We start from the raw sequence: 57,671 nt of genomic DNA on the forward strand, positions 1-57,671 counted from the left end.
CATTCGTTGAACAGTTTCTGATACATATGCCAGAAGAAGAACGCCTTCAAGTTCCGGCATCGCTGCATAGTGCATTCATCCAAATGGTTGCAGAAAGCACCAAACGCCCTGACGGAATGATTGACGATTATCGATCCTTCTTGCAGCCATGGAACATCGTATTTGAGGACATCCGAATTCCCGTCAAATTTTGGCATAGCGATGAGGATAGAGTCGTCCCTATTTCACATGCCGAGCACTTGACAGACACCATTCCTGGGGCAGCTTTGGCGCGCATGCATGGTCTTAGTCACCTAACAACATCTCTGGCTGTTGCTTTTGAGGTGCTTACCTTCTTGAACGAAGAGTAATGCGCGCCACTAATATTTCCAAAACTAGATTATTGCACCTTTAGCCGATAAAGGTTACGATAAAATAATAATTGTCATAAAATAAATCATCATATACCAATTGGGGGCTGTACATGAAGGCGTTTTTCAAGCAGTGGTACCACGCATTAGGCATTTTATCGATCCCCATTCAGGGTTTCATTTATGTTTGGATCACTCACCATATTGGACCAAACATTTATTACGACTATGGCTGGCTCGATACTAAAATTCCATTTTTGCGTTGGTTCATTTTACCCTATGTAAGCTGGATGCCAATCCTTTACATTAGTTTTTTATATTTTGCCATCGTGAATCGCAAAATCTATTGGCATACACTCATCATTTACAATATTGCTGTCGCGATTTCCCACGTTATTTTCTGGGTATATCCTACTCATGTCCCTAGACCCGCCGTTGACAGCGCTGATTTAGCAGGTGTGCTTGTTAATTTTATTTACCGCTCTGACATGCCATACAACTGCTTTCCTAGCATTCACGTAATGACGAGTTATTTATTGTACATCACAATAAGACGTGCAAAACGGCACCTGACTCTAAATACCTCTATACGATCTATATGGAGCGTTCTTCTTTGGTTCATTATTGCTTCTACCGTATTTGTCAAACAACATTCAATACTCGATGTAATCGGTGGAATCATCTGTGCTGAAGTTACTTATCAGCTATTCTATTACGTCATTTCTCTAACTCAAAGACGGGAGAAACAAATGACTGGCAGTTATTGATGATTTAGTAAATACAAAACCCTGACCGCATGTGGTCAGGGTTTTTATGTTGCGATGATCAGAGAGATCGGGTTCCACCATTCCTCGGCATTCTTATAGATAACAGCAAAATACAGCACCCAATGATAACACCTGCTATCGCAACGATATGAAAATGCGCCGTTGAAATTTGATGCGCGAACACAATACCGAGCAAGCTCGAGGAGAAGATGGTTCCTAAATAACGTGAGGTCATGAATAAGCCGGATGCAGCACCGGTTTCCTCTGGTTTGGTGAAGGAATACAGCGCCGTCTGCATAGCGAGATTATTGAATCCGTTACTAATGCCAAGGACGGATAATACAGCAAAAATATATGATGACTTAGAATGATCTTGAATCGTCAGCATCAGTAATGTTCCCGCAATTAACGTCATTGCACCTGCAAGCAGCGCTGGTGTGGATCCGCTTCTGTCAATCCAGCGGCCTGCTAACGGAGCAACAACGACCCCGAAACCCGCTACAGCCAGCATAACAAGTCCGGTTAATCCAGAATCAAAATGCTGTACATGCTGCAAATAGGTCGGAACACCGAAGAAGATCGAATAAAAAACAACGTTGATCAAAATAAACTGCACATATACCAAACTTAAATTTATGTTCTTAGCCAGTGCTGTCACGTCAATAAATGGGTCTGATTTACGCTTTTCGTAGAAGTAAAAGAGAAGGGTCAAAATGACACTTAAGCTTAGATACACCGTGTTCACATGCTTCTCAAGCGACAGCAAGAACAGCAGCCAGCCCATAATGCTCACCGAAAATAAAAGTACACCAAGCCAATCAATCTTCTCCGTGTTCTGGTGCGGTGCGTCTTTGGGAAAAACTCGTAAAGCCAGCAAAAATGACCCTAAAATAAACGGGAAATTAATCATAAAGATAGCCGGCCAATCGCCGAAATGAATGAGGAAACCCCCAATCGATGGACCGAAAGCAGCAGAAGTAGAAGTGAATATAGAGAGCACTCCGAGCGCCTGCGCTTGACCTTCGGTAATTTCTTTGCGGATCATCCCCATACCGGATGGGAATAACGTGGAACTGCCCACAGCTTGGATGATTCGAAAGGCAATAAGCCAGCCGAAATTGGGTGAGAACGGAGCTAGGACACTGGAAATGGTAATGAGCAGAAGGCCAATTATATATAATCTCCTGCGTCCCCATATATCACTCAGCTTCCCCATGACAGGCTGGCCAATGGCGCTTGCCAAATAATATGTAGATATAAGCCATGTTGCATCGGTAAAGCTAAGCCCGAACTGCTCCTGCAACCGAGACAAGGCTACCGAAATCATAGATGAATTGAGTGGATTGAGCATCGTTCCCAGCCCAACGGTAATGACAAGCCACTTTGTTCTGTTCCTCGAGTGGTTTGTTTCTGGTTGAGTCATGTCTGATTGAATCATCTCTGTTCGCATCCCTTTGTGTAATAATCACTTTCATCAAATTATAGAAGTTAACCGCTGTGACTTCAAACCAATTATAAGGTAAAATAAATAACCCCGATCAGCGGTCGGGGTATTGCTATACGAAATTTAATATAAAAATAATAAATTTCTACTGTCTCACCGTGCTTTCTGGAACAAGTTCAAGATGATTGCCTGCAGCTCTGTAGACGGCCGGGTCCATACTAGTCAGATGGTATTTTCCTGTCGTCCACTCATCAACCTGGTCGTGGTACCAGCGGCTAAGGAGATGCCCCGATTGTCCTGGACCGACAACATTGAACGACTGCATTGGATTTGACAGGTCAATGACGGTACGCCAAGCTCCTCCATGATCCACTTCCCCTGTTTCATCATCCCATCCAGCTGCGCCGACAGTAACTCTGCTGCCTCCCATTGGGGTAGCTTTTGCATTGAAAATGAGATTAAGCGGTTTAACCGCGCCTAGTGGGTGGGCAAAATCAACCTGATGATAATTGCCCCACTTCCATTTATCCGGATTGTTCCCCTGCAGAGACACGGCTTGATCAACAGCCTGCTCGAAAGAACGAAGAGCCACCTTCTCAATACCGCCTTTCCCATCAATCCACGGCTCCGGTTTGCCTGCAAGCGCCTTACGCAGCAGCTCATCTCTTACAATCGACTTGTCTTCGAACAATTTAATCATATCGTCCGTAATTTCTGGTTTGAAAACGACGTCTTCAATCTGATTGATCCAGAATGCAAAAGCTAACGGAGCTCCCTGCTGTGGATCATCTTCCTTGTTCCATGACTGAAGCAGTCTCACGACATCTTGGTCAACCGGGCGCAGATCACTATTTTTGGATAGCACAGATAAAAGTCCTGGCAGAAATTCCTCAGCAAGCAGATTATGACGGTCGAACTGAAGCACCTGCAAATCGGAGGTTTGCAAGACAGGTTTACTTTCCAGCACTTGCTGAATTCTCATCTCACGGTAAGGTTCCGCCCAGCTATTCGAGATGTGATAAGGGTAGCTGTCATCAATGACCTTATTATTGGCGGTTGCGATATATCCTTTGGGCGGATTGACAGTGGTCGGAAGCTCTTCCCACGGAATGTATCCTGTCCACTCATATTCGTCCGTCCATCCTGGAACGGGCACCATGCTGTCGCCTTTTTTCCGAATTGGAATTTTGCCATTTGCTCGATAAGCAATCGTTCCGTCATCGGCAGCAAACACAAAATTTTGCGCAGGCGCCTCAAAATAAGTTAACGCTTCTTTAAATTCATCCCAATTGCGAGCTTTGGCGAACTTTTGTACCGCCTCAAGTTCAGTTGTAGGCGCAAGCGCAGTCCACTTTAATGCGAGAGCCGTATCTTGGCTCTTGTCATCCGCGAACTCAGAAATAATTGGACCGTGCCTTGTTACCTGCACTTGATACGATACTGCCGGCTTTCCTTTAACTTTTATCTCTTCATTATAGATGGTTGCCGGCTCCCACTTGCCCATATACTCGAATTCGTTTGGATTGTTTGGATTTCTTTTCTCAATATATAAATCCTGTACGTCTGGTCCAACATTCGTAACGCCCCATGCCACATGTTCATTATGGCCTACAATAATACCCGGAACCCCGGCAAAAATAACGCCGCTTACATCAAGATCAGGCGCCTTAAGATTCGTTTCATACCATATAGAAGGCGTGCTTAAACCAAGATGAGGGTCGTTGGCCAGCATAGGCTTGCCTGACGCAGACTTCTCTCCAGAGATAACCCAGTTGTTACTCCCGTTGAACGGATTCGGTATATCGGCGGCCGCGATCAGCCGTTTGAGATCGACTGGATTATCTTTGAGCGCTTGAATGATGGTCACTCCCCCTTCGGGATAAGAAGGGAATAGCTCAAGCGCCATCTCTGGCGACACCTTCTGCGACAGCTCATACCGGAACGCTTGCCCTTGCCAGTGACCTCCGAGGTCATACGCCATATACTTGCCGATCGTCAGCGAATCAATAGGACTCCAGTCAGATGGACTGTATCCTAATATGCGAAACTCGGCAGGCAGCGATCCAGAATCTTTCGCTTGATGAATATAGTTGTTCACGCCTTGAGCATACCACTCAAGCATATTTTTCGATTCGGCAGAATAACCAGCCAGCGAAGCTTCCGCCGCCCTTCGTAAACCGAATGCACGGAAAAATTTATCTCGATCCACCGTTGCATCCCCAATAACTTCACTAAGCTGCCCTGAAGCTTGACGTCTGCTCAAATCCATTTGAAACAGCCGGTCTTGAGCGGTCACATAGCCTTGTGCCATATATAAATCATGATCATTCTTGGCCTCGATATGGGGTACCCCGTTCTCATCGCGCCAGACAGAAACCGGTTCCTGCAGCCCGGCAATCGCTAATTCCCCCTTAATGACAGGGAGGCTTCTATCCAGAATCCAATAAGCAATGCCGAATACGGTACCGAGCAGCAGTACGAGAACAAGTCCAGTTATCCCTAGAACACGGCGCCAACGTATTTTCTTCTTTGTAAACGCTTTCTCTGTTGAGTTCAACTCGGTCGCTTTCATCATCACATTCCCCTTATATGGATTATATTTCCTATTTATTATATATGATGGAAAGGAATTCGTCTCTCAAAATCTTTCATTTTACAGGGATACCTTTTATAACAGAACTAGACACCTTTCGGGTGTCTTTTTTTTTATAAAATCTACGGCTTGTTCGCGCATTTCGATAACATATCTCCAATATTCTGATAATAGTGTTATTTTCCAAAATAAGGATAAAAGAGAGGTGTTGTTTTTTGTTAAAAACACGCATCATCCGAATGGCATTCGCTTTCATGCTGGGAATAGGCTTGACGTTCCCATCTATGGCGTATGCAGCTCCACCGGCACCAACGCTCCATGATGATAATCCTTCCGGCAATTTCGGGGATTGGTACACGGGCCCCGTCCCGCAAGGTTCATCCAGCAAGCCGGTCATTCTATTCGTGCAAGGGCTTCACTCCAACTACGGTACTTGGACAGGTACGGACAGCTATTACGAAGCTGCTTATAATGCCGGATATCGAACTGCTTTCGTTCAATTGCAGGATGCAGATGGTCCAGGGGGCAATATGTGGACAAATGGGCCGGTGCTCGCGAACGTCATTCGCAAAGTGGCCGCATACTACGGTGTCTCCACAATAAACATCATCGCTCACTCCAAAGGCGGAATTGACGCGCAAACTGCCCTCGTTTATTACGGTGCAGCGCCTTACGTGAATGTTGTACATCAGCTGTCCACTCCGAATAAAGGCTCAGAGCTCGCAGACATGGCATACAGCACCTGGACCTCTTGGCTCGCTGATATTCTGGGTCAAAAAGATGATGCCGTCTACTCTCTTCAAACCTCCTATATGGCTAACTTCAGAACCCAAACAGACGGTAAATCCGAAAACAGTCTGACGAAGACGTACATGTCCGGAGGGGAGGGCGATGACGGGATATTTACGAGCGGCTGGTTTGCCCACGCTGTACTGCCTGGCGAAGATGACGGAGCCGTATCGGTTTACTCAGCGATGGGCCTTCCTTATGGCATACAAAGCTTCACCAAGAACATTTCTCATAGCGCCATGGCCAAAGCTTCCCAGACGTGGAGCCTGGTGCAGCCTAAACTAGCCCTTGCGACCGCCAGCATGGCGGCCACTTCAGCAGAAGCATCAACGGACCAAACGTCCGCTTCCGTCAAAAGCACAAATGTTGAAGAACCCGGTGATCTGATTTTAAGAGGCGGCCAAGTCGAGGGAAGCACTTCCGTATCTTTCCCACTTGAGAGCGGTATTCAAAGCGCAGCATTTAATGTGATGACAGCTAGCGAAAGCACCGACGTTACTCTTATATCACCGTCAGGTATTGAGTATCGTCCTGAAGCGGCTCAAGCCGATTCAGACCCAGAGGGCATTTTCTCCAAAGCAGTGAAGCACGTCTTCAATGTTGATAAACCCGAAGTCGGCGAATGGACGCTCAATCTAACCGGCTCAGGCGACGCTTACTTCTTACTAGGCAAGATTGAAACCTCAGTAAGCACTCGAGTAAAAGCCGGCAAAAAAGTGTTCCAAAAAGGAGAATCTGCCGGCCTCACTGTCGATTTCGGGACGAGAATAAAAGGCTCTATCAAACACCCTGGCGTGACAAAATCGGTTCCAGGCCGAGCTTTCACGCCTTCGCAAAATCTCCAAGAGACTCAAATCGACGGAAGCGTGCAGTTGCCATTTACAGCACCAACTGAACCGGGTGTATACAATCTCTCCTTCGACGTGGAAGGCGTGAATGATAAGGGCGAGAAAGTCACCAGGTCGGTAAACTATAATTTTGCGGTTACAGATGAACAAGGGAATATTGGACGCTAATATTTTTATCATTTTTGGTTTGCATGAAAAAGAGCCTGTTGATCAAATTCAACAGGCTCTTATCTATATCTATCGAATAAGATTCGTTTTCGCTAGCTCGATCAGATCGTTACCATGACCGTTTAGAACGGCCTTGATCATCCAGAGTGTAAATCCATGCGCTTGTTTTATCGTTATTTTAGGCGGCAAGGCAAGCTCCTGGCGATTCACGACGACATCAAGCAATACGGGTCCATCGTGCTCAAAGGCGCGGCGTATAGAAGCTTTCAGCTCTCCAGGATCCTCTACTCTTATCCCTTCGATTCCCATCGCTTTCGCCACGTCCGCAAAGTTCGGATTATCAAGCTCCGTTCCGATCTCTAAATAACCAGCAGCCTTCATTTCCAGCTCAACGAAACTGAGTGCACCGTTATTGAATACAACAACCTTGATCGGCAGCTTGTGCTGTCTAAGGGTTAGCAAATCGCCCATTAACATGGTGAGACCTCCATCCCCAGATAGAGAAATAACCTGACGGCCTGGCTTAGCGATCTGTGCTCCAATCGCTTGCGGAAGAGCGTTCGCCATCGTGCCATGATTGAAAGAACCTAACAATCTTCTTCGTCCATTCATTTGCAAATAACGCGCAGTCCATAGTGTCGGCGTTCCGACATCACATGTAAATATCGCGTCCTCTCCAGCTAAATCGCTGACAACCTTTGTAAGGTACTGTGGATGAATAGGTTTTCGGCCCGGTTTCCCTGTTGCGAGTTCATCCAGTTCCTTACGGACATTTGCGTAGTGAGAAGTAAATTGCTCTAGATGATGCGAATCATGTGACTCTGTCAAATAAGGAAGCAATGATTCGATTGTAGCCTTCACATCACCGCATAATCCGTAGGTAAGCGCCACTCTCCTGCCGAGATGATCTGGCTGAATGTCCACCTGCAGAACAACCGCGTCCTTTGGATAAAATTGTCTATACGGAAAGTCAGTTCCGAGCATAAGCAGTACATCGCAGTTCATGATGGCATGGTAGCCGGACGAATAACCGATAAGCCCAGTCAGACCTACGGAGTATGGGTTATCATATTCAAGATACTCTTTGCCTCGAAGAGCAATAACCATAGGTGACTTCAGTTTATCGCAAAGCTGCATGAGATCTGTATGTGCGCCCACACAGCCAGCACCGCATAATAGTGTAATGCGTTTGCCTTGGTTCAAGTATTCCGCTAACTGCTTCAATTCCCCATCAGAAGGACGTATGACTGGCTTAGTGACATGACAGACATGTTCAGGTATAGGACTTTCATCCGCTTCAAAAGCAGCGACATCACCTGGCAACACGATGACAGAAACGCCTGACCGTGATACAGCTTTCTGGATTGCCATCGTGACTGAGCGAGGAATTTGTTTGGAAGAAGTGACCACCTCGCAGTAATAGCTGCAATCTTTGAACAGATGGTCAGGACGTGTCGCCTGAAAAAAATCGCCCCCAATCTCGTCAATTGGGATATGAGCAGCAATGGCGAGTACAGGAACTCGGTTGCGATGACAATCATACAGTCCATTAATGAGATGCATATTGCCAGGACCACTGCTTCATGCACATACGGCGATACTGCCGCTCATCTCTGCATCAGCACCCGCTGCGAACGCAGCAACCTCCTCATGACGAACGTGAACCCACTCGATCTTCTCTGAACGCCTTATGGCGTCGAGAAGCGCATTCAGCGAGTCTCCTATGATACCGTAAATTCTCGTAACACCCGCATTTATTAACGTCTCAACGATTGAATCGGCTACCGATCTTTTCATTTTTCCTCTCCTTACCTATTTCTGCTTATTTTCACCACTTCACGATGGCTCTATACAGAAACTTATTGGACGATCATTACACACTATCTACACAATCTCTTTCTTACATCTATGAATATTGTAATTAAAAAAAGGAGACGATAACCGATGACTGTCCAAGAACTAACCATTTCAATACTTGGAAGTAGCGGTGGTGTAGCGAAAGCGACGCTGTCTATTCTCAATCAATCTATTAAAGATGTTCATGACCCGCTATATTCATATATTAACCATAGTAAAATTCATTTAATTGATTGGAAGCAACGCGATATGGAATACTACAAAATCTTTGCCCCAAATTTGGTGGACAGGTTGACCTTACACCAATTTGATCTAAGGAATAAGGGCGCCTGAAAGTGCAGAGGTGGATGACAATGAGGAGTATGAAGGATTTACCTTAATCGAACGATACCGTATTTTTGAAGATAACAGAAGTCGATTTACAAACGTAAAAGCGATTATTGGCTCCGGAATGAATCCTGCGGATGCATGGACAATGAATCCGTTTTTCTTCAGTACAAAACAAACGCAACTTATTTCCAAGTGGCATGCGGAGTCTACGGGGCAACAAAACAAAAACCGACTATAGCAAATATGTCACATATTATTTGAAAAACTTTGTTCATGGAGAAAATACTGTTTCGGACGGGCCTTTGCTCAAACGAATGAGAAAAATATCGACAGTTTAAAAAAATTTGCCATGTTACATTTACCCAGACCCAGATGAAAAAATGTGAACGCTGTGCTACAATACTGGAATTGCAACGGGAATCACTAGGGAGGGTTATTGAATCAAAATGCTTATTATTGGTATCGCCGGCGGTACCGGCTCCGGTAAATCGACGGTAGCCCGCTCCGTCATTGACCGTCTTGGAACAGATAAAGTAACATTCATTTCTCAGGATAACTACTATAAGGATCATTCGCACCTCAGCATGGACGAACGCGCATCGATCAATTATGATCATCCGTTCGCCTTTGACAACGAGCTGTTAATTAAGCACCTTATGCTCTTAAAAGAAGGACAATCTGTAAACGCTCCAGTATATGACTTCACAGTTCACGCTCGCTCCACTACTGAGACGGTAGAGCTAAAGCCGAACAATATCGTCATTCTCGAAGGACTTCATGTTCTGTCCGACGAAAAACTTCGGGAGCAGCTCGACATTAAGGTATTCGTTGATACCGACCCCGATGTGCGTATACTCCGCCGGGTGCTTCGAGATATCGAGGAACGCGGCCGGACGATTCAGTCGATCCACCAACAATATTTGGCTACAGTAAAGCCGATGCACGAAGCGTTCATCGAGCCGTCCAAGAAATACGCTGACCTGATTATTCCAGAAGGCGGTCACAATGAAGTCGGTATCCAGCTACTGGCTATATTGACCGAAAAATATTTGACCGGCGATCGGAAATGGTCTGACGATTAATGTCCGGTTTTGCTCGAGCGGATTAAAGCCCCATACAGGTGACGCTTCCAGCGTTCCTGACCAGCGCACCTGCGCGGTCGGGAACGCTTTTTTTAATGACTACTATTTTTACAGCACTTTATCGACTCGGATGAATGATATATACGCCCTGTGAATCAGGAATATAGGCAGAACGAAAATTGCAGCTAACGCACCAATAAAGAGTACGCTGATCAATATTATTCGATTCAAAGGAAATGATTCTTCTTCTGGTCCGCAATAAATTGGACTGAGCCTTTACGTACGAAGAGGGCATTTTATTAGATCTTCTTAAGCTACTGAGCCATAGTCATACAGAAATTGTTGAAATGGCTTCATTTAATTCCTTTTCTTTAACAAGGTTAGGCAACTTCCATAGGTAGATTATACTTGCTAGCAAAAGCAATCCCCCCATTAACCAGTAGGTCAGCTCAAGGGAAATAAAATGCGGATACAAAATGGCAATTAACCCTAGGGCAATCGATTGTGCGAGCATCATCAATGGATCGATCCAAGCACTAACACGTCCCATCTTGTCCGGAGCTACCAGCTCAGGCAGCCATCCGCCAATCGCAATGTTGACAGGCGCCAGGACGCATCCAATTACGCCGATATACGTCAGGTACATCCAAACTTCATTCGCATATATCAACCCGATAGTGAGCAATCCTGACAGTAAGACGCCGACGATGATGATTACATGCTTCTTCATAACCTTAACAAGAACTGCACCGAGTCCGCTTCCAACGAGAAAACCGATACCTATAAAAATTGCGAACAAGGAGGCAGACTGTTCAAAATGATCCGGAGCCAGTTTATATTTCATTGTGAACATTGGCAATACAGCGAAGCCCCCATTAATAAATCCGAATAGAAAGAAGCCAGTGAGGAGTGTGAACAATAGACGATGCCCGCGGATATATCGGTATCCCTCTCCGAAATCTTGAAAAATCTCACTTATTCCTAACTGGCGTAAGTTCGAGGGTCCATTCGGTAGGACTACGGTAGTGTCGATCCGACAAGAGCGGATCAGAAGCCCCGATACTACAAAGCTTAGTCCGTCAATGATAACCGCTCCCGTAATGCCAACTGTGTTATACGCAATAGCGCCAAGTGCAACTCCGAATAACATAAAAATCCCGAAGATCATCTGATTGAGACCAGCTGCTTGATCATACTGTTCTCTAGATAAAACCCCTTGGAGAATGGCCATTTCTGCTGGTGAAAAAAACTTGGAGACTGCGCTTCGCAGGAACAAAATGCAGAAGGCAGCAGGAAGCCATGCATACATTACCGCGACAACCAGCAAGACTGATAATCCGGCACGAATCCAATCGCTGTTTTCAGCAATACGTTGTCTGTTGAAGCGGTCAGCGAACACCCCTACGAGAAAAAATACGAGCAAGGTGGGCAGCGCATACATCATCTCCGCTAACGTGGCGTAGTAAGGCTGACTCGCAAAGCGGTCCAAGAGAAAAAACGCAAACGCCATATTCCCTACAATCGTTCCTAGCTGCGAAGTGAATGAAGCTATAAATAGCCTGACAAAATTTCGATTCACAAATAGCTGTTTCATTTCGTTTCTACCCCCAATAAATGTTTCAAAATGGTTAAAGATGCATTTACTTGTTCCTCTAATGCAATGCGGTCCGCCCCAATCATACAACAATCCAGCAGTAAATCTTGATGACCAACATCATCTCTTCCGTACTGGAAAAATACACATAGACACCGCCACGGCTGAGACCGCTCTCTTCGACCACATCCTTCATCGTCACGGCTAAGTAACCTTAACGTATAAATACTTCTGTAGCCGCCTGCAAAATTTCTTGTCTTTTCTGTTCCTTATACTCATCGTTTACTTTCGGAGGCATTGTTATTTTAAATCATATTTCCCCTAATTTGTAAATTTTTTATTCGCGTTATAAGGTTTGGCATTCTACAACATTCTTTGAGATGGTTTAAATTAGGGATGCCATGAGGAAAATCGGATAGCGCACGGAGTACGGGCAAATGGAAAGTGACGGATCATCATGAAAAGTTGTTACTAGGGGGAATCGACCGCATTGGGCTATTATTTATTGTGGATTTAAAACCAATTGTTATAAATAAAGCCCGACCTCATGCGGTCGGGTTAATGATGGTGCAGGCAAACCATGGCTGCTTAAAACCACAACTCGCCGTCTCTTGTTGATTCAGTTATTGGGTTCAATCATATTAGGATACTAAGCTCCTGATTCAATAGGTGAAAAGCTTCTCTTAACCTATCTTTAGGCAAATCCGCATATGAATCCCCAATGCTTACTTCAAAATAACAACTATTCTCGCTAGTCTCTTGTAAGTATCGAGTGAATCCAATACCCGTCTTCTCATAAATATTCACGAAGATAGATTCAAGATGCTCTTTCGACACCTCAACATGAACATGAAACATATTGGACACCGGTTCGATAGGTCTTATTGTTACACCACTACACTGATTGTACAAATCCGCAAGTTCTCTTGCTTCATTATAGTACTGCTCCATCTTATCAATTCTTTGCATGAAATAATAATCAGCACTCAAGATATAAGGATATAGGCTAATCAAATCGCCGCCATGCCGTCTTTTCCATACTTTTGACTCCCGCACAAACTCCTTATCCCCTGCGAGAATCGCTCCTGCAATCCCACCAATCCCTTTATAAAAAGATACATACACACTATCAAAAAGCCGACAGATTTCCGCCGCTGACTTCCGGTAATACGGTGTACTCTCAAAAAGCCTAGCCCCATCCAGATGCAGCTTGATTCCTCGCTCGCGGCAATAAGCCGAGATCGCTTCGAGCTCCTGATAATCCGGTAATTGACCGCCAATCTCCCGCTGAGGCAATTCAAGTAATAAGCACGCAATGTCTTCTTGCAAATTCATAATGTCTTCCAAGCCTATTACTCTCGTCTTGTCCGCCAGCAGAATCGGTTCGATGTGATGCAATTTTTTCAAGCCGTCTTCTTCATGAATCTCTAAATGACTTAACGGGTGATAGGCTATTTTGGGAAGTCCCTTTCGATCGCACCAAATCCGCAGAGCAATTTGCTGCGCCATCGTCCCGCTCGGAAAAAATACCGCGCTCTCTTTCCCCAAAAAATCCGCCATCCGCCCCTGAAAATCCTCTATGATGTCCCCTTTGCCATAAACGTCACTATCTAAATTCTCGTCAATCTCTTTCAAGACTTCTTGTAATACACGTACATTTCTCTTCCCGTGACCACCTACTGGATAAGGCGCTTCGTTGAATGCCTGCAATAAAGTCTTCATTTCGTTCATGTGATATATCTCCTTTCAATTTATCTCCTCGTTCGCTATTTACCTTGAGGTCTACTATTTTCTAAACTTTAATGAAGCACATTATTAGACATGTACGTTTTAAATCTAAAAAAAATAACATAAGATAGGACAATTTTGATATAGAAAAATTCAAATCATCGGCTAAAAACAAAAATTAAATAACTGGGATGACAAAGATTAAGTAGGTATAAGAGGAGTGGCCAAATCATAATATGCAAAAAGCCGACCTCATGCGGTCGGCTTAATGATGGTGGAGGCGAGGGGAGTCGAACCCCTGTCCGAAGATAACGCCACATAGGCTTCTACGGGTGTAGTCACGGTAGCAGGCCTAAGTCAATGATGAGGCTTAGTAATAAATCTTCGAATTGCCTCATTCACAGAAGACTTTTGCTCTAGGATCAGGCAGTGCCCTGCTCCTCGAATCATCATAACCTCTGAATCTTGCAGCGTTTCTTGGACGCACTTCAATACTTTCTCTACATTGTAAATTTTCTCTTCATCTCCGACGAGAAAGAGAACGGGGGCCGAAAGCCTGCTCCAAGCTCCTTTTTCAATGACACGAGGGACAACGGGAAGCTGTGAGCGACCATGCGTGTATGCTGCAATCACCAAGTTCATAACATGAGACGGGAGAGAATATCCTTTCGAACAAAACCAATCCCACGCTCGGCGAATTCGATCAGGCTTGGGCCATAACATCGCAGGATAGACTTTTTGGAGCAGTTTCAGAAATGGAACTGGCAAAAATGTCGCCACTGGAGCAAGCAGAACCAGCCGCTCGATACGCTCTGGTCGCACTGTAGCATAATTCGAACAAAACCAGCCTCCCATCGAGTGACCGATAAAGGTCGCTTTAGTAAGCCCAAGTGCGTCTAAAAATTGATCCATCCAACGAACAGCATCTTCTGGTGTACGTATACATTTAACAACTCTACTTTTACCAAAATCTCCAGGCGTGTCGATGCAATAAACCCGAAAATCTGTCAGCGCTTCTATGGTAGGATACCACATCGCTGAATTACCCGTCATACCATGAAACATTAGAATGGGCTTCCCTTCCTTAGGTCCGCTCACGATCACATGACAGAGGCCATATTCGGTTTCGACCTCCATCGTTTCATACTGGCTTGGCCAGTACTCCATAAGCTTATCGTAAGTATGCTTAAAAATCTGAGATCCTGCTTCGCTTTTAAAGACAGGTAAATCATTTTGTGTTGTACTTGTCATTGATATTCCTCCAGTTCAATTGGCTTAAGTATGGATCGGCAAACCGTCCTTAAAAAATCGAATTGCTTGACTAATTCTATTCTTTCAAAACCATTGATGATACTCTCCAAAAAAATTCCGTCCATAAACGAAATAAGCCAATGAACGAATGTTTCTACAGGCTGAGACGGATGAAGCTCTCCTCGCTGTACTCCATCATATATGAAGGTGAAGATACTTCCGTACACAGCCTGATACCGATCCTCAATTAACTTACGACGACCTTCTTCTCTACGACCTACGATAAAGTATTCATACATGCAGGGTGCTAATCCACTATCCACCTCTTTAACACGTCTCTCTTGTTCTCCCATGAATTGTTCAAACCTGCACCACGCACTCATCTGTTTCTCTGATGCAAAATCCAAAGCCATATCCTCATACTGGCGACGCAGCAAGTCAAGAAAAACATCTTCCTTGTTGGAATAATAAAGATACACACCTCCGAAGCTCCTTCCAGAGCTAGTTACAATATCCTTCATAGTAGCCGCTTCATAACCTTTTTGTATAAAAACATTTCGTGCTGTATTCAATATATCCATTCGAACGGCATCTTTTTTCTGATCTGTTATTTTAGGCATGAAGAAGTTTTCTCCTCCTCCTCTTATTAATAAAACGAGATTAATCTCTTTTTTATTATAAAGAGATCAATCTCGTTTTTCAACCTTTATTTTACAAATTATAAAATTCCCAATTGACCGCCTAACACCACTCTAAAAAACAAAAACACCATCCTCATGCGGATGGTGTTAATGATGGTGGAGGCGAGGGGAATCGAACCCCTGTCCGAAGATAACGCCACATAGGCTTCTACGGGTGTAGTGACAGTTTTGATGTCACCCTAGGAACTCCCTGTCACCGGATTCCCTTTGGGTCAGCCTGATTGTCTTCTTCAGCTAGCCGCAGGCGGAGACTAGACAGCGTATCCCACTAAAGTTGAGCCCCTATCCCGGCACATGGGCGATGCAGAGTAGGAGCACGCTCACAGGTTATTAAGCTGCGAAAGCGTAGTTGTTTTGTTGTTTGCCGTTTAAATTTGGCTTTAGCGTTGATGAAGTGGACGCGTCCCCACTACCCGCTACCCATGCTCGAACTATCCCCGTCGAATCCAAAAACGCCCCCTTAATAATAAGGTAAAGGGTTTTCGGATAGATCTAGGAACGTCAAGCAAAGGTGATCTATTCCGTCATCCTTTCCTCCACGAAAGGATGCCTTTAAGCTTGAATATCGTAAGGTCACATCATCATCTGAAGTGCCTTACAAACAAAGTATATCACATTTTGCAGCAAATATGTGTTCTAACTTTTTGGAAATAGAGCCAGCTTGCTGCACAACATCCATTGTTAACGAGCGATTTTCTGTCTTTCCTTCAGCGCACGCTGGATATCACGTTGAGCGTCCTTCTTCGCAGCCGTATCACGCTTATCATACTGCTTCTTCCCTTTACCGAGGCCAAGCAGAAGCTTCGCATATCCGTTACGAACATATACTTTGAGCGGGACGATCGTGTATCCTTCCTGCTTCGTTAAGCCGAGCAGCTTGTGAATCTGCTCTTTATGAAGCAATAGCTTTCTTGCACGAGTCGGGTCGGATGGATTGAAACGATTCCCTTGCTCAAATGGGCTGATGTGCATGTTATGAATAAAAATCTCACCGTTACGAATGGTTGCAAACGCATCGCTGATATTCGCACGGCCCATTCTTAGTGATTTGATTTCGGTACCCGTCAGCACCATGCCCGCTTCATAAGTATCTTCAATGAAGTAGTCATGGGAAGCTTTCTTGTTCTGGGCGAGTACCTTCCCGTCATTCTTGTTACCCATGATCTCACTCCTTCATTATAAAAATGGGTTTCTAGTATACCCACAAACGACATACCAGAAACCAATTGTATCAACTTCAAGTTGTAAAATCAAGAATGTACGAGCTCTGAAGCCTGCTTAATTCTACTTTTTCTTCTTCCGAACAAAAGCAGCGGTACTGTTCTTGCTGGTACCTTTTTTACGTTTTCGGGCGCCCGCTCCGCCAAATGCAGCACCTTCACCAATGAAAATACCGCTGGATGACGTTTTTTTGCGCCCTTTATTTTCGGATTTCTTCGCTGAACTGTTGTTAGAGCCCCCTCCGTAGCCTCCCTTGCCAGAACCGAAACTGAAGGTCTTGGAAGCGGATGAAGTTCCCTCGTCTGACACGCCATTTTGCGCCCCTCTACTCTGATTACCCATGGCAACGCCAGACGATTCCTTTAACCATGGAGCGCCCTTTTTGCTCGCTTTATTTTTGCCTTTTCCTTTCCCTTTACCGCTCTTAGGTTCGCCAAAAGTACCTTCCGAACCCCCGCGCGATCGCCCGCCTTCATGAAAACTGCGGCGCTGTTTCATATCAACCATTTCAAAATCAATCGTATGATCGTCCATGTTCACTTTGGCAACGCGAATCTTCACTTCATCCCCGATCCGATATATCTTGGATGTCCGTTCGCCAATAAGCGCCATATGTTGTTCATGGAAATGGTAGTAATCATCCGTAAGTGCGCTCAAACGGATTAACCCCTCGACTGTATTATCCAGCTCAATAAACATCCCGAAGCTCGTTACACTGCTAATAATGCCGTCGAACTCCTCGCCCACTTTATCGAGCATAAATTCAGCTTTCTTCAGCTGTTCGGTATCTCGTTCGGCATCTACAGCAACTCGTTCTCGTTCGGAAGTATGCTGCGCAATTTCCGGCATTCGGCTAGCCAAATATTCGTGTCGGTCTTCAGACAGAAAGCCGCCGTTCTCAATCACTTCACGGATGATCCGGTGAATAACAAGGTCAGGATAACGACGAATTGGCGACGTGAAATGGGTGTAATATTCTGCAGCCAGCCCAAAATGGCCAAGGCTCTGAGCATCATATTTCGCCTGCTTCATCGAGCGAAGCATCATTGTACTAATGACCGTCTGCTCCTTCGTCCCTTGAATATCTTCAAGCAGCGTCTGTAGTGCACGCGGGTGCACGGAATTGCCCTTGCCTTTGATCGTATAACCGAAGTTTGCGGCAAATGCCATAAAATTCATCAGCTTCTCCGGATCCGGATCCTCGTGAATACGGTAAAGGAACGGCACCTTCAGCCAATAAAAATGCTCAGCCACTGTCTCGTTGGCAGCCAGCATGAATTCCTCAATAATTTGCTCAGCAATGGACCGTTCTCGTTTCACGATATCAATAGGTTTGCCGTTCTCATCGACGATCACTTTGGATTCTTGAAAATCAAAATCGACCGCACCGCGCTGCATCCGTCTTTTGCGAAGTTTGAGCGCGAGCTCCTTCATGAGCATGAAGTCATCTACCAAGTGACGATATCGTTCCGTTACCTCTGGGTCTTCATTCTGTACTATCTTACGGACATTGGTATATGTCATCCGTTCCTTCGTCCGAATAACACTTGTGAAAATGTCATGACTCACTAGTTTCATATTCTCGTTAAATTCCATCTCACAAGAAAGAGTCAGCCGATCTACTTGAGGATTCAAGCTGCATATCCCATTAGATAAACGGTGAGGCAGCATCGGTATAACACGGTCCACCAGATAGACGCTGGTACCTCGGTTGTATGCTTCTTGATCAAGCTTCGATTTTTCACGGACATAGTAACCGACATCGGCTATATGCACTCCAAGGCGGTAATTGCCGTTCGGCAATCGCTCGACATTAACGGCATCGTCCAAATCTTTAGCGTCTTCTCCGTCAATCGTTACGATCGTTTTATTTCTTAAATCCCGGCGACCTTGGGCCACAATTTCTTCCTCTGTAATCGAATCTGGAACCGCTAACGCTTCCTCCATAACTTCATCAGGGAATGCTTCTGGAAGTTGATGTTTACGAATAATGGATAATATATCGACACCAGGATCGTCCTTATGACCTAGAATTTCAATGATTTCACCCTCGGCAGACGAACGTCCTTCCGGATAGTTTACAATTTTGGCGACAACTTTCTCACCATCGACCGCACCGTTAAATCCTGTCTTAGGAATAAAAATATCGCGATTAATCCTCTTATCATCAGGAATGACAAAGCCGAAGGCTTCGTGGTTTTGGAACACCCCTACCACTTGTGTCACCGCTCTTTTGACAATACGAACGACTTCCCCTTCCATCTTGCCGCCCGCACTTCCTTTTTCATTGACACGTACAAGAACGATATCGCCATTCATTGCGCTCTTCAGATCATTGGCGTGAATGTAGACATCAGGATGATCTCGATCATCTGGAATAAGGAATGCAAAGCCTTTAGCATGTGCTTGCAGACGTCCGCGCAGCAAATCCATCCGCTCAGGCACACCATAGCGTTCCGTACGTGTTAAAATAATTTTTCCTTCCTGCTCGAGCTCATTCAGCAGTTTCAGGAATTGTTTAAATTCTGCGGCATCTTCAATTTGAAAATGCTGCTCTAATTCTTGATAGGTCATCGGTTTATAAGCCGTTTCACGCATAAAATCAAGCAAAATTTGCTCTGTAATCATGTTCTCCCTCACCTCGGGTTCCTTATCTACGAAGCCCGTATATATTATTAAATAAACTTCTAGTCTGTATATACACTAGTATACACGATTTTACGCATCTGCATCCCTTTTCCTTAGAAAAGAATACCACTCTGCAACCACTCTAAATCCTTCGATATGAAGCGACAACACCCGTGATTATTTCCAAGGAAATGACAAGAGATCTATTAAAAATAAGGAGAGCTGCGAGATATCGATCATTTAAGCGAATATAAAAAAACCTTCGTCCATTTATTCAATAAGGAACGAAGGTTTCTTGTATTCAATACTGATGTGTAACGTGTACGGTAAATTATTTTACAAATACAGCAACGAGGATCGCCAAAATAAAAAATCCTGCTGCTACCCCAATTGTAATACGTTCCAAAACTAACTCCATACCACGAGCTTTCGTTTTACCGAAAAGATGTTCTGCACCCCCAGAGATGGCACCGGAAAGGCCAGCGCTTTTCCCTTGTTGCAGTAGAACAACTGTAATCAAACTGATGGAGAAAATAATAAGAAGCACTTCCAAAAAGATTTCCATAGATTCCACCTCCTAAGCGTAAAAAACATCCATTTTCGTATCGTTAGTTTGAAGTCTTATATTTTATACTATAAAAACAGCATTTTAATTTTATCATAGCTCTAATAGGAAGACAATATTGTTTATTTATAGGATTCGAAACAACCCTGTGCCTAAGGCAATAAGTTCACCGCCGCTTGTCTCAATACGAGCCTGTGTCGTCAGTGACCTTCTCGTCTGATGAAGCACTTCCCCTTTAACAATGAGTCTGCCTTCCTTAGCAGGAGCTAAGAAGTGAATGTTCAAATTGCTCGTCACCGTTGGTTCTCCTGGTCTAAGCATCATTACTGCTAGTCCCATCGCATTGTCCATTAAGGATGAAAGCACGCCGCCATGGACGATTTTCATTAAATTTAAATGGTGCTGTTTCGCATCCAGACTAATGACAACCCCATTCTCATCCATAGACTCCATCTTACAGCCCAAATACCCCCAGAAGGTTGGCTGCGCAAGCTTGATCAGCTTTTCAAGGGATTGTTCCTGGTTTTCTTGTTTTTGCATTGTTGTGTCCTCCTCAAAGTTTTACGAAGTAAAACTCACTTCGTAAGCATACGCTTAGTTTTACGAAGTAAAACTCACTTCGTAAGCATAAGCCAAAGTTTTGCGAAGTGAAACTCACTTCATGGACCTAGTTTTGCGAAGCAAAACTTTACTCCGCAAGCATACGCCCTGTGTATTGCGGAGCAAAATTTCACCTCGTAACTATAAACTTCGTTTGCCGGGCGGAGCCTCACTTCACATCTGCTTCCGCCCCGGGCAAACTAAGCTTTCTTCTTCTGAATCTCGGCTTCTTCCTCTTCAATCAGTTGCCGCCGCAGCACTTTACCTACCATTGTCTTAGGCAAAGATTCGCGGAACGCATATAAGCGCGGAATTTTATAGGCAGCTAATCGTTCGCGGCACCACTTCTCTAATTCCTCGGCTGTCACGTGTTCGCCATCACGAAGTACGATATAGGCTTTGACCGTTTCACCGCGGTATGGGTCCTTCACTCCAGCAACCACTGCTTCTTTAATCGCTGGATGCTCGAACAGCACCTCTTCAATTTCACGCGGATAAATATTGTATCCGCTTGCAATAATCATATCCTTCTTACGGTCCATGATCGTGAAGTACCCTTCCTCATCCATCATGGCCATATCCCCCGTAAATAACCAGCCGTTCCGAAGTTCGTTAAACGTCTCCTCTTTACGGTTCCAGTAACCTTTCATAACCTGAGGACCTTTAACAATCAGCTCGCCGACTTCACCAATTGGCACATCCTCACCCGTTTCAGGATCGACAATTTTCGCGTCTGTATCTGGGAATGGGATACCGATCGTACCGATCTTGCGCCGTCCCCAAATTGGGTTCGCATGCGTTACCGGAGAAGCCTCGGTCAACCCATATCCTTCAATAAGCCGTCCTTTGGTTAATTCCTCGAAACGGTCCTGAACCTCTACAGGAAGAGCCGCCGACCCGCTAATACATGCATTAATGGATGAGAGATCATAGTTTGTAATGTTAGGATTATTGATCAGTGCAATATACATGGTAGGTGCGCCCGGGAACATGGTAGGTCTCATTTTCCGGATCGTTTCTAAAATCATGTTCACTTCAAACTTCGGAATCAAAATAAGCGAAGCTGCATGGTATATCGCTTGATTGAGCACGACTGTGAGTCCGAAGACATGAAAAATAGGCAGCGCCGCTAAGTAGCGCTCCTTGCCTTCAACGGCCTTATAACTCCATTTCGCACTCTGAATGGTGTTGGCAATTAAATTCAAGTGGGATAACATCACGCCTTTCGGAGTTCCGGTTGTCCCGCCAGTGTATTGCAGCAGAGCAAGATCGTTCTCGGCATCTATTTCTTCACAGATCGGTGAATTAGAAGCATTGTCAATCAGCTTCGTAAATGAATGCACACCATCACCATAGACTACTTTAACAGCCGTTCCTTCTTTTTTAGCTACAATTGGATATAGCACGTTTTTAGGGAATGGCAAGTAATCTTTAATCGATGTAATGATCATGTGTTTAAGCTGCGTTTGATCCTTCACCTTATTAACGCGCTCATAGAATTGATCGAGCGTTACGATAGCGGCAGCTCCTGCATCACTTAGTTGGTGCGAAATTTCCCGCTCCTTATAGAGCGGATTGGTTTGGACGACTACCGCTCCAATGAGGAGTGCCCCGTAGAAAGCAATGACAGCTTGCGGGGAGTTGGGCAGCATAATCGCTACCCGGTCCCCTTTTCGAATGCCCAGCTCTTTAAAAGCATTAGCCATTCGATAGCTTAAATCTAGCAAACGTTCATAGGAGATTGTCTTCCCCATAAAATAGAGCGCGTCCTGGTTCGGATATTTGTTTGCAGAATCAACGAGAAAGCTTCCCAAATTTTTATTCGGATACTCATAATTGGGGGCTACTTCTTCTGGGTAATACTGCAGCCAAGGCTTTGCTTGCATACAAAACCATCCCTTTCCCTTCATTTCTCCGCCTTTAATCATATTATTCTTATGAATGAAGACAATCCGTTTATCTCTTATACCGTATATTTTTCATTTTGAATGACGCGAGCAGCGATTTTGCGTTTCAAACTTACGGTATCGATTGGACTGAACTTCGTAATCTTCTTGAGTACGGACAATTGCATGCGCAGTGTATCGCCGGAGTCGATAACTGTCAGCGTCTCTCTCGCCAAAGCATCAATACGTTCAAATGCTTCTTGCGTGAATACACGCGTCATGTCAATCATATTTTCCGCTTTATCTTCGGACGAGCGTAGAATTTGTTTACGAGTACGAACCAGAGCGCTCTCGATTGCAAAAATTTGAATGATGATATCTGCTAAGTTGCTGAGCACTTCTTGCTCGTTCTCTAGTTTCGTTTGATATTTCTGTACTGCTAGACCGCCAACGAGCAAGAACACTTTCTTCGCTGCATCCAGCAAATGCGCTTCCTGCTCAAGCGTTCCATCGAACGTGAGTCCAGGGACAGATTGCAGCAATTCTGCTTGCAAGCCTTGCACTTTTTGAAGGAGAGGAAGTTCACCCTTCATTGCTTTCTTAACGAGCGTTCCTGGAATGAGCAAGCGGTTAATTTCATTCGTACCTTCAAAAATACGATTGATCCGTGAGTCACGGTAAATACGTTCAACTTTGTACTCTTGAATAAAGCCGTATCCGCCATGAATTTGTACGCCTTCATCAGCGATAAAGTCGAGTGCTTCCGAAGCGAATACTTTATTGATCGAGCATTCAATCGCATACTCAGCAATGGCTTTCGCCGCATGAACGCCTGCACTTTCCGCAGTGTGATCGATATCTTTAAGCGCATTGTCAAGCAGTCCAGCAGTACGGTATACAAGACTTTCTGTAACAAACGTTTGAATGTTCATTTCCGCCAATTTTTTACCCATAAGCGGGAAGGAGGAAATTGGGCGATCAAATTGTTTACGTGTATTCGCGTATTTCGCGCTGAGTGAGACCGCTTCTTTATCCGCGCCGATCGTTCCAGCAGCCAATTTGAAACGTCCCATGTTCAGAATGTTAAACGCAATGACGTGTCCTTTTCCGATTTCACCGAGCAGATTTTCTTTCGGCACTTTCACATCTTCGAAGAACAGCGGACGAGTGGAGGAACCTTTAATACCCATTTTCTTCTCTTCAGGACCTAATGTGAAGCCAGGCATATCCTTCTCCACAATAAATGCGCTGAAATGTTGTCCGTCAATCTTCGCATACACGATGAAGACATCTGCAAAGCCTGCGTTCGTAATATATAGTTTTGATCCATTCAAAATATAATGTTCACCGTCGTCGGATAATCTAGCTGTTGTCTTCGCGCCAAGAGCATCAGAACCTGATGTTGGCTCAGTCAGACAGTAAGCTGCGATTCTCTTACCCGTAGCAAGGTCTGGCAAATATTTTCGCTTCTGCTCTTGCGTACCGAAGAAGACGATTGGCAGCGTACCAATACCAACATGCGCTCCGATGGACAAGGCAAAGGAGGAACCTTTAGCCAACTTCTCGCTAATGAGAGTTGAGCTTACTTTGTCGAGGCCAAGACCTCCGAATTCCTCGGGAACATCTGCGCCTAGAATTCCGAGCTCTCCTGCTTTACGCATCAATTCCACAGTGAGTTCATAGTTCAGCTTCTCAATATGCTCATCGTTAGGAACGACTTCTCCTTCGATGTAGTCCTCCGTCGTTTGTGCAATCATGCGATGCTCATCTGTAAAATCTTCCGGTGTAAGCACCTCATTCAAATCGATATCTTCAATAAGAAAACTGCCACCGATAACCTTTTTAGCTGCTGTTGTCATAGGTAAATTCTCCTTTCGATTATGAAAAATTGAAAAGATATAAGATCTACTTGAGCTTACGCTCCATGCACTTCGAACACCGCTGCTGCACCCATACCGCCGCCAATACACATGGTTACGACACCGTGACCTCCGCCACGTCTTCTTAGTTCGGAGATCAAGCTAACCGTAAGTTTCGCTCCAGTGCATCCAAGCGGATGACCCAGTGCGATCGCCCCGCCGTTCACGTTCACTTTCTGTTCGTCGAGTCCTAGCTCACGAATAATTTGAACGCATTGCGAAGCGAAAGCTTCATTGATTTCAAACAAATTGACATCCGATTGCTCAATGCCAGCCATCTTAAGCGCCTTCGGAATGGCCTTCACAGGACCGACACCCATAATTTCCGGTTCAACACCGGCTAAAGCGAATGAACGGAATGTCGCAAGCGGCTTAAGGCCGAGTTCGTCAGCTTTCTCACGGCTCATGACGACGACAGCCGCGGCGCCGTCGCTCATTTGTGACGCGTTACCTGCGGTAACAGTCCCTTTCACTGCAAATGCTGGCTTCAGCTTGCCAAGTCCTTGCGCCGTCGTATCCGAACGAACACCTTCATCAGTATCGAACGTAAATTTTTTCTCCCATACTTTGCCTTGCTCATCAACACCTTTGAGCGAAGTCTCAACTGGGACAATTTCATCTTTGAATTTGCCTGCTGCAATCGCTGCAGCGGCTTTGCGATGGCTTTCAGCCGCGAATGCGTCCTGATCCGCCCGTGTTATACCAAAGCGACGTGCTACTTCTTCGGCTGTATGCCCCATGCCCATGTATACCTCAGGCATTTCCTCCACAATGCGCGGATGCGGAGCTGGCTTAAATCCCGTCATCGGTACGTGGCTCATTGATTCGATGCCACCTGCTACGATGACGTCTGCGTGACCGAGCATAATGCGTTCAGCCGCATATGCGATAGCTTGGAGGCCCGAAGAACAGAACCGATTCACCGTTATAGCCGGTACGGTAACCGGATATCCTGAATACAAGGAAATAATGCGGGCTACGTTCAGCCCTTGCTCTCCTTCCGGCATCGCGCAGCCAAGAATTACATCTTCAATATCTTCCTTCTGAAGGCCTGGAGCCCGATCAACAACAGCGCTAAGCACTGCTTTACCCAAATCTTCGACCCGGGTTTGCGCAAGACTGCCTTTCTTCGCTTTCCCTACAGCCGTACGTGCAATAGATACAATGACAGCTTCTTTCATGACAATCACCTCTTTACGTTTATAGACGAAAAGTGAAAAGAAATGCTTCTGTTCTAATTGCGAAGCGGCTTACCTTTGGCAAGCATATATTGCATACGCTCCTGCGTCTTTTGTTCCCCTAGCAAACTGAGGAACGCTTCCCGTTCAAGATCAAGCAAATACTGCTCTGTAACCATCGTTCCAGCAGGAACGTCTCCGCCTGTCAGGATGTTCGCCAGTTTATTCGCGATCTTCTGATCATGCTCGCTGATATAACCGCCTAACCGCATCGTGTATGTTACGAGTTCTAGAACGGCTCTGCCATCACGTCCAACAACACGAGCTTTCGATGGGAGCGGTGGCGTATACCCTGCACGGTCCATCTCAAGCACAGCTTGTTTGGCTTCATAAATACGGAAATCTTGATTAATGATGACGCTGTCCTGAGGACGCATGTAGCCTAATCTCTTCGTATCATGACCGCTTGTCGATGCTTTTGCCATTGCGATTGTTTCGAATATTCTGTTGATCGCAGGCTGTAAATCAGCCTCTGGATCTGGATTTGCAAGGCTTGTGCGAAGAACGAGTTCTTTACAGCCGCCTCCTGCCGGAATGAGACCTACCCCTGTTTCTACGAGACCGAAATAAGTCTCGGCTGAGAACAAGATGCGATCGGCTGGCAGACATGCTTCCACACCACCGCCAAGCGTCATCCGATGAGGCGCCGCTACAACTGGCTTCTCTAACTTCTTCAGCTTCATCATGCTCGTTTGGAACATGTGAATAATGTCATTCAGCTCATCCCACTCGCCGCTTTGCGCTTCCATCAACATGAGCATGATGTTCGCACCAACGGAGAAATTGCGGCCTTCGTTAGCAATGACAAGTCCACGGTAGTTATTGCGCACTTCATCAGCACTTTGCTGAATCATGGCTAGAATATCTGCGCCAATCGCATTGTTCGGTGACGTAAACTCAAGAAGAGCAACGTCATCGCCAATATCAATTAAATTCGCGCCTGAATTAGAGCGTATAATTTTGTTCTGCTCTTTAAGCGCCTTAAGCGAGATGATCTCAGGGCGAGTTTCTACACCTTTATACTCACCGCGGGAATAATAGAACAGCTTGCCGCCTTGATTTTGATAGAAGCTTTCATTACCCGCTGCGAGCCAGTCTTTCACCCATGAAGGAACAGTCGCGCCTTCAGCTTCCATACGCTCCACTGAGCGGCGAAGACCGATCAAATCCCACGTTTCGAATGGACCAAACTCCCAATTAAAGCCCCATTTCATCGCATTGTCGATATCGACAATCGAATCGGCAATTTCGCCGAGCTTCTCAGCCGAGTAGACGAGTACTTGCTTCAAAATATTCCATGATAATTCGGAATAACGATCTGGAGTAGCCAGCAGTGCTTTTAGTTTCGCTTTAGCGCCTTTTGCTGCTTTCGACGCTTCGAGCGATGCCGACTTCACTTTCGCACTCGGTGCATATTCCATCGTTTGAATGTTAAGTGAGAGAATTTGATTTCCTTGGTCAGTCTTCACTTTTTTATAAAAGCCTTGACCGCCCTTCTCTCCGATCCAGCCGCGAGATACAAGATCTTTCAGCACCTCTGGCACGGCAAACGCAGCTTTCTCTGTCTCGGAAGATACGTTATCGAATACGTTATTCGCAACATGTACAAACGTGTCGATACCTACTAAATCAAGCGTGCGGAATGTAGCGCTTTTCGGTCTACCCATAGCAGGACCGGTTACTGCGTCAACCTCTTCCACGGTGTAACCTTTGTTCACCATTTCTTGAAGAGTAACGAGCAGGCCGTACGTTCCGATACGGTTGGAGATAAAGTTCGGCGTATCTTTCGCAATCACGACCCCTTTGCCGAGATTCTTCTCACAAAATGCAGTCATGAAATTGACAACTTCCGAATCGGTCTTCTCACTTGGGATCACTTCGAGCAGCTTCATATAACGCGGCGGATTAAAGAAATGAGTGCCTAAGAAATGTTTCTGAAACTCTTCGCTCAAGTGTTCTGACATGGCATTTACCGATATACCAGATGTATTCGTACTTACGATGGTGCCTGGTTTACGAACGCTTTCGATTTTGGAGAGAATGCTCTTCTTAATCTCAAGTCGCTCAGTGACAACCTCAATAATCCAATCCACATCAGCAAGAAGGTTCAAATGATCTTCTACATTGCCTGGAGTGATGCGTTCTGCAAATTCCTCGCTATAGAGAGGCGCAGGGTTTGTTTTCTTCAGCAGCGCGATAGCGTTCAGCGCAAGTCTATTTCGAACCTTCGGGGAAGATAGCGTCAGGCCTGCTTCTTCTTCCTGCGGCGTAAGTGCAGCAGGTACAATATCAAGTAATAAACACGGTATACCCACGTTAGCGAGATGGGCTGTAATAGCGGAACCCATCACACCGGAGCCGATGACAGCAGCTTTACGAATTGTTCTTGTCATAGCGGTTCAACCTCCTGTTCTTATTGACCAAATACGGATAGTTCCAATATTTCTGCAATATCCCGTGCTTTAACGCTCTCATCCACCTCCTTCAATTTCGTTCCATCTTCGAGCATCGTGAGGCAGTAAGGACATGCGGAGCTAATGACGGTAGGTGATACGTCCAAAGCCTGTTCGGTACGCGCCAAATTAATACGTTTGCCAGAATCCTCTTCCATCCACATCAAGCCGCCTCCGGCGCCGCAGCACATTCCATTCTCACGGCTGCGCTCCATCTCAACCAGCTCAACCCCTGGGATTGACCGCAGTATATCTCGAGGCTGGTCATACACGTTGTTGTAACGTCCCAAATAGCAGGAGTCGTGGTACGTAATTCGTTCGCTAACCTCATGTTTAGGGGATAAGCGTCCTTCTTTCACCAATTGATCGAGCAGCTCCGTATGATGAAGCACTTCGGCCTCGAGCCCAAACTCTGGATATTCATTTTTCAGTGTATTGAAGGTGTGCGGACAAGCCGTCACGATCTTCTTAACGTTATATTTGCGGAATGTCTCAATATTTTCTTGGCACAGCTGTTGGAACAAGAATTCGTTGCCTAGACGGCGCGGCGTATCGCCAGAGTTCTTCTCCTCATTGCCAAGAATAGCGAAGTTGACACCCGCTTCTTTCATCAATCTGACGAAAGCTTTCGTTATTTTACGGCTGCGGTTATCATAAGAGCCCATAGAGCCTACGAAGAACAGCACATCAAAATCCGGATTTTCTTTGACCGTTGGAACATCAAGTCCAAGTACGCCTTCTGGGTCAATATCTTGTACCCATTTGCTGCGATCGTTACGGCTAATCCCCCAAGGATTGCCTTGACGTTCAATGTTTTGCATTGCGCGTTGACCTTCTTGCGGCATACTTCCTTGCATCAATACAAGATGACGGCGCAGATCAATAATTTTATCCACGTGTTCATTATCAACAGGGCACTGGTCTTCACAGTTGCGGCAAGTCGTACAAGCCCAAATTTCTTCCTCAGTCATGACGTCGCCAATCAGCTCTACGTCCTCGATTTTGCGATCTTGCGTCAAAGTCCAACCATGCTTCTGGGCGTTGATTGTTGGTTCAATATCTGTGATGCCTTCACTATGCCAACCGTGCAAACTTGCAGCAGCGCTGCTGTCCATTGTATGAATACCAGAAGTTCCAAATGCAAAAGCAGGCATCCAAGGCGATTTCGATGTGAGTGCAGCACCCTTCTCGGTAAGGTGATCTCTCAGTTTAACAATCATATGCATAGGGGATAGAATCTTGCCGGTGCTTGATGCCGGACAGACATTCGTACAGCGGCCGCACTCTACGCATGCATAGAAATCGATCATTTGTTTTTGCGTGAAATCTTCAATTTTGCCAACCCCGAACTCTTCAGCCTCTTCATTTTCTAAATCAAGCTTCTTCAAGCGGCCTACAGGCTCGGTACGTTTCAGTAACACGTTAATCGGTGCAGTAATGAGATGGAAATGTTTCGATTGCGGAACATAAACAAGAAAGGAAAGCAGAATGAGCAGATGCATCCACCAGAATGCATAAAAAAGGACGTTAGCAGCTCCCTCAGACATACCGCTGAAAGGCACAGCTATCAAAGAAGAAAAAGGTGCGAATGCCGAGTACGGAAGCCCGTCTCTGACTCGCTCAAATGCAAGGCTGAACAATACAGAGATCATCAGTCCAACAATGAAAAAAATAACAATACTCGGTTTCCAGCCCCGTTTGAGCCGTTTAAGCTTCTCCACATAACGTCTATAGGCTGCATAACCGATGGCTAACAGAATAAGCACGGCGGTTATTTCTTGTATGAGTCCAAATGCCTCATACCCTGGGAACGGAATCGGATGACCCGATAACCCTTTCCAGATTAGATCCAGCGCGCCGAATTGCAGAACGATAAATCCATAGAAAATGACGACGTGCATAATTCCGCTCTTACGGTCTTTCAGCAGTTTCTTCTGTCCCAGTACTTCGGCAAGGACGGTTCTAAGGCGAGACTTTAATTCCTTCGAGAGATTTGCCGGCTGCCCTAGCTTCACATATAGGTAGCGGTGATAGACGACTTTCGCAAAAGCGTATACCGCAAGCCCCGTCACGGCTAGGAACAATAATAGAGTAATAAGTGACCATACCATCTGAAAATCAACTCCTTCATCATGTCCATTTTGAAAGTAGATGTGTCTACTAAGGAAAACTACGATAATTGTTAACATTTTTCGACAATATCTGAAGCGCTTACAATAGCGACGTAAGAAGTGACTGGTTGATCTTTGTGTAAATGTTTCTTCGAGTAAATATATGCGAGAGGACTTGCCAATATCTCCGAAAACACTAGGTACAGCAAGGTTTGGATCTTTTCTTAAGAACTGAATTGACAATGTTTAGTGAGTAGATTATGATGAGGTTACAAAAACTGAATGAGTATTCATTCATTGATGTAACTGTATTTTAACACCGGGGTGGTTGAATGACAAGTAAAAAAAATGATAAATATCACCTAATTTTGCAAGGCGCCCTCAAAGTGTTCGCTGAATATGGGTTTCACCGTTCCCAAGTTTCCAAGATTGCGAAGGCAGCTGGTGTAGCCGACGGAACGATTTATTTATACTTTAAAAGAAAGGAGGATATTCTGATCTGTCTCTTTCAAGAGAAGCTCGGGGAATGGGTCGACAAATTCAATGAAAGTGTCGAAAATACCTCACACGCTGAAGAAGCACTTCGTAAGGTATGTGAAATGCATTATTCAGAGCTTGAGAAAGATATAGATTTTGCATATGTCACCCAGATCGAACTAAGACAAAATGATTTGGAGCTGCGCAAAGAAATTGGTAATGCTTTTAAACCATATATTGTTCTCATCGAAAATATATTAAATAAGGGCATCGAAGAGAAGCGATTTCGTCCCAATATGAACGTCAAGCTGGTGCGGAACTTAATTTTCGGCGCAATGGACGAAGCCGTAACCTCTTGGCTTATAGCTGGACGCAAGTACCGGCTCACAGATCAAGTCGATGAGACGCTTAGTTTCTTCCTTCAAGGTATTCAAGCTTAAATAGATTTATGAGCTTAGGCTAAATCACAGGGTCAAGTTTGAAAGGAGAGTAGATTCATGAATATTTATGTATTGCTCAAACAGACATTTGATACCGAAGAAAAGATTGCGATTGAAAACGGCTCTATCGTAGAGGATGGTGTCAAATTCATCATAAATCCTTACGATGAGTATGCAGTAGAACAGGCTATCCAGCTGCGCGATGATCTCGGAGGTTCCGTTACGGTCATATCGGTAGGGCCAGACCGCTCCGTTGAAGCTTTGCGAACTGCCCTAGCAATGGGTGCGGACGAAGCTGTGCTGATCAGCGATGACCGCATTCCTCAAGATGAATATGCTGTATCCAAAGCGCTGCATGCTTATTTGTCTAAACAAAATGTTGACTTGCTTCTCGGCGGCAACTTCTCCGTAGATAACGGAGGCGGTCAAGTAGCGATTAGAATTGCGAGTCTGCTCGGAATTCCTCATACAGGTTCCGTAACGAAGCTTGAAATTAACGGAGATACAGCGCTTGTCCATCGTGACGCCGAAGGTGATCTTGAAGTGTCTGTCGTTACACTGCCAGCTCTATTTACCGCTCAGCAAGGACTTAATGAACCGCGGTATCCTTCGCTGCAAGGCATTATGAAAGCGAAGAAGAAACCGCTCCAGACCCTTACACTAGATGATCTGGGTATTTCTCCTTCAGAAATTACAGCCCAAACTTCGCGTGTAGAGCTGTCACTCCCTCCTGTAAGAAATGCAGGCAAGATTCTTAAAGGTGAGCTGCAGGATCAGGTGCGTGAGCTTGTCGGACTTCTGCGTAATGAAGCTAAGGTCCTTTAATTGAAAGCGTTCTTATTATGAGTCATATACAGGGAGGTAACGTTAAATGAGCAGAACTTTTCTCGTATTCGCTGAAAGTCGTGATGGAAAGCTTCGTCAAGTGGCATTCGAAACGCTCAGCGCGGCACGTGCCAGTGCCGAAGCAGGCGACCAAGTATTAGCTCTCGTAGTAGGCTCTGGAGCTTCATCCATCGCTGGTGAACTCGCAGCCTATGGCGCTGACAGCATTTATACCATAGAGCATTCAGACTTAAACCAATATAATCCTGAAGGCTATTTTGCAGCTGTTAAGAAAGCGATTGACGAAACGAAACCGGATGCCGTATTGTTCGGACATACCGCAATCGGCCGTGATTTGGCGCCGCTCGTTGCAGCGAGTCTGCAAGCAGGTCAAATCTCGGACGTGACTGCGATTAGCCGCTCAGGCAGCGATGTCGTGTTCACTCGTCCTCTATATGCAGGTAAAGCTTTTGAGAAACGCTCCTTTACATCTTCACCTTGGGTTGTTACGGTTCGTCCGAACAATATCCAGGCACCTGCTCCCGACTCTGGACGTACCGCATCCGTTACAGCATTGACTTATCCAGCACCATCTCTGCGGACCATTATTAAAGAAGTCGTGAAGAAAACAACGGGTAAAATCGATCTGTCTGAAGCGAAAATTATTGTCTCCGGCGGACGCGGCGTAAAGAGCGCAGATGGCTTCAAGCCGCTTGAAGAGCTTGCAGATGTACTGAACGGTGCAGTTGGCGCTTCACGCGGCGCGTGTGACGCAGGCTACTGCGACTATTCACTGCAAATCGGCCAAACGGGTAAAGTGGTTACACCGGAAGTTTACATCGCTTGCGGTATTAGCGGAGCGATTCAGCATGTAGCCGGCATGAGCCAATCCCGTATCATTATCGCTATCAACAAAGATCCAGAAGCTCCGATCTTCAAGATCGCAGATTACGGGATCGTAGGTGATTTATTTGAGGTTGTTCCTTTGCTGACAGCAGAGTTCCGTCAAGTGTTGAACGTATAATAACATGGCATGATATTAAAAAAGGCTAGCCAATCTATAAGATTGGCTAGCCTTTTAGCGCTCGGTTAGAGCAGCTTATTTTTTCAAGTTGTAGAACGATTTCAGGCCGTTATATTGAGCAAGTTGACCCAATTGATCTTCGATGCGAAGCAATTGGTTGTATTTCGCAATACGGTCTGTACGGGAAGGTGCACCTGTTTTAATCTGACCCGCATTTGTTGCAACTGCGATGTCTGCGATTGTGCTGTCTTCGGATTCACCGGAACGGTGGGAGACAACAGCTGTGTACCCAGCACGTTTAGCCATTTCGATGGCATCAAATGTTTCAGTAAGTGTACCGATTTGGTTCACTTTGATCAGGATCGAGTTACCGATACCTTTCTCGATACCGTTAGCAAGACGTTCTGTGTTCGTTACGAACAAGTCGTCACCCACGAGTTGAACTTTGCTGCCGAGTTTGTCAGTGAGCAATTTCCAACCTTCCCAGTCATCTTCAGAGCATCCGTCTTCGATCGTGATGATTGGATATTTATCAACCCATGAAGCAAGCAAATCAACGAATTCTGCAGAAGTGAATGATTTGCCTTCGCCTTCAAGATGGTATTTGCCATCTTTATAGAACTCAGTGGAAGCAACGTCCATACCGAGGAATACGTCAACACCTGGTTTGTAGCCTGCTTTTTCAATCGCTTCAACGATCGTTTGCAGTGCTTCTTCGTTAGAACCAAGGTTTGGAGCAAAACCGCCTTCGTCACCTACAGCTGTGTTCAAACCTTTGGATTTAAGTACAGCTTTCAGGTTGTGGAAAATTTCCGCACCTGTACGAAGTGCTTCTTTGAAGCTAGGAGCGCCGACAGGCAGAATCATAAACTCTTGTACGTCTACGTTGTTGTCTGCATGCGCACCGCCGTTCACAATGTTCATCATTGGAACAGGAAGTTGTTTTGCGTTAAATCCGCCAAGGTATACATAAAGCGGAAGATCCAAAGCATCAGCTGCTGCGCGAGCTACTGCCATCGATACCGCAAGAATTGCGTTTGCACCTAGTTTACCTTTGTTAGGTGTTCCGTCTAGTTTAATCATCATTTTGTCGATACCGATTTGATCAAGAGCATCCATACCGATGATTTCTGGAGCAATAATTTCATTTACATTTTCAACCGCTTTAAGAACGCCTTTACCAAGGTAACGGGATTTATCACCATCGCGAAGCTCTACAGCTTCATGCGCACCTGTGGATGCACCAGAAGGAACGATAGCGCGGCCAATAGCGCCAGATTCCAAATATACTTCAACTTCTACAGTTGGATTACCGCGGGAGTCAAGGACTTCGCGTGCGTATACGTCAGAAATAATTGTCATGATTGATTACTCTCCTTTGAATTAAATAGTAAGTTAAGCCTTGCGGCTTGCAATGATGGATGTGCCTGTCATTTCAGCAGGTTTTGGAAGCTGCATCAAATCCAAGATGGTTGGTGCAATATCTGCCAAGATGCCACCTTCACGCAGTGTAACATTTTCATCAGTCACGATGAAAGGCACTGGGTTCGTTGTATGTGCTGTATGTGGACGTCCTTCTTCATCGAAGACCATATCTGCATTACCATGGTCTGCTGTAATCAGAGCAACGCCGCCTTTCGCAAGGACAGCTTCTACTACTTTACCTACGCATTCATCCGTTGCTTCAACCGCCTTAATTGTAGGCTCAAGTTTGCCGGAGTGGCCTACCATGTCAGGGTTAGCGAAGTTCAGAATGATAGCATCGTGTTTATCAGCTTCAATTTCTTTGAGCAAAGCATCTGTAACTTCGTAAATGCTCATCTCAGGTTTCAAGTCATAAGTCGCTACTTTAGGGGAGTTGATCAGAATGCGCGTCTCACCTGGAAGCTCAACATCACGACCGCCGCTGAAGAAGAACGTTACGTGCGGATATTTCTCCGTCTCAGCAATGCGAAGCTGTTTCTTGCCATGCTGAGCGAGAACTTCACCGAGTGTGTTATCCAGATCTTTCGGCTTGTAGGCAACATAGCCGTCTACCGATTCACTGAACAAAGTCAAGCAGACAAAATGCAGATTGCCTGGGAACTTAGGTCCACGATCAAAGCCTCTGAAGTCTTTGTTCGTAAATACTTGAGACAACTGAATGGCGCGGTCTGGGCGGAAGTTCAAGAATATGACCGAATCTCCGCTCTCGACAAGCCCAACAGGCTGATCATTGTCATCTACGATCACCGTCGGCATAACGAACTCGTCATATACCGATTTCTCATGGGATTCCAAGATCGCTGTCATCGGATCTTTATACTTAGGACCTTCGCCATAAACCATTGCACGATATGATTTCTCAGTACGCTCCCACCGTTTATCGCGGTCCATTGCATAATAACGGCCTTGAACGGTAGCAACTTTCCCTACGCCAACTTCTTTAATTTTATCTAGAAGCTGAGTCATGAACACTTTCGCGCTGTCTGGAGCAACGTCACGGCCATCCAAGAAGGCATGAATGTACACTTCTGATAATCCTTCTTTTTTAGCCAGATCCAGCATCGCAAATAAGTGTTCGATGTGGCTATGCACACCCCCATCGGATATTAGTCCGTAAAGGTGCAACTTCTTATTGTTATCTTTGGCATTGCGAACGGCTGCAACCAACGTCTCATTGTCGAAAAATTCGCCTTCACGAATCGATTTCGAAATCCGTGTTAAGTCTTGGTATACAATACGTCCTGCGCCGATATTCAGGTGACCCACTTCGGAGTTCCCCATTTGCCCTTCAGGCAGTCCCACAGCTTCACCGCTAGCGGTTAGCGTGGTGTGTGGATATATACTCATGTAACGATCGTAGTTAGGTTTATGCGCTTGAGCAACAGCATTACCTTCTGCGGTGTTACGAAGACCAAATCCGTCCATGATGATTAATGCTACTGGTTTTGGTGCTTTCATTTATTTTGCCCCCTCAACAAGCTGGATGTAAGAAGCAGGATGTAGGCTGGCTGCACCGACTAGAGCTCCGTCTATGTCGCTTTGTCGCATGTATTCTGCAACATTCTCAGGCTTCACACTTCCGCCGTATTGAATGCGCACTGCGCCAGCTACATGGTCGCCATACAATCCTTTCAAGAGGTCACGGATATAAGCAATAACTTCGTTTGCATCTTGCGGCGTCGAAGCTTTACCTGTTCCAATAGCCCAGATCGGCTCATAGGCAACTACAACCTGCTCTGCTTGTTCCGCGGATATTCCTTGGAATGCAGCTTCTATTTGTACTTTGATAACTTTCTTCGTATCGCCTGCTTCCCGTTCTCCAAGTTTCTCTCCTACGCAGACGATAGGTATTAATTGATTGCGGAATGCAGCGTGCACTTTTTTATTCACGATGTCATCCGACTCGGCAAAATATGCACGTCGCTCTGAGTGACCGACAATGACGTAATCGATCCCTATATCTTTTAACATCACGCCGCTAATTTCACCTGTGTAGGCTCCGCAATCTTCACAGTGCATGTTCTGCGCACCGATTTTAATTCTCGTTCCTTGTACAGCATCGACAAGAGCATGCAAATGCGTAAAAGGTGCACATATAACGCATTCTACACCTTCTATCTCCACTTTACCCTTAATCTCTTCAATGAATGCTTTCGCTTCAGAAACAGTCTTGAACATTTTCCAGTTACCAGCTATAATTGGCGCCCTCACATGGTTCACTCCTTCTGGTTCCTATCCCAAATCGACTCAGAACCGAGAAGGAGACTTCACGGCTCGAGCAAATCTTGTGCGTATCTGGTTGTTATTTATCGTTCAAGGCTACAACGCCTGGAAGTGCTTTGCCTTCCATGAATTCAAGTGAAGCTCCGCCTCCTGTGGAGATATGATCCATTTTGTCAGCAAGGTGGAATTTCTCAGCTGCTGCTGCAGAATCACCGCCGCCAATGATCGTATATCCTTCCGTCTCAGCACATGCCTGTGCAACTTCACGTGTACCGTGCGAGAACGGTTCAATTTCAAATACGCCCATCGGTCCATTCCATACGACCAATTTAGAGTTTTTAATGACTTCAGCGTATTTAGCGCGAGTCTTCGGTCCGATATCGATGCCTTCCCAGTCCGCAGGAATGCCGTCGATATCAACAATTTTCGTATTGGCGTTGGCGCTGAAATCATCTGCTACGACAATATCTACAGGCAAGTAGAAGTTTTTGCCCAGCTCTTTTGCTTTTTGAATAAAGCCAAGAGCTACATCAAGCTTCTCATTGTCCAGCAGCGATTGACCAATTTCATAGCCTTGAGCTTTTAAAAATGTATACGATAGTCCGCCGCCGATCAAAATATTGTCTGCAATGTTAAGCAAATTGTTGATCACATCGATTTTATCTTTGACTTTAGATCCGCCGATAATCGCTGTGAATGGACGTTCTGGATTAGAGAGAGCTTTGCCAAGCACTTCTAGTTCCTTCTCCATAAGAAGACCGGATACTGCCGGCAAATGATGAGCAATACCCTCTGTCGAAGCATGAGCACGGTGAGCAGCGCCGAATGCGTCATTGACGTACAGGTCCGCAAGTTCAGCGAATGCTTTTGCGAGCTCAGGATCGTTCTTCTCTTCACCTGGATAGAAACGAACATTTTCAAGCAGCAGCACATCACCTTTGTTCAGCTTCGCTACTTGCGCTTTTACAGCTTCTCCAATCGCTTCATCCACTTTTGCTACAGGTTTGCCTAGCAGTTCAGACAAACGTGCCGCAACCGGAGTTAGACGCATCGATTCCACCACTTGTCCTTTTGGACGGCCCAGATGGCTCGCCAAAATAACAATTGCGCCTCTCTCTATCAAATAATTGATGGTAGGCAACGTTGCACGAATACGTGTATCATCTGTAATTTTACCATCTTCTAGAGGGACATTAAAGTCCACACGGACAAACACGCGTTTACCGGCAACTTCTACATCACGTATACTTTTTTTGTTCATTTGGTTTCCTCCTAAAAGTTATCCGAAGGATAACTAACTTCGAAAGCATTTACTAAGTTATCCGAAGGATAGATCGCATCGTAAGCATAAGCATTCGCTTATGTAATTCATGACGTATATCAAGCACCAAAGAGGAGCCCTATACATAGGTCTCCCCTCTTTGATGTTAAGTCAGCTATTTAATCAATTATAGGCCTTTGCTAGCGATGTAAGCAGCAAGGTCCACAACGCGGTTGGAATAACCCCATTCATTATCGTACCAAGAAACGACTTTAACCATGTTGTCGCCTACTACCATCGTGGACAAAGCATCGATTGTAGAGGAAGCTGGGTTACCATTGTAGTCGCTAGATACAAGCGGCTCTTCGGAGTAGTTCAAGATCCCTTTCAAAGTTGTTTCAGAAGCTTTTTTAAGCGCACTGTTAACTTCTTCTTTAGTTACGTTTTGGGAAAGTTCAACAACCAAGTCTGTTACAGAAACGTTTGGTGTAGGAACGCGCATAGCCATACCGTTCAATTTGCCTTTCAATTGTGGAAGAACCAAGCTAACTGCTTTTGCAGCACCTGTAGTTGAAGGGATGATGTTCTCAGCAGCTGCGCGTGCACGGCGAAGATCTTTGTGCGGCAAGTCAAGAACTTGTTGGTCGTTTGTGTAGGAGTGAACAGTTGTCATCATACCTTTAACGATACCGAAGTTTTCATCAAGCACTTTGGCAAATGGAGCCAAGCAATTTGTTGTGCAAGATGCGTTAGAAATGATTGTGTGGCTAGCTGGATCATATTTATCTTCATTAACGCCCATAACGATGGTGATGTCTTCGTTTGTTGCTGGAGCAGAGATAATAACTTTTTTCGCTCCGCCTTTCAAGTGAGCTTCAGCTTTTTCTTTCGCTGTGAAAATACCAGTGGATTCAACAACGATTTCAACGCCGTTTGCAGCCCATGGAAGGTTCTCAGGGTTACGTTCAGCAAACACTTTGATTTCTCTGCCGTTAACGATTAGCGCGCCTTCTTTAGCTTCTACAGTCGCGTCCAATTTACCATGAGTTGTGTCATATTTCAAAAGATGAGCAAGCGTGTTAACGTCAGTCAAGTCGTTAATTGCTACAATTTCAACTTCTTTGTTATTCAGTGCTGCACGGAACACATTACGTCCGATACGTCCAAAACCGTTAATACCTACTTTAACCATAGTTTGGTTCCTCCCAAGTAAACATTTTTTATTTATTTGATCAAAGACAGCTCCACTTATGAAGCAGAACCATCCTGATTAACGAATAAGGTTAAATATTCTTCACGATGTCTATCGCGGCAGCTTCATCAGTCACTAAAATATGTTCATGTCCAAAACGAAGCACAGATTGGATCGCTTTCGCTTTACTTTTGCCCCCAGCAATTCCAATGACAACTTCAGCATTCTTAATATCTTCCAAACGAAGCCCTAACGTCAACATCCGATGAACGACAACGCCCTGTTCATTGAAGTAATAGCCGTAAGATTCCGATAACGCGCCTTCTTCCTGAAGTTCCCGAACCGTCTCTGAATCTAGCTTACGGCGACGCGCCATCTCCATAGCATCTCCAATACCATGAATGATAATCTGAGCTCCGCGGATCATATTAATCATTTCTAAAATATTTGGATCTTGAACGAGCGATTGATAAGCATCTTCGCTTAGCAGATCTGGTACATGCAGCAGCCGATACTGTGCTCCCACGTGCTTAGCCATTGTGGATACAATCGTATTCGCTTGAATTTCCAAGCTTTCTCCAAGTCCACCCCTTGCAGGCACGAACCAGCTTCCCTTAAGAGAAACATTCGATGGAGGTGTAAGCTGTTCCGCTACTTCAGCTAAGGTGGATCCCCCTGTTACCGCAACGATTCGATCATTGCTCATGACACTAAGCAGTGCTTTGGCACCTGCACGGCCTAGTTCACGCTTTGCCAGCGGCGACGACTCACTATCACCAGGCACAACCACTACTTTTCGCAGTCCATAGACCTTACGGATCTTCTCTTCCAAATTGGACAGCCCAAACAAATCCTTCACAATAGGCTCAAGCTGCTCAAGCAGTATGCTACCAGCTTCACTGATCCTCATGCCCACGTTCTCTATCTCGATCAGTCCTTGAGCCTTTAAAAGATCAGTTTCGGCCCGCAGCACACGTTCTGTCATGTTTAGCGAAGCTGCCAATGTCCTGCGGCCGACCACATCTGATAGCATGATCTGATGAAGTATGGTGTACCTTTTTTTGAGAATATCCATGAGATCAGGCAGAAGCTGCTTTTCTATTTCTAATATATTCCGCATACTCTCCACTCCTGCAGGCTCCGTCTTTCTCTCCAATCCTCATGGACTCAAAACGTCCCACGATAACTTTTTAAGTCCCACCATTATTTTAACCAAAATTTGCGTATCTTGCAAGGGTAACGTCACTATAATTTGCCGCTTTGTTTTTTCTTATACATTACGCCTTTCAAGTTAACACTTGCAATTTCAAGCAGGATAACCTATAATCTTTTTTGTTATCCTAAAAATGTGCGCCCGTGGTCCAATGGATATGACGTAGGCCTCCGGAGCCTGAGATCGAGGTTCGATTCCTCGCGGGCGCGCCATATTCCTTAATACATAAACGAGTGAAGCCAGCTTCAACTCTTTTTTTTATCAAAAGTTTGACTTTCTTTGACTTTATGTTTTAAATTGTTTATGATGTGGATATTAAGGTAACAGTTAAAATGTAATGAGATTTCAAAGGAGGGTATTTACTATGAGTTATATCCCTATGGTCGTTGAACAAAGCAATCGCGGCGAACGCGCCTATGACATTTATTCTAGACTGCTGAAAGACCGAATTATTTTCCTTGGTTCTCAAGTGAATGATGTTGTGGCGAACTCCATCATTGCGCAAATGCTGTTCTTAGAAGCAGAGGATCCAGAGAAAGATATTCATTTGTACATTAACAGCCCTGGCGGGTCGATTACGGCTGGTATGGCGATTTATGATACGATGCAATTCATTAAACCTGATGTATCTACCATCTGTGTAGGTATGGCAGCATCCATGGGAGCATTTCTGCTGAATGCAGGTGCTAAAGGTAAACGTTACGCGCTGCCAAACAGTGAAATTATGATTCACCAACCTCTTGGCGGAGCTGAAGGCCAAGCGACAGATATCGAAATCCGCGCACGCCGCATTTTGAAATTGCGTGATAAGCTGAACCGCATTATGGCTGAACGTACGGGACAATCATTTGAACAAATTGAGAAAGATACTGACCGCGACAATTTCATGAGTGCACAAGAAGCTCAAGCTTATGGACTCATCGATAAAGTCATCGACAAAACACCCGTTCAAGGTGTATAAGAAAATAAGAACCGCTTGAACAGCTGAATGCTGTTTAAGCGGTTCTTTTATTTATTTTATTCACGCCCACTCTTTAATTCGGTCCACAGACGGTCATACAATTGAAGCGTGTTCCCAACATCGCTAAGCCATTCAGTACGGCTTAATTCATCTTGGGTTAAGTTAATCATATGGTTATTCCGATATTTCTCGCTGTGGAATTCCATCGCTTTCGTATTCGGATCACTGTACCCGATGGATTCATAGTTCTTCGCACTGACCTTCGGATCGAGCATGTAATTAATAAACTTCTCAGCAAGCTCTTTGTTCGCTGCACCTTTAGGAATGGCGTAGTTATCCGAGAAGATCGTTGCGCCCTCTTTAGGAACAACATATTCAATATCTGGATTCTCTGCTGCAATATAAGCCGCATCTCCAGACCAAACGGTACCAATCCAGCCTTCTTCTTGGATCATTTTTTGTTTAATATTATCAGTATCAAATGCAAGAACGCTTGGCAAGAGCTTCTTAAGCTCGCCTACAGCCTGATTGATCTGTCCTTCGTCTGTGCTGCTGTTGGAATATCCAAGCTTCTTCAGCGCCATGCCGATGACCTCGCGGTTATCATCGAGAAGCAGCACTTTACCTTTGTATGATGGGTTCCACAGATCATCCCAACTGTCAATCTTATCTTTCACATATTTTTTGTTATATGCAATTCCCGTTACACCAGACGTATACGCAATCGAAAATTTGTTTCCTGGATCATAGCTCGGATTTTTAAAAGTGTCTGCGATGTTCGCAAAGTTCGGAATGTTGTTTTTATCAAGCGGCTCAAGTAAATTTTGTTTAATCATTGTTTCAACCATATAGTCCGATGGCTGAATTAAGTCATAACCGCTACCGCCTGCTTTAATCTTAGCAAGCAAATCTTCATTATTAGCATAAACATCGTAATTAATTTTGACGTTATATTTATTCTCGAAATCTTTCAGTACCTGCTCGTCAAAATTGTCTGCCCAACTGTAAATATTAAGCGTTGGCCTCGAGGAACATCCTGACAGCACGAGAAGTGCGAATACAACCATAAACAGCAGGCCTGTAAGTCCTTTTCTTTTCATTACTTCCTTATCTCCTCTCTTTCTTAACGTGACGATTACCGTTCATTAGAGCGGAAGCGTCGTTTTTTTCTGACCTTGACCTTTATTTAAAAACATTTGTGCTAACAAAATTAAAATGACACTGACAGCAATCAATATCGTACATAAGGCGTTAATTTCCGGAGAAATGCCTCGTTTCACTTGCCCATAAATATAGATTGGCAATGTCGTAGAACTTGGACCCGTTACAAAGAAGCTGACCATAAAATCATCTAGCGACAAAGTAAAGGCAATGAGTGCACCTGCAATAATGCCCGGTGTTATTTGCGGCAGTGTGACATACCTGAAGGTCTGCCATGAGCTCGCACCTAAATCTTGAGCCGCTTCCTCAAGCTGCTTGCCCATTCCGGTCAATCTCGCTGTAACAATTACATAAACATAGGACAAGCTGAACGTAATATGCGCGATCATTACGGTGATTTTCCCAAGCGGAATATGGATTTGTGTGAAAAGTACGAGTAACGATAGACCCATAATAATATCGGGTATGATGATCGGTAAATAGAGAAGACCGTTCATTCCTGCCCGCATCTTCGAGCCTGTTGTGCGCATAGACAATGCAGCTACTGTGCCGAGGATCGTTGACACAACTGTCGATACGACGGCAATGGTCAAGCTGTTCATCAACGCTTCCATAACATGCCTGTCGGTGAACAGCGATGAATACCACTTCCAAGTAAAACCGCTCCACTTGGCATTAATCCGAGAATCGTTAAACGAATAAATAACAATGAAGACGATCGGCAAATAGATAAAAATCATCATAAGCAACGAATGCAGCCCGAGCAGAGGGTGATTTTTCGATTTCATCATTTCCCCTCCCTAGCGGCCAAATATCTTGATTGCATCGCTCTATTAAATAAGAAAATGAGCACAAGCGAAGTCACTACGAAAATGATGGACAACGCAGCTCCGAACGGCCAGTTGCGTGATCCAAGAAATTGGCTTTGAATAATGTTGCTCAGCATCGCCGATTTCGCGCCGCCTAATATATCGGTAACGACGAACATCCCTGTCGTCGATACGTAAACAAGTACGCATCCCGTCATGATGCCTGATTTCGTCTGCGGCAGCGTAATATGCAAGAATGCTCTCCACTTCGTAGCACCCAGATCGCTTGCTGCATCAAGAAGCCGTCTATCCATTTGTTCAATTGCCACATAAATAGGAAGCACCATGAAAGGAACGAACGTATAGACCATTCCTAGCAACACAGCTCCTTTGGTATATAGCATTTGGATCGGCTCATGAATCCACCCTAATGCGATGAGTAAATTGTTCACCGTTCCTTGTGTTCTAAGCAGCAGAACCCAAGCGTAAGTCCGAATGAGAAAGTTAATCCAAAAAGGAACTGTGACAAGTATAATGCCCCACGTCTGTATTTTGGGCGAAGCATTCGCAATATAGTAGGCTAGCGGGTAACTCAATAATAGACAAATGATCGTCGTTACGACTGACAACCAGATCGTGTCCATGTATATACCAAGATACAGCGGATCAAAAAAAGTTGCATACGACTCTAAACTAAAGGAGTATACCAAATTACCGAGCTCATCTCTTTGCAAAAAAGAGATCCCTATAACAATAAGAATCGGAATAATGAGAAACAAAATAAGCCAGATCATCACCGGCAAATGGATTAGTCGCAACTTCTTCATGAACCGACCATCACCTCATGCAGAGGGTTCCAGCTCACTCCGACTTTCTCTCCAATTTGCCAAGTACGATCATCTGCGAAATCTAGCGCAGCGGTAACGTTCATAGGCTCATCGTCTAGCTGGACGATCAATTTATGAACATTGCCGAGATATACAATATCTTGTACAGTACCTTTCCGGCTCGCTTTATTTATCTCACGCACGACTCTTATATTCTCAGGACGCACAGCAAACAGCCGCCCATCGCTAGAGAAGATATTGTTCTCCCCTATAAAAGTTGCGGCAAATAATGTTCTAGGCGTTTCATATATTTCACGAGGAGTGCCGATTTGCTCAACCTGCCCATTGTTCATGATGACAATGCGGTCTGACAGCATCATCGCTTCCTCTTGATCATGTGTCACGTAAATAAAAGTAATCCCAAGACTGCGCTGCAGTTGCTTTAGCTCTGTTTGCAAACTTTTACGAAGCTGCAAATCAAGCGCACCCAGAGGCTCGTCCAGCAGCAGCACCTTAGGCTTATTAGCAATCGCTCTCGCAATCGCTACCCTTTGCTGCTGACCGCCTGACAGCTCATGAGGATACCGTTTGGTAAGCTGCGTAAGCTGCGTCATCTTAAGAGCTTCTTCTACGCGTTCCTTCTGCTGAGAAGGAGGGGTCTTTTTCATTTTCAGACCAAATGCTATATTCTCTTCCACAGTCATATGCGGAAATAATGCATAATGTTGGAACACTAGATTCAAATCGCGACGATTAGGCGATAGATTCGTTACCTTCTGTCCGTCTAGAAATATATCTCCATCTGTTGGTTGTTCAAATCCCGCAATCATGCGGAGAATCGTCGTCTTGCCGCAGCCGCTCGGACCCAGCAAGGTCAGGAATTCCCCTTCCTTAATGGTAAGCGATAGCGGATGCACGACTACTTGTCCTGAAAAATGCTTCTCGATTTGGACAAGCTCAATCATGTGCATCAACCCCTTATATCTTGTCTTTTTGAAACAAAGAAAGTATTAAGAAAAAAAAGCCATATCCATTGGTATGGCTTTAACGTGTGTCATCAATATTTCGTTTTTTGCATAATACACTATACCTTTTTTTTACTGCAGATACAACAGTTATCTATTATTTTCGACAACCAAACGATTAGAATTCAAAAAAGCGGCCATTCGGCCGCTTTCTGTAACTCATTTTATTTCATCTCATACTGTACGCTCAGTTGTGTTGATACTTTAATCTCACCCGATTCAATGTTCGTTGGCATACTTGCCGTATCAGCTACTTTAGCTACTGCATATGATTGTTCCATAAAGATCGGCGTATCTACACTTCCTTGTGTTACATTCAGCACGATGCCAACTTGACGTTTTGCAGCTTTGGCAATCGCACCTGCTTTCACGTCGGCATTCGCCATTGCCTTTTCTATAACCTGAGTTTCAAATTGATCTGGATCTTCTACTGCGAAGCGAATATTATCGATGCGGTTAGCCCCTGCTTTAGATGCATCGTCAAGCAATTTGCCAACGTTGTCTAAATCACGGAAAGTCACTTGCAGGATATGCATTGCTGTATAGCCTTTTACCTTCTGTCCTTCTTTATCATTGTACGTATAATTAGGCTGCACATAAAATTGGCTTGTTTTAATATCTTTGTCAGCGATTTTCCACGTTCCCTTCAAAAGCGTATTTATCTTCTGAATAACAGCAGCATTTTTCTTCTGCGCTTCATCAGCTGCAGTCGCACTTGCTTCCACACCAATGGATAGATAAGCAACATCTGGTTTTACCGAGATTTCCCCTTTACCTACAACATTAATCACATTCCGTTGGCTTTCATCTGCTGCAGCATTCACCTTACCCTGCTCGCCAAATGAGGCCGTTCCCCCTACCCCAGCAAACAATAATGTTCCGGTAATCAACAGCGCGCTTACAGGTTTTAACCATGTTCTCATTACTTCAAGCCCCCATTCAGATCCGTTTAACTACTAAACGCAACTGCCATAAAAAGGTTGCGGGCGCCAAATAAAAGTAACAAATAACACTAATAAAAGCAAAAAAAGCCCCGAATTTGGGACTTTCTTCATGTTATAATGTTAGCTCAAATGGTGTTATTTATTGGTTTTCTAATTCTTCTTTGCTCACCAAGCTGACTAAAGCGTTTACAGCCTGCTCGGCGTCAGCACCTTCAGCACTTACAATAATTTCGGTTCCTGAGCTGATGGCGAGGCTCATAATTCCCATGATGCTTTTCGCATTCACTTTTTTATCATCTTTTTCCACGAATATTTCAGACGAGTACTTATTCGCTTCTTGAACGAATAATGCTGCTGGTCTGGCATGGAGACCCGTTTTTAATTTAACTACTACCGGGTGCTTTGTCATGGAAATATTACCCCCTATACTTAGTAAACATACATAATTTTAACTATTATATTTATAATATTATACAATATCACAAAAAGGAAACTTTAACAAAAAAATTTAGAAGTCATTTAGCCATTTCGAATTTTCTCAGCAAGTTCATCGATTTTACGCAATCTATGATTAACCCCCGATTTGCTAACCGTCCCCTTAAGCAGTTCCCCAACTTCCTTCAAATTCATGTCAGGATGTGCAAGCCGTACCTCTGCCACTTCACGCAGTTTATCCGGTAAATTCTCAAGTCCGACTTCTTTCTGCAGCAGTTTAATGTTATCAATTTGTCTAACCGCTGCACCGATCGTTTTGTTTAAGTTGGCTGTCTCGCAATTCACAATCCGGTTAACGGAGTTACGCATGTCACGCATAATACGAACATCTTCAAATTTAAACAGCGCTTGATGAGCACCGATAATGCTGAGCAGCTCAATAATTTTCTCGCCTTCTTTAATGTAAAAGATGAATCCTTTCTTCCGCTCGATACAGCGAGCGTTCAAATGAAATTCATTGGCAAGGTCCACAAGCGCACGGCAATGCTCTTCATAGCTCGAAGCAATCTCCAAATGGTAGGAAGATCCTTCAGGATTGTTAACCGACCCCCCTGCCATAAATGCACCTCTTAAATAGGCGCGTTTACAACAGTTTTTCCGAGTTAACTCCGGATTAATCCCCGGTGTAAAGACAAATCCTTCCGAAACAATATGAAGCTCTTTCAGAATATCCTCGACCCTAGCCGGAATCCGTACAATATAGACGTTGTTTTTTTTCAGACGCATCTTTTTACGTACTAATAACTCTGTATGCACCTGAAAATGTTTTTTGATCAGAGAATAAATCCGCCTTGCAATCGCGGCATTTTCCGTGGATATATCCAAAATAACCTTTTTGTTCGAAAGTTGAACCGAACCATTCATACGAATCAGCGCCGATAACTCGGCTCTTTCGCAGCATGGCTCCGCCTCGACAAGGGTTAATTCTTTTTTAGTCTGTGCCGCAAACGACAAGGGTCTCACCTCTTTCTTGAAATCCAGCTATCAACTAACTGAAAAATATGCTCACTAAGTTTGTCCGCGTCATGCCGCAAGTAAGTTCTAAAAAGCACAAGGGTGTCGGCAATGACTTTGTAACCGTGTGACGTCACTTCATCCCAATCGAGCTCTACAGGCTTAGCGCCTTTTTCTGCGTATTTATCCTGTACCTGCGGCGGAATTTCTCCGTTATTTACGATTACATAATCAAACAAGTGATGTCCGATATGGTCATATACAGCCTTCAAATGATCACTCACTGTATAATTATCTGTCTCTCCTGGTTGTGTCATGACATTGCAGACAAAGATTTTAATGGAATTCGAGGCAACAACCGCCTCTGCCAGTTTAGGAACGAGCAAATTGGGAAGAATACTCGTGTACAAGCTTCCCGGACCTATTAAAATCGCGTCTGCTTGATTAATGGCTTCGACAGCCTCAGGCAAAGGCTCGACTTCAGCCGGCTCTAAGAACACTCTCTTTATTGTACCCCGAGCTTCAGGAATTTTAGATTCACCAATAACGATGGTTCCATCTTCCATTTCGGCGCTCAGTACAACAGCCTGCCCAGCAGCAGGAAGAACTCTTCCGCGCACCGCAAACACTCTGCTTAGTTCTCTAACCGCTGTGACAAAATCACCTTTGATGTCCGTCAGAGCTGCCAAAATCAGGTTGCCTAAACTATGACCTGCCAGACCTGCGCCGCTGGTAAACCGATATGCGAGCATGTCGGATAATAGAGGCTCTACATCCGCAAGTGCTGTAAGCACGTTACGGATATCGCCTGGAGGCGGCATCTGCAGTTCGCTCCGTAATATACCTGAACTTCCTCCATCATCAGCTACTGTTACGATGGCCGTGATATCGAGCGGTTTATCCTTGAGCCCTCGCAGCATGACAGACAATCCTGTTCCGCCGCCCATCACGACAATTCGAGGACGTTCTCTCTGTTTGTCAGCTCGACTCATCACTTCACCTCTTAATTCCGGTCGCGGTCTGCGTCTCTATGACTTACACGAACCGTTTCCGTTTCACTTGCTCCTAGCATTTTACCCAAATATTCTGCGATTGCTACAGAGCGATGTTTGCCGCCTGTACAGCCAATCCCAATAATCACTTGGCTTTTGCCTTCCTTACGATACTGCGGTATAAGAAAATGAAGCATATCTAATAATTTGGTTAAAAAAGTTTGCGTCTCAGGCCACTTCATCACATATTCGTAAACGTCGCTGTCTTGCCCCGTCTTCGGACGAAGCTGTTCCACATAATGCGGATTAGGCAAAAAACGGACGTCAAAGATGAGGTCCGCATCAATAGGTACACCGTACTTAAATCCGAAGGACGTTACGTTCACGGATAATGTGCCGCTTTCCAAATGAGAAAATCTTGAAATAATTTTCTCTTTCAGCTGCGCTGGCTTCATATTGCTCGTATCCAGCACTTGGGTAGCCGAATTTTGCAACTCTTCAAGCATTTTACGTTCCAGTTTGATGCCGTCAAGCGGCATACCATTCGGTGCGAGCGGATGTCTGCGGCGGCTTTCCTTATACCGCTGAACAAGGACAGAGTCCGTCGCATCCAAAAATAAGATCTCGCAATGAATAGTGAAATGATCTTTAATATAATTAAGCGATTCGGACAAAGCCGTAAAAAATTCTCTGCCGCGTAAATCGATAACGAGCGCAACCTTAGCGATCTTCCCTTTAGACTGCTCAATGAGCTCCGCAAATTTCGGAATGAGCACAGGCGGTAAATTATCCACACAGAAAAAACCAAGATCCTCTAGACTGCGAACTGCCAGCGTCTTACCAGCACCCGACATCCCTGTAATAATGATCAAGGTCGCTAAGGAATGTTGTTCATTTCCTTGCATACAGCTTCCCTCCCCTGCACTGCATACAAATAACATGATATGAAAAATTGCAGATGATAAGCTTAGGAACGAATATGAAGACCTGCCGCACCAACAATACCAGCATCATTTCCAAGCTTAGCAGGAACGATTTCAACACCCTGCTGAAGCGGTTCTGGTGCAAGTTTTGCATACACTTCTTTCACTTCGTTAAATAGAATATCGCCAGCTTTGGACACACCGCCGCCTAGAATAAACCGCTCAGGATTGAGCACAGCTGCAACAGCTGCCATCGCTTTACCTAAATAAAATGAAGCACGGTTAACGATACGAAGAGCCACTTCATCGCCAGCTTTTGCCGCATCAAAGACAGTTTTAGCCGCAATGTTCTCTTCGAGCGCCAGACTCGTTCTGTCGCCGCGCTCCACAGCATCATTAGCCATACGAATAATGCCAGTCGCGGATGAAACTGTCTCTAAACAGCCCATTTTGCCGCATCCGCATTGGATCGCTTCTAAATCGGGAACGACGGAAATATGACCGAGTTCACCAGCCATACCGGAGAAGCCTTGATATATTTTACCATTTATAATAATACCGCCGCCAACACCTGTACCGAGTGTAAAGCATACGCAATTGTCGATGCCTTTACCTGCACCGCTCCATGCTTCGCCCAGCGCCGCTACATTCGCATCGTTATCTATTTTGACAGGCTTGCCGAGACGTTCTTCTAAAATTTTACGAATCGGGACATCTCTAAAACCAATATTAGGCGCAAGAATAATAATTCCTTCACGAACATTCGTAAAGCCGGCAACCCCTGCACCAACACCAGCCAGTTGGTCCCACGTAAATGGGGATTGTTCAACAATGAGTCTGACATACTTCTCAATGTTGTTAATGACCGTATCGACGCCTTTGTCTGTCTCAGTAGGTCCTTCATAAGTATGGAGCAGCTGGCCCTCTTCATTACAGATTCCGACTTTAATCGCTGTTCCGCCTAAATCTACACCAACGTAGATGTTTTCAGACATGTTTCCAAGCCACCTTTTTTCTACTAAAATGTTTGATCCTACGTATCTCACTATAAGCGAACCCTCCCATTAGGTCAAGAGAACCAGATTGCCTCGGGAAGAGCATTTAACAACATGCATTTACGCATGATTGACAATATAAACCATGAAAAAGGAGCTTTATAAGCTCCTTTTTACGTGTACTAAGAATTCAAGCTCTGGCTCCAATCGTGAGTGCTGCTGTCTTCAAGGAATCTCTCACAATCAAGTGCTGCCATACATCCTGTTCCCGCGGCAGTAATCGCCTGACGGTAACGGAAATCCTGCACATCGCCGCAGGCAAATACGCCTGGGATGTTCGTCTTCGTCGTTCCTGGTTTCACAACGATATACCCGTTCTGATCTGTATCGATTTGTCCGCCTAGAAACTTCGTGTTTGGCGTATGACCGATCGCGACGAAGACCCCAGCCGCTTCGATAATTTCCTCTTGTTTCGTACTATTGTTGAGCACTTTCAGGCCTTGAACAACACCTTGCTCATTCGTAACCACTTCAAGCGGAGTTCGGTTAAGAGCCCACTTAATTTTATCATTTTGGCGAGCACGGTCCTGCATTATTTTAGAAGCTCGGAGCTCTTCCCGCCGATGTACAATCGTAACTGACGTAGCAAAACGGGTTAGGAAGCTGGCCTCCTCCATAGCAGAATCGCCGCCGCCGACTACGATAATATTTTTTCCTCTGAAGAAAAATCCATCGCAAGTCGCACACGTGCTGACTCCGCGGCCCACGTTCTCCTGTTCTCCGGGAATGCCTAAATATTTAGCGGAAGCTCCCGTCGAAATAATGACAGACTCTGCTTCGACTTCTCCCATCCCCTCAACCTTAAGTTTAAAAGGACGTTTGGACAAGTCCACTTCTGTCACCATACCGGCCTTAAACTCCGCACCGAATCGCTCGGCTTGCTTACGCATATTATCCATAAGCTGCGGACCCATAATGCCTTCTGGAAAGCCTGGGAAGTTCTCTACTTCCGTCGTTGTGGTGAGCTGTCCTCCTGGCTCCATACCCTCGATAACAAGAGGCTTTAAGTTCGCGCGAGCCAAATAAATAGCGGCCGTCAGTCCCGCAGGGCCTGTTCCGATCACAATCGTTTTATACATCATGAATAACCTCCTCATAGTCACTATATTGGACGTTATTTATATGTTTCCCGTATTGGATGGAAAAATAGCCTTTATTTTATCTTTTATGCCGCATACTTGGTCGATTTGCCGGGCATATTTACTCACTGTCGATACCGATATGCCGTAGCGCTCAGCCACTTCCTGATAGGTAAGAGGATGACGGTGCATTTTCGCAGTTAAATATTCAAGCGCAGCTGCCCAGCCTTCTACATGGAAAATGACCGGCACATCTGGATACACTTTCGTTAAATATTCAACCCAGAGGTTCTCGAGATCATACTGCTGCATCACATCATAACGACTCTTCATCTGCTTAAAAGCAGTGCTGACCACCCGCTGCCAATCATTATTCCACTCTGGCAGTTCTGAAGTGACGATCTCCGGATTCACGAAGGTTGTAGAACCACCCTGCTTGAGCGGAAGCGGTCCTTTCACCCCGAGATGACGGAGCACGAAAAGCGCAACATCTTTGAGTGACTCCTCTTCGTCTGGTTCTACGAGAAAAGCGCGAAGCGCCTGCTGCACCTCATAGTCCCCAACTTGTCCAAGCGCTTCAATCACCTGCAGCTTCGTATCATAATTACCGTGTCTAAGTGCCCAGAAGAACGAGGAACGAACAAGCGGATCCGCTTTGACACTTTCCGGAATTGTTCCGCCATTTTTCTGCCACAGCTTAAACTGCTCCTCAAACGGCAGATGGTAATGATAGCTGATTGGCTGCGGCTGAAGTGTGCCATCCGCCCAGCTGTCATACTGTGATAAGTAGAAACGTGCAATTCCTGACTCCGGATCCAACTTATCGGCCTGAATCCAGTGCCGTCTCGCATTGTTGTAACGCCCCGTGTTCCATGCCGCTACTGCAGCATAATGGAATAAACAAGGATCGAAATTCACTTCGTCGTCTTTCAGCAATCGACAAAAATGGCCATAAGCCGCCTCATGCTCACCAAGAATGCCCATTGTCGTTGCGAGTTTAAACACATGCTCCTGATGGAAAGGAACGACAGGCCTCAGCGTACTGAGAAGTTCATCTACTGCCTTCCTATTGCCCTCATGCTGATATAAAATCGTTAAATTGCACAGAGCATGCAAATTCCCGGGTTCTTCATCAAGAACCTTCACGATTTCGTCCTTCGCTTCATCAAAAAAGCCCATATAGTAATAGGCAAGTGCTAGATTGTTGCGAGCCGCTAGGAAATCAGGGTGCTCTTCTAGTATTTCTTCGAGCAGCTCTACCGCTTGCGCAAACTTTCCTTCTTCAAGAAGCGCCCGCGCGCGGTCATGTTCAACCATACCTTCTCGCGCCTTAATTTTACTTACCTTGGTAGGCCGATGCAGCTCAAAACGAAGCAATTCCATCATTTCTTCAGCTTCATCTAGAAACTGGCCGTAAGGATCTTCTTCCAAATATGTGATCAGCGCTTCTTCCGCTGCTTCAAACTGTTCCATATTGGCAAAATTATTCGCCATATAAAAATAGCATTCAGTCATGGTCGGATCGACATCATCCAAAATAGATTTCAGCACTCTATTAGAGCCCTCGAAATCTCCCATTTCCGACAAAACTCCTGCTAAATTACAATGATTGACTGCATTTTCCGGTTCATATTCGACAGCTTTGCGAAAATATTTCAATGCCTTGTCATAATGATTGCGATCCAACGAGCGGACAGCTCTCTCAAAGAAAAACGTAGCATCGAGATGAATAGGAATGATATTGTTGCGCGTCTGTTCAGCCCGCAAAGTTTTCTCTTTCATTAGTGCAAGGCACCTCCTTTGAAACTTGTAAACAATCGTTCCACATCAGTAGTATATCATAATTAGAAAACCGCATCTTTACAAGAGAAAAAGAAATTGCCCATATATCTACGGGCAATTTCTTTATTAGCGAGTCTAAATGAGCTCTATGATTAGATAGCCGAATCTGTAAACAACGTTGCAATAGAGCCGCCTTCTCGTATAATGCGAGTCGCTTTTGCAAGAATCGGTGCTACCGATAAAATCGTAAATTTAGAAGAATGTTCCTCAGGCAAAGCAATCGAATCCGTAATGACAACTTCCTTAATATTCGGATGAACGAGCCGTTCAATTGCATTGTCCGAAAATAGTCCGTGCGTTGCGCAGACAATCGCGTCTTTGGCACCGCGCTCTTTCAGGCCTTCCACAACGTGAATAATCGTTGAACCTGTATCAATTAAATCCTCAATAATAATAGGCGTTCGATCTTTAACATCCCCGATAATATGTGTAATGACGGATTCGTTATGTTTTGGACGCTTCTTGATCATAATCGCAAACGGCGAATCTAATCGATTCGCAAGCTTCTCTGCCATCGACGCTCTACCGGCATCTGGAGATACAATGACAGGATTTTCGATATTTTTCGATTTTAAATAATCGCTGATCAGATCGAGCGCTGTTAGATGATCAACCGGGATATTGAAGAAGCCTTGAATCGCTGGCGCATGAAGATCAATCGTAATGACACGTGTTGCTCCAACCGTAGTCAGCACATCAGCAACCATCTTCGCAGAGATCGGTTCGCGGGGAGCGGACTTTCTCTCTTGTCTCGCATACCCATAGTATGGAACGATAACATTAATCGTACGCGCAGATGCTCTCTTTGCTGCATCAATCATGACGAGCAGTTCAACGAACAATTCATTCACGGGGTGAGAAAGGGATTGAACGAGAAAAACATCAGAGTTACGAATACTTTCTTCATAATGTACATAAATTTCGCCGCTCTTGAAGCGAGAAAGTTTGATTTTACCTAGATTGACACCTAGCTTTTCGCTGATTTGTTCAGCTAATTTCGGATTTGAAGAACCCGAAAATATACGCAGATTATTCTGCATAATATCCGCCTGCCAAAACACTATAGAAATCTACGGGCGATTTTCTACAGCGTTGCACGTTTTGACAAATCGGTTTCCCTCCTTAGATTCAATTCGTGTAAAAGAGAAACTTTTCTGTGCAACAATCGTACTCGTTTCTCTAATCGCGTGACAATAAGTCAGAATGATTACTGTTCATCTTATTATATCATGGATAATCTACTATTTATCAAATGACACCATCACGCGTTCACGATTATTAAATGTAGCAAGTTGTGTAAAACCGACTGCGTGAAGCAAAGCGCGTGCTTGATCCAAATTTTCTCCGAGCTTCATTGGATCATGCGCATCGGAACCTAAGGTGAGCGGGATTCCTCTCTTGTAAGCTCCTTCTAGAATTGAACGGCTTGGAAACATCTCTGCGCAAGGCTTCGTCAGTCCAGATGCATTCAGCTCCATAGCGACGCCGCTCTGCTGAATTGCGTCAAGCGCAGCCTCTTCGAGTGCACGGACTTCATCCTCCGCCTCAGGACCAGGAACATGACCAAACCGTTTAATAACATCTATATGACCAATAAAATCATAAAGTCCCGTCTTAGCAGCCTTCTGAACCGCGTCATAATATTGTCTATATACCTGCAGCACATTTTTGCCTTCCCAGTTATGCGTCTGACGAAAATCCGTAACGTCCCATTCCCCAAGAAAATGAACAGAGCCAATGACATAATCGAAAGGATAACTGCTGGTGAGCTTCTCAATCTGCTCTTCCCATCCTTCAATAAAATCGCCTTCAAGCCCTACTCTCACATCGATTTGACCTCGATATTTCTCTTTAAGAGATAGACATTCCTCTACATAACGAGGAAGCTCCTCCATCGGCATCGCCATCTCCGGATAATACGAAGAGGGATCCACATGAAGGAGCGGCATATGATCAGACAACCCAATTTGCTCAAGACCGGTCTCGATGCCTCGAGTAATATATTGTTCCAGGTTACCTACGGCGTGCCCGCAGCGAGCATGGTGTGTATGATAATCAATCTTCATCTCTTGTCCCTCCCCCATTCATATCCGCAAATCTTAATCCTTCCGAGGACGTTCATGGCGGCGGTCAAGCTCAGCCATAATCTCATCAAGCGGAAGCTTCCGTTCTTGCAGCAAAACTAATAAGTGATAGATCAAATCACTCACCTCATAGCGAAGCTCATCATTGTCTCCATTCTTGGCAGCGATGATCGATTCAGCCGTTTCTTCACCGACTTTTTTCAATATTTTATCAATGCCTTTCTCGAACAAATACGTTGTGTATGCACCTTCCGGGCGTTCGGCATCACGCTGTGCGATCAGCGTCTCCAGCTCTCCAAGTACTGCAAAACGATCTGCACGACTTTGGCTTTGGCTTAGCTTTTGCGATGGATTTAACTTAGGTTCAAAGGGAATAGCGTTAAAGAAGCAGCTGTTCTCACCAGTATGGCAAGCCGGTCCGTTCGGCACCACTTGAACTAGCAGTGTATCTCCATCACAATCATAGCTTAAAGATACGATCGACTGCGTATTGTTAGAAGTTGCTCCCTTATGCCACAGCTCCCCACGAGAGCGGCTCCAAAACCAAGTTTCCCCCGATTCCATGGATAGTTTCAGTGATTCCTCATTCATATAACCAACCATCAATACTTCTTTCGTACCTGCATCCTGTACAACGGCAGGCACAAGGCCTGATGAATCCCATTTTATTTGCTCCATGATGCTGTTTACACTGCTGCTCATCTTATTTCCACCCCTCTAGACTTCAAGTGCTGTTTTAAATCTGGAATAGCGATCTCTTTATAGTGAAAAATCGTCGCTGCAAGACCTGCATCGGCTTTGCCCTCGGTGAACACATTATAAAAATGGTCCTTCGTGCCCGCTCCGCCCGATGCAATGATCGGAATGGTTACCAAATCACTCACCGCACGTGTCAACCGAATATCGAACCCATCCTTCGTGCCGTCCGCATCCATGCTGGTCAGCAAAATTTCACCTGCACCCAGCTTTTCTGCTTCCTTCGCCCAATCTAATGCGCGCAATCCTGACGGCGTTCGTCCGCCGTGAGTGTACACTTCCCATTCGCCCCACGCTTCATTAAACCTGGCATCAATCGCCACAACGATGCACTGCGAACCGAATTTCCGTGCTCCTTCTGAGATAAGTTGCGGATTTTTAACCGCTGCGGTATTCATGCCGATTTTATCAGCGCCTGCACGCAAAATACGCTTCATGTCATCAACATGCGATATGCCTCCGCCTACTGTAAACGGAATGGTGATTTCACCTGCCGTTTTCTTCACGACTTCAACCATCGTAGCGCGCCCTTCCACCGAAGCAGAAATATCAAGGAACACGAGCTCATCTGCGCCCTCTTGATCATAGATGGCGGCTAGTTCAACCGGATCACCAGCATCGCGCAAATTTACAAAATTGACGCCCTTCACAACACGACCGTCCTTGACATCAAGACAAGGGATAATTCGTTTTGCCAGCACGTTTCTCACCCTTCCTATCCTGAACTGCTTATATTTCTAGCCGATCGTTCCTACTGCTGTCTTCAAATCAATATTACCTGTATAAAGTGCCTTGCCTACGATTGCACCGCCGACACCATCCTCACGGTGAGCCGCAAGTTTCGTTAAATCTTCCATATTTGTTACGCCGCCGGATGCAATAACGGTCTGCCCAGAAGCTTTTGCGAGTGCGACAATCGCCTCCACATTCGGCCCTTGCATCATGCCATCACGAGAAATATCGGTAAAAATAAATGTTTTCGCACCCTTCGAAGCTAGCTCCTTCGCAAGCACATCTGCCTTTACTTCTGATGTCTCAAGCCAGCCGCGTGTCGCTACGTAACCGTTCCTTGCATCAATACCAATCGCTACTTTGTCGCCGTATTTCGCTAGCACTGTCTCTGTAAATGCGCGATCTTCAATAGCAGCTGTTCCGATAATGACGCGGCTCACGCCGAGATTAAGCAGCCTTTCCACATCTTGAAGCGTACGGAGACCCCCGCCGACTTGCACAGGGACGTTTACACTGCGTGCAATTTCACCGATAATCTCATCATTCACGGGGTAACCAGCCTTCGCCCCATCCAAATCAACCAAATGGATGAAAGTGCCACCCTGAGATTCCCATGCTTTAGCCACTTCTACGGGATTGTCGTTATATACTGTCTCTTGATTGTAATCACCTTGAACCAGTCTGACGCATTTACCGCCCCTGATATCGATCGCTGGATATATGATAAAAGAAGACATGCCATTCCTCCGCTCATTCATTGTAAGAAAGT

Annotated in this window: 48 protein-coding genes, 1 tRNA gene, 1 other RNA gene and 2 pseudogenes (1 of these 52 running past the window's edge); 11 read left to right on the top strand and 41 right to left on the bottom strand. The window is 45.1% G+C overall.

Features of this window, described 5'->3' with window-relative positions:
- Window positions 1–350, top strand: partial view of an alpha/beta fold hydrolase gene (locus tag J2Z20_RS09445; protein ID WP_209848714.1) — the end only. It extends 514 nt beyond the left edge of the window; only the last 350 of its 864 coding nucleotides appear in the window; its start codon lies beyond the left edge, outside the window; it ends in the stop codon at window positions 348–350.
- A 113-nt stretch (window positions 351–463) separates the two neighbouring features.
- A complete protein-coding gene (locus tag J2Z20_RS09450) occupies window positions 464–1,117 on the top strand; it encodes a phosphatase PAP2 family protein (protein ID WP_209848716.1) in 654 nt (217 codons plus the stop codon).
- Window positions 1,118–1,175: 58 nt separating this feature from the next.
- Here the strand turns inward: J2Z20_RS09450 and J2Z20_RS09455 are convergent, their stop codons facing one another.
- Window positions 1,176–2,555 (bottom strand): MFS transporter, encoded by a 1,380-nt coding sequence (locus tag J2Z20_RS09455; protein WP_209848719.1) that lies wholly within the window; start codon window positions 2,553–2,555, stop codon window positions 1,176–1,178.
- Between the two features lie 151 nt (window positions 2,556–2,706).
- The gene (locus tag J2Z20_RS09460) at window positions 2,707–5,133 is read right to left on the bottom strand and encodes a penicillin acylase family protein (protein WP_209848722.1); all 2,427 of its coding nucleotides are present in this window, start codon (window positions 5,131–5,133) and stop codon (window positions 2,707–2,709) included.
- A gap of 236 nt (window positions 5,134–5,369) precedes the next feature.
- On the opposite strand from J2Z20_RS09460, the gene J2Z20_RS09465 reads away from it, so the two are divergent.
- Window positions 5,370–6,959 carry an esterase/lipase family protein gene (locus tag J2Z20_RS09465; protein ID WP_415640021.1) on the top strand — a complete coding sequence of 530 codons (1,590 nt, stop codon included), beginning with the start codon at window positions 5,370–5,372 and terminating at the stop codon, window positions 6,957–6,959.
- Window positions 6,960–7,028: 69 nt separating this feature from the next.
- Here the strand turns inward: J2Z20_RS09465 and poxB are convergent.
- Window positions 7,029–8,756 (bottom strand): annotated as a pseudogene (poxB, locus tag J2Z20_RS09470) (ubiquinone-dependent pyruvate dehydrogenase).
- Window positions 8,757–8,903: 147 nt separating this feature from the next.
- Here poxB and J2Z20_RS09475 point away from each other — a divergent pair.
- The 3 genes from J2Z20_RS09475 (at window position 8,904) to udk (ending at window position 10,228) form a co-directional block, all read left to right on the top strand.
- A complete protein-coding gene (locus J2Z20_RS09475; protein WP_209848725.1) occupies window positions 8,904–9,149 on the top strand; it encodes a hypothetical protein in 246 nt (81 codons plus the stop codon).
- 10 nt (window positions 9,150–9,159) lie between these two features.
- Window positions 9,160–9,384 (top strand): hypothetical protein, encoded by a 225-nt coding sequence (locus J2Z20_RS09480; RefSeq protein ID WP_209848728.1) that lies wholly within the window; start codon window positions 9,160–9,162, stop codon window positions 9,382–9,384.
- Between the two features lie 208 nt (window positions 9,385–9,592).
- Window positions 9,593–10,228 (top strand): uridine kinase, encoded by a 636-nt coding sequence (gene udk, locus J2Z20_RS09485; protein WP_209848732.1) that lies wholly within the window; start codon window positions 9,593–9,595, stop codon window positions 10,226–10,228.
- 328 nt (window positions 10,229–10,556) lie between these two features.
- Here the strand turns inward: udk and J2Z20_RS09490 are convergent, their stop codons facing one another.
- The 15 genes and pseudogenes from J2Z20_RS09490 to J2Z20_RS09560 all read right to left on the bottom strand — a co-directional run bounded on the left by J2Z20_RS09490 (window position 10,557) and on the right by J2Z20_RS09560 (window position 30,123).
- On the bottom strand, window positions 10,557–11,822 hold the full coding sequence (locus J2Z20_RS09490) for an MFS transporter (protein ID WP_209848735.1): 1,266 nt from the start codon (window positions 11,820–11,822) through the stop codon (window positions 10,557–10,559).
- A 121-nt stretch (window positions 11,823–11,943) separates the two neighbouring features.
- Window positions 11,944–12,120: pseudogene (locus tag J2Z20_RS18345) on the bottom strand (TetR/AcrR family transcriptional regulator); the annotation flags it as partial.
- 338 nt (window positions 12,121–12,458) lie between these two features.
- Window positions 12,459–13,553 (bottom strand): threonine aldolase family protein, encoded by a 1,095-nt coding sequence (locus tag J2Z20_RS09500; protein ID WP_209848738.1) that lies wholly within the window; start codon window positions 13,551–13,553, stop codon window positions 12,459–12,461.
- A 354-nt stretch (window positions 13,554–13,907) separates the two neighbouring features.
- The gene (locus J2Z20_RS09505; protein ID WP_209848741.1) at window positions 13,908–14,801 is read right to left on the bottom strand and encodes an alpha/beta fold hydrolase; all 894 of its coding nucleotides are present in this window, start codon (window positions 14,799–14,801) and stop codon (window positions 13,908–13,910) included.
- Window positions 14,798–15,421 (bottom strand): TetR/AcrR family transcriptional regulator, encoded by a 624-nt coding sequence (locus J2Z20_RS09510; protein WP_209848744.1) that lies wholly within the window; start codon window positions 15,419–15,421, stop codon window positions 14,798–14,800. The genes J2Z20_RS09505 and J2Z20_RS09510 overlap by 4 nt, the downstream gene beginning before the upstream one ends.
- Window positions 15,422–15,596: 175 nt before the next feature.
- Window positions 15,597–15,962: a transfer-messenger RNA gene (gene ssrA / locus J2Z20_RS09515) on the bottom strand.
- 221 nt (window positions 15,963–16,183) lie between these two features.
- Entirely contained in the window at window positions 16,184–16,663 is a 480-nt protein-coding gene (smpB, locus tag J2Z20_RS09520) for an SsrA-binding protein SmpB (protein ID WP_209848747.1), read from the bottom strand.
- 123 nt (window positions 16,664–16,786) lie between these two features.
- Entirely contained in the window at window positions 16,787–19,351 is a 2,565-nt protein-coding gene (gene rnr, locus J2Z20_RS09525) for a ribonuclease R (RefSeq protein WP_209848749.1), read from the bottom strand.
- Window positions 19,352–19,682: 331 nt separating this feature from the next.
- Entirely contained in the window at window positions 19,683–19,916 is a 234-nt protein-coding gene (secG, locus tag J2Z20_RS09530; RefSeq protein WP_209848751.1) for a preprotein translocase subunit SecG, read from the bottom strand.
- 126 nt (window positions 19,917–20,042) lie between these two features.
- Window positions 20,043–20,456, bottom strand: coding sequence for a PaaI family thioesterase (locus J2Z20_RS09535; RefSeq protein WP_209848753.1), 414 nt, complete (start codon window positions 20,454–20,456; stop codon window positions 20,043–20,045).
- 260 nt (window positions 20,457–20,716) lie between these two features.
- Window positions 20,717–22,402 (bottom strand): long-chain-fatty-acid--CoA ligase, encoded by a 1,686-nt coding sequence (locus J2Z20_RS09540; RefSeq protein WP_209848754.1) that lies wholly within the window; start codon window positions 22,400–22,402, stop codon window positions 20,717–20,719.
- A gap of 77 nt (window positions 22,403–22,479) precedes the next feature.
- Window positions 22,480–24,261 (bottom strand): acyl-CoA dehydrogenase family protein, encoded by a 1,782-nt coding sequence (locus tag J2Z20_RS09545; RefSeq protein ID WP_209848757.1) that lies wholly within the window; start codon window positions 24,259–24,261, stop codon window positions 22,480–22,482.
- A gap of 56 nt (window positions 24,262–24,317) precedes the next feature.
- Entirely contained in the window at window positions 24,318–25,502 is a 1,185-nt protein-coding gene (locus J2Z20_RS09550) for an acetyl-CoA C-acetyltransferase (protein ID WP_209848760.1), read from the bottom strand.
- Window positions 25,503–25,555: 53 nt separating this feature from the next.
- On the bottom strand, window positions 25,556–27,952 hold the full coding sequence (locus J2Z20_RS09555) for a 3-hydroxyacyl-CoA dehydrogenase/enoyl-CoA hydratase family protein (RefSeq protein WP_209848763.1): 2,397 nt from the start codon (window positions 27,950–27,952) through the stop codon (window positions 25,556–25,558).
- Window positions 27,953–27,972: 20 nt separating this feature from the next.
- Window positions 27,973–30,123, bottom strand: coding sequence for a (Fe-S)-binding protein (locus J2Z20_RS09560; protein WP_209848766.1), 2,151 nt, complete (start codon window positions 30,121–30,123; stop codon window positions 27,973–27,975).
- 332 nt (window positions 30,124–30,455) lie between these two features.
- Here J2Z20_RS09560 and J2Z20_RS09565 point away from each other — a divergent pair, with 332 nt between their 5' ends.
- Genes J2Z20_RS09565 through J2Z20_RS09575 form a run of 3 tightly spaced genes read left to right on the top strand, consistent with a single transcriptional unit; the run spans window position 30,456 to window position 32,889 of the window.
- A complete protein-coding gene (locus tag J2Z20_RS09565; RefSeq protein WP_209848769.1) occupies window positions 30,456–31,040 on the top strand; it encodes a fatty acid metabolism transcriptional regulator FadR in 585 nt (194 codons plus the stop codon).
- Between the two features lie 57 nt (window positions 31,041–31,097).
- Window positions 31,098–31,865 carry an electron transfer flavoprotein subunit beta/FixA family protein gene (locus tag J2Z20_RS09570; RefSeq protein ID WP_209848772.1) on the top strand — a complete coding sequence of 256 codons (768 nt, stop codon included), beginning with the start codon at window positions 31,098–31,100 and terminating at the stop codon, window positions 31,863–31,865.
- 46 nt (window positions 31,866–31,911) lie between these two features.
- Window positions 31,912–32,889, top strand: a complete 978-nt coding sequence (locus J2Z20_RS09575; RefSeq protein WP_209848775.1) for an electron transfer flavoprotein subunit alpha/FixB family protein — start codon at window positions 31,912–31,914, stop codon at window positions 32,887–32,889.
- Window positions 32,890–32,964: 75 nt separating this feature from the next.
- On the opposite strand, the gene eno is transcribed toward J2Z20_RS09575, so the two are convergent.
- From eno to J2Z20_RS09605, 6 genes are all read right to left on the bottom strand, one after another.
- Window positions 32,965–34,251 carry a phosphopyruvate hydratase gene (gene eno / locus J2Z20_RS09580; RefSeq protein WP_209848778.1) on the bottom strand — a complete coding sequence of 429 codons (1,287 nt, stop codon included), beginning with the start codon at window positions 34,249–34,251 and terminating at the stop codon, window positions 32,965–32,967.
- Between the two features lie 33 nt (window positions 34,252–34,284).
- Entirely contained in the window at window positions 34,285–35,832 is a 1,548-nt protein-coding gene (gene gpmI, locus J2Z20_RS09585) for a 2,3-bisphosphoglycerate-independent phosphoglycerate mutase (protein WP_209848781.1), read from the bottom strand.
- Complete coding sequence (gene tpiA, locus J2Z20_RS09590) at window positions 35,833–36,585, bottom strand: triose-phosphate isomerase (protein WP_209848784.1); 753 nt, start codon at window positions 36,583–36,585, stop codon at window positions 35,833–35,835.
- Window positions 36,586–36,676: 91 nt separating this feature from the next.
- Window positions 36,677–37,858 carry a phosphoglycerate kinase gene (locus J2Z20_RS09595; RefSeq protein ID WP_209848787.1) on the bottom strand — a complete coding sequence of 394 codons (1,182 nt, stop codon included), beginning with the start codon at window positions 37,856–37,858 and terminating at the stop codon, window positions 36,677–36,679.
- 187 nt (window positions 37,859–38,045) lie between these two features.
- On the bottom strand, window positions 38,046–39,050 hold the full coding sequence (gene gap, locus J2Z20_RS09600) for a type I glyceraldehyde-3-phosphate dehydrogenase (RefSeq protein WP_209848790.1): 1,005 nt from the start codon (window positions 39,048–39,050) through the stop codon (window positions 38,046–38,048).
- 91 nt (window positions 39,051–39,141) lie between these two features.
- Window positions 39,142–40,170 carry a sugar-binding transcriptional regulator gene (locus J2Z20_RS09605; RefSeq protein WP_209848793.1) on the bottom strand — a complete coding sequence of 343 codons (1,029 nt, stop codon included), beginning with the start codon at window positions 40,168–40,170 and terminating at the stop codon, window positions 39,142–39,144.
- A 230-nt stretch (window positions 40,171–40,400) separates the two neighbouring features.
- Here J2Z20_RS09605 and J2Z20_RS09610 point away from each other — a divergent pair.
- Both J2Z20_RS09610 and clpP read left to right on the top strand, forming a co-directional pair.
- A tRNA-Arg gene (locus J2Z20_RS09610) sits at window positions 40,401–40,475 on the top strand.
- Between the two features lie 152 nt (window positions 40,476–40,627).
- The gene (clpP, locus tag J2Z20_RS09615; RefSeq protein ID WP_209848796.1) at window positions 40,628–41,224 is read left to right on the top strand and encodes an ATP-dependent Clp endopeptidase proteolytic subunit ClpP; all 597 of its coding nucleotides are present in this window, start codon (window positions 40,628–40,630) and stop codon (window positions 41,222–41,224) included.
- Between the two features lie 56 nt (window positions 41,225–41,280).
- On the opposite strand, the gene J2Z20_RS09620 is transcribed toward clpP, so the two are convergent.
- The 17 genes from J2Z20_RS09620 to hisA form a co-directional block, all read right to left on the bottom strand.
- Window positions 41,281–42,324, bottom strand: coding sequence for an ABC transporter substrate-binding protein (locus J2Z20_RS09620; protein WP_209848799.1), 1,044 nt, complete (start codon window positions 42,322–42,324; stop codon window positions 41,281–41,283).
- Window positions 42,325–42,369: 45 nt separating this feature from the next.
- The gene (locus J2Z20_RS09625) at window positions 42,370–43,173 is read right to left on the bottom strand and encodes an ABC transporter permease (protein ID WP_209848802.1); all 804 of its coding nucleotides are present in this window, start codon (window positions 43,171–43,173) and stop codon (window positions 42,370–42,372) included.
- Window positions 43,173–44,021: an ABC transporter permease gene (locus tag J2Z20_RS09630; RefSeq protein ID WP_209848805.1), complete on the bottom strand. Its 849-nt coding sequence runs from the start codon at window positions 44,019–44,021 to the stop codon at window positions 43,173–43,175. The genes J2Z20_RS09625 and J2Z20_RS09630 overlap by 1 nt, the downstream gene beginning before the upstream one ends.
- Window positions 44,018–44,992, bottom strand: a complete 975-nt coding sequence (locus J2Z20_RS09635; RefSeq protein WP_280921752.1) for an ABC transporter ATP-binding protein — start codon at window positions 44,990–44,992, stop codon at window positions 44,018–44,020. Before J2Z20_RS09635 ends, J2Z20_RS09630 begins: the two co-directional genes overlap by 4 nt.
- A 218-nt stretch (window positions 44,993–45,210) precedes the next feature.
- Window positions 45,211–45,969, bottom strand: a complete 759-nt coding sequence (locus J2Z20_RS09640; protein ID WP_209848812.1) for an SIMPL domain-containing protein — start codon at window positions 45,967–45,969, stop codon at window positions 45,211–45,213.
- Between the two features lie 160 nt (window positions 45,970–46,129).
- Window positions 46,130–46,399, bottom strand: a complete 270-nt coding sequence (locus J2Z20_RS09645) for an HPr family phosphocarrier protein (protein WP_209848815.1) — start codon at window positions 46,397–46,399, stop codon at window positions 46,130–46,132.
- Between the two features lie 110 nt (window positions 46,400–46,509).
- The gene (whiA, locus tag J2Z20_RS09650; RefSeq protein WP_209848818.1) at window positions 46,510–47,439 is read right to left on the bottom strand and encodes a DNA-binding protein WhiA; all 930 of its coding nucleotides are present in this window, start codon (window positions 47,437–47,439) and stop codon (window positions 46,510–46,512) included.
- A 5-nt stretch (window positions 47,440–47,444) separates the two neighbouring features.
- Window positions 47,445–48,431: a gluconeogenesis factor YvcK family protein gene (locus J2Z20_RS09655; protein WP_209848821.1), complete on the bottom strand. Its 987-nt coding sequence runs from the start codon at window positions 48,429–48,431 to the stop codon at window positions 47,445–47,447.
- Window positions 48,432–48,442: 11 nt separating this feature from the next.
- Window positions 48,443–49,336, bottom strand: coding sequence for an RNase adapter RapZ (gene rapZ / locus J2Z20_RS09660; protein ID WP_209848825.1), 894 nt, complete (start codon window positions 49,334–49,336; stop codon window positions 48,443–48,445).
- A gap of 62 nt (window positions 49,337–49,398) precedes the next feature.
- Window positions 49,399–50,349, bottom strand: a complete 951-nt coding sequence (locus J2Z20_RS09665) for an ROK family glucokinase (protein WP_209848828.1) — start codon at window positions 50,347–50,349, stop codon at window positions 49,399–49,401.
- 182 nt (window positions 50,350–50,531) lie between these two features.
- Window positions 50,532–51,488, bottom strand: a complete 957-nt coding sequence (trxB, locus tag J2Z20_RS09670; protein ID WP_209848831.1) for a thioredoxin-disulfide reductase — start codon at window positions 51,486–51,488, stop codon at window positions 50,532–50,534.
- A 39-nt stretch (window positions 51,489–51,527) separates the two neighbouring features.
- On the bottom strand, window positions 51,528–53,270 hold the full coding sequence (locus tag J2Z20_RS09675; protein WP_209848834.1) for a tetratricopeptide repeat protein: 1,743 nt from the start codon (window positions 53,268–53,270) through the stop codon (window positions 51,528–51,530).
- Between the two features lie 152 nt (window positions 53,271–53,422).
- A complete protein-coding gene (locus J2Z20_RS09680) occupies window positions 53,423–54,370 on the bottom strand; it encodes a ribose-phosphate diphosphokinase (protein ID WP_209848837.1) in 948 nt (315 codons plus the stop codon).
- Between the two features lie 201 nt (window positions 54,371–54,571).
- Window positions 54,572–55,396: a histidinol-phosphatase HisJ gene (gene hisJ / locus J2Z20_RS09685; protein ID WP_209848840.1), complete on the bottom strand. Its 825-nt coding sequence runs from the start codon at window positions 55,394–55,396 to the stop codon at window positions 54,572–54,574.
- Window positions 55,397–55,429: 33 nt separating this feature from the next.
- Window positions 55,430–56,116 (bottom strand): bifunctional phosphoribosyl-AMP cyclohydrolase/phosphoribosyl-ATP diphosphatase HisIE, encoded by a 687-nt coding sequence (hisIE, locus tag J2Z20_RS09690; RefSeq protein WP_209848843.1) that lies wholly within the window; start codon window positions 56,114–56,116, stop codon window positions 55,430–55,432.
- Window positions 56,113–56,871, bottom strand: coding sequence for an imidazole glycerol phosphate synthase subunit HisF (hisF, locus tag J2Z20_RS09695; protein ID WP_209848929.1), 759 nt, complete (start codon window positions 56,869–56,871; stop codon window positions 56,113–56,115). The genes hisIE and hisF overlap by 4 nt, the downstream gene beginning before the upstream one ends.
- 36 nt (window positions 56,872–56,907) lie before the next feature.
- Window positions 56,908–57,639, bottom strand: coding sequence for a 1-(5-phosphoribosyl)-5-[(5-phosphoribosylamino)methylideneamino]imidazole-4-carboxamide isomerase (gene hisA, locus J2Z20_RS09700; RefSeq protein ID WP_209848846.1), 732 nt, complete (start codon window positions 57,637–57,639; stop codon window positions 56,908–56,910).
- Window positions 57,640–57,671: the final 32 nt, after the last annotated feature.

This window comes from Paenibacillus sediminis (assembly GCF_017873765.1).
GTDB classification, from domain to species: Bacteria; Bacillota; Bacilli; order Paenibacillales; family Paenibacillaceae; genus Paenibacillus_AG; species Paenibacillus_AG sediminis.

What these genes read in the sequence shown, in the direction of transcription:
- J2Z20_RS09450 (WP_209848716.1), top strand. Translation starts at nt 464, where the DNA reads ATGAAGGCGTTTTTCAAGCAGTGGTACCACGCATTAGGCATTTTATCG.
- J2Z20_RS09455 (WP_209848719.1), bottom strand. Translation starts at nt 2,555, where the DNA reads ATGATTCAATCAGACATGACTCAACCAGAAACAAACCACTCGAGGAAC.
- J2Z20_RS09460 (WP_209848722.1), bottom strand. Translation starts at nt 5,133, where the DNA reads ATGAAAGCGACCGAGTTGAACTCAACAGAGAAAGCGTTTACAAAGAAG.
- J2Z20_RS09475 (WP_209848725.1), top strand. Translation starts at nt 8,904, where the DNA reads ATGACTGTCCAAGAACTAACCATTTCAATACTTGGAAGTAGCGGTGGT.
- udk (WP_209848732.1), top strand. Translation starts at nt 9,593, where the DNA reads ATGCTTATTATTGGTATCGCCGGCGGTACCGGCTCCGGTAAATCGACG.
- J2Z20_RS09490 (WP_209848735.1), bottom strand. Translation starts at nt 11,822, where the DNA reads ATGAAACAGCTATTTGTGAATCGAAATTTTGTCAGGCTATTTATAGCT.
- J2Z20_RS09500 (WP_209848738.1), bottom strand. Translation starts at nt 13,553, where the DNA reads ATGAACGAAATGAAGACTTTATTGCAGGCATTCAACGAAGCGCCTTAT.
- J2Z20_RS09505 (WP_209848741.1), bottom strand. Translation starts at nt 14,801, where the DNA reads ATGACAAGTACAACACAAAATGATTTACCTGTCTTTAAAAGCGAAGCA.
- J2Z20_RS09510 (WP_209848744.1), bottom strand. Translation starts at nt 15,421, where the DNA reads ATGCCTAAAATAACAGATCAGAAAAAAGATGCCGTTCGAATGGATATA.
- smpB (WP_209848747.1), bottom strand. Translation starts at nt 16,663, where the DNA reads ATGGGTAACAAGAATGACGGGAAGGTACTCGCCCAGAACAAGAAAGCT.
- rnr (WP_209848749.1), bottom strand. Translation starts at nt 19,351, where the DNA reads ATGATTACAGAGCAAATTTTGCTTGATTTTATGCGTGAAACGGCTTAT.
- secG (WP_209848751.1), bottom strand. Translation starts at nt 19,916, where the DNA reads ATGGAAATCTTTTTGGAAGTGCTTCTTATTATTTTCTCCATCAGTTTG.
- J2Z20_RS09535 (WP_209848753.1), bottom strand. Translation starts at nt 20,456, where the DNA reads ATGCAAAAACAAGAAAACCAGGAACAATCCCTTGAAAAGCTGATCAAG.
- J2Z20_RS09540 (WP_209848754.1), bottom strand. Translation starts at nt 22,402, where the DNA reads ATGCAAGCAAAGCCTTGGCTGCAGTATTACCCAGAAGAAGTAGCCCCC.
- J2Z20_RS09545 (WP_209848757.1), bottom strand. Translation starts at nt 24,261, where the DNA reads ATGACAACAGCAGCTAAAAAGGTTATCGGTGGCAGTTTTCTTATTGAA.
- J2Z20_RS09550 (WP_209848760.1), bottom strand. Translation starts at nt 25,502, where the DNA reads ATGAAAGAAGCTGTCATTGTATCTATTGCACGTACGGCTGTAGGGAAA.
- J2Z20_RS09555 (WP_209848763.1), bottom strand. Translation starts at nt 27,952, where the DNA reads ATGACAAGAACAATTCGTAAAGCTGCTGTCATCGGCTCCGGTGTGATG.
- J2Z20_RS09560 (WP_209848766.1), bottom strand. Translation starts at nt 30,123, where the DNA reads ATGGTATGGTCACTTATTACTCTATTATTGTTCCTAGCCGTGACGGGG.
- J2Z20_RS09565 (WP_209848769.1), top strand. Translation starts at nt 30,456, where the DNA reads ATGACAAGTAAAAAAAATGATAAATATCACCTAATTTTGCAAGGCGCC.
- J2Z20_RS09570 (WP_209848772.1), top strand. Translation starts at nt 31,098, where the DNA reads ATGAATATTTATGTATTGCTCAAACAGACATTTGATACCGAAGAAAAG.
- J2Z20_RS09575 (WP_209848775.1), top strand. Translation starts at nt 31,912, where the DNA reads ATGAGCAGAACTTTTCTCGTATTCGCTGAAAGTCGTGATGGAAAGCTT.
- eno (WP_209848778.1), bottom strand. Translation starts at nt 34,251, where the DNA reads ATGACAATTATTTCTGACGTATACGCACGCGAAGTCCTTGACTCCCGC.
- gpmI (WP_209848781.1), bottom strand. Translation starts at nt 35,832, where the DNA reads ATGAAAGCACCAAAACCAGTAGCATTAATCATCATGGACGGATTTGGT.
- J2Z20_RS09595 (WP_209848787.1), bottom strand. Translation starts at nt 37,858, where the DNA reads ATGAACAAAAAAAGTATACGTGATGTAGAAGTTGCCGGTAAACGCGTG.
- gap (WP_209848790.1), bottom strand. Translation starts at nt 39,050, where the DNA reads ATGGTTAAAGTAGGTATTAACGGTTTTGGACGTATCGGACGTAATGTG.
- J2Z20_RS09605 (WP_209848793.1), bottom strand. Translation starts at nt 40,170, where the DNA reads ATGCGGAATATATTAGAAATAGAAAAGCAGCTTCTGCCTGATCTCATG.
- clpP (WP_209848796.1), top strand. Translation starts at nt 40,628, where the DNA reads ATGAGTTATATCCCTATGGTCGTTGAACAAAGCAATCGCGGCGAACGC.
- J2Z20_RS09620 (WP_209848799.1), bottom strand. Translation starts at nt 42,324, where the DNA reads ATGAAAAGAAAAGGACTTACAGGCCTGCTGTTTATGGTTGTATTCGCA.
- J2Z20_RS09625 (WP_209848802.1), bottom strand. Translation starts at nt 43,173, where the DNA reads ATGAAATCGAAAAATCACCCTCTGCTCGGGCTGCATTCGTTGCTTATG.
- J2Z20_RS09630 (WP_209848805.1), bottom strand. Translation starts at nt 44,021, where the DNA reads ATGAAGAAGTTGCGACTAATCCATTTGCCGGTGATGATCTGGCTTATT.
- J2Z20_RS09635 (WP_280921752.1), bottom strand. Translation starts at nt 44,992, where the DNA reads ATGCACATGATTGAGCTTGTCCAAATCGAGAAGCATTTTTCAGGACAA.
- J2Z20_RS09640 (WP_209848812.1), bottom strand. Translation starts at nt 45,969, where the DNA reads ATGAGAACATGGTTAAAACCTGTAAGCGCGCTGTTGATTACCGGAACA.
- J2Z20_RS09645 (WP_209848815.1), bottom strand. Translation starts at nt 46,399, where the DNA reads ATGACAAAGCACCCGGTAGTAGTTAAATTAAAAACGGGTCTCCATGCC.
- J2Z20_RS09655 (WP_209848821.1), bottom strand. Translation starts at nt 48,431, where the DNA reads ATGAGTCGAGCTGACAAACAGAGAGAACGTCCTCGAATTGTCGTGATG.
- rapZ (WP_209848825.1), bottom strand. Translation starts at nt 49,336, where the DNA reads ATGCAAGGAAATGAACAACATTCCTTAGCGACCTTGATCATTATTACA.
- J2Z20_RS09665 (WP_209848828.1), bottom strand. Translation starts at nt 50,349, where the DNA reads ATGTCTGAAAACATCTACGTTGGTGTAGATTTAGGCGGAACAGCGATT.
- trxB (WP_209848831.1), bottom strand. Translation starts at nt 51,488, where the DNA reads ATGTATAAAACGATTGTGATCGGAACAGGCCCTGCGGGACTGACGGCC.
- J2Z20_RS09675 (WP_209848834.1), bottom strand. Translation starts at nt 53,270, where the DNA reads ATGAAAGAGAAAACTTTGCGGGCTGAACAGACGCGCAACAATATCATT.
- J2Z20_RS09680 (WP_209848837.1), bottom strand. Translation starts at nt 54,370, where the DNA reads ATGCAGAATAATCTGCGTATATTTTCGGGTTCTTCAAATCCGAAATTA.
- hisJ (WP_209848840.1), bottom strand. Translation starts at nt 55,396, where the DNA reads ATGAAGATTGATTATCATACACACCATGCTCGCTGCGGGCACGCCGTA.
- hisIE (WP_209848843.1), bottom strand. Translation starts at nt 56,116, where the DNA reads ATGAGCAGCAGTGTAAACAGCATCATGGAGCAAATAAAATGGGATTCA.
- hisA (WP_209848846.1), bottom strand. Translation starts at nt 57,639, where the DNA reads ATGTCTTCTTTTATCATATATCCAGCGATCGATATCAGGGGCGGTAAA.